This is a genomic window from Streptomyces sp. NPDC047000 (assembly GCF_040644295.1).
In the GTDB taxonomy this organism is placed as follows: Bacteria; Actinomycetota; Actinomycetes; order Streptomycetales; family Streptomycetaceae; genus Streptomyces.
In genome coordinates this window covers 1-55,257 of the sequence record NZ_JBEYWE010000008.1, presented here as the reverse complement: position 1 = coordinate 55,257, position 55,257 = coordinate 1, and the positions used below count along the sequence as shown (strand labels likewise).

The window sequence follows — 55,257 nt, the reverse complement described above, 5'->3', positions numbered from 1 at the left end:
GCGGCGGCCACCGGCTCGGGTTCCGCCTCCTCGGCCGCCGTCTGCTGGTGCTGCGCCTTCCTCGCCTTGCGCCGGACGACCACGAACGAGCCGAGCCCGATCAGCACCGCCGCCACCAGACCCAGCCACGAGAAGCGCTTGAGCCAGGACTCGGCGACGACACCGACGTAGTAGATGACGGCGGTCGTCCCGCCCGCCCAGATCACACCGCCGAGGACGTTGGCGGTCAGGAACTTCCAGTACGGCATGCGCAGCACCCCGGCGAGCGGGCCGGCGAAGATGCGCAGGAGGGCGATGAAGCGGCCGAAGAAGACGGCCCACATGCCCCACTTCTCGAAGGACCGCTCCGCGGTGGCGACATGGGCCTCACCGAAGTGGCGCGGGAACTTCGCGCCCAGCCAGGCGAGCAGCGGTCTGCCGCCCTTGCGCCCGATCGCGTAGCCGATGGAGTCGCCGACGACGGCGCCGACGACGGCGCAGGCGCCGAGCACGACGGGGTTGATGCCCGAGTGCTGCGAGGACATCAGGGCCGCCGAGACGAGGATGATCTCACCGGGCAGCGGGACACCGAGGCTCTCCACGCCGATGACCAGGGCCACGACGGCGTAGACGGCGGCCGGGGGCACCGTGTCGAGCCACTCCTGGACGTGCAACGCCGGTTCCTCCCGTTCGCGACCCGGCACTCCGGGTGTGCGCCGCACAGGGCACCGGACGGTGCGGCGAGGCGGCAGGGCGCACACAGGAAGCGTACCCGCTCGCCCTCCCGGCGCCCGAGCCCCGAGGCGGCCGGGGGCCGCCGGGGCCGGGCGGCGCGGGCTAACTCCCCGGATGCGCCCCGTCGGCCGGACCGGCCCCGCCGCCGGCGCTGTCCGGGCTGTTCGGGCTGTTCGGGCCGTCCGTGCTGTTCGGGCGGAGGGTCCAGACGACGGTCATCTCGCCGGTGACCGCGCCGTCCTCGCGCCGGATGGCGACCGTCACCGGGAACTCGGGGCGCCTGCCCGCGTCGAGTTCGGCGACGACCTCGGGGGCGGGCCGGCCCAGGGTGGCGGTCGCGGTGACCGGGCCGAGGGCGATCTTCCTGAACGCGATCTCGGCGGTCACCGGCAGGGGGACCGCCCGGGAGAGCTGGTCGCCGAACGCGGCGAGCACGACGGCGCCGCTCGCGGACTCGCCGAGCGTGAACATGGCCCCGGCGTGCGGCCCTCCGACGTGGTTGCGGTACTCGCTCTGGTCCGGCAGGGCCAGCACGGCCTTCTCCGGAGTGGTCTCCAGGTACGCGAGGTTCAAGGTGCGGACCATCGGCACCGTGGCGGCGAGCAGCTCGCCGATCGACATCTGATCTGCGCTCATGGACGGGATGTTACTAACGAGTAGGTGAGTCTGGCCAGAGTTTCCCGTTCCGCGACCGACTCGGTACGTCCCTGACAAGGGACGGTGACCCGGCCGTGTCATGACGGGCACTAGGGTTACTGCCCATGTGGCCAGGACAGCAGCCGCCCGGGGGCGAGCAGAACCCGCAACACGACCCGCAGCAGAACCCGCAGGGCAATCCGTACCAGCAGCCGGGGTATCAGCAGCCGAATCCCTATCAGCAGCCCGGCTATCAGCAGCCCGGCTATCAGCAGCCCGGCCCGTACGCGCAGCAGCCGCACCAGGGACAGTGGGGCGCTCCGGCACCGGCGGGGACGCCCGCGCCGGGCGGTCCGCCGGCGAGCGGTGGCGGGGGCGGCGGCGGCCGGACGAAGTGGATCGCGATCGGGGCGGCCACGGCCGTGGTCGTGGCGGCGGGCGTGACCGGCTTCCTGGTGCTGGGCGGCAAGGGGGACGAAGAGGCGGGCGGCGGTTCCGGCAAGCAGACGGACTCGTCGGCCGGCACGTCGCCGTCCGTTCAGCCCACCGTGTCGGCGTCCGGCTCGGACGACAATCCGCGCGGGAACGAGACCCTCAAGCCGACCGTCGCGGGCTGGAAGGTCGTCGTCAACCCCAAGTGGGGCATCGCCTTCGACGTACCGGCCGACTGGGAGGTCCAGTCCCCGACCATGTATCTCGGCTTCGAGGACGAGAAGTCGGACGACCTCAAGCCGCTGGTCACCATGTCGGGCACGGCGCAGTACCAGTCCAAGTGGTGCACCTCCGACGACGACAAGGACGGCCACTCCGAGGACACGGAACTGGCCGCGGTCGGCTCCAAGGGGGCCAACGGCGCCAAGACCACCGACGAGGTGGCCGTCAACACGGTGGCCTGGTGGGTCTACGGCGGTTACACCCAGCCGGACAAGAAGAGCATCACGGCCGACAAGAAGGCCCAGCCCTACACGACCGCCTCCGGCATCAAGGGCAGCATCGCGTGGGCCCAGTCGACGAACACACCCGCCAAGGGCAAGTGCGCCAGCGACGGCAAGGCCGTCACCTTCGGTTTCAAGAACTCCGCCGGCGACTTCGTGTCATGGAACTTCTTCGGCGCCAAGGGTGTGTCCAAGGAGGTCCCGAAGGCGACCGTCATGAAGATCCTCGACACCGTGCGTCTGCACGGCGAGCCCACCGGCAGCTGACAGAGGGGCGGCGCCCCGCGGAGGGTCAGCCGATGCCGAAGGCACCCTCCGGGGGCTCCGGCGACGGTACGGCGTCCGCGTCCCGCACCGGTCGTGCCCCGGCGACGAACTCCCGCAGCCGGTCGCCGTGTTCGACCCGGGCCGGGAAGGCGTCGGCCGCGGTGCGCCGGGCCAGGGCGGCGAGGTCCGGTGGCCGGTGGGCGGCGACGAGCACCGCGTTGCCGAACCGCCGGCCGCGCAGCACGCCCGGCTCGGCGACCAGCGCCAGCTCCTCGAACACGGCACCGAACGTGGCCAGTTGGGACCGCAGGAAGGTGAACGGCGCCGCGTCCGCGAGGTTGGCGAGGTAGACGCCGCCGGTCCGCAGGACGCGCTCGGCCTCGCGGGCGTAGGAGAGCGTCGTGAGGTGGGCGGGGACCCGGGAGCCGCCGAAGACATCGGCGACGATCACGTCGGCGGAGCGGTCCGGGGCCGCCGCCAGCCAGGCGCGGGCGTCGGCGGCGTGCAGCGTGATCCCGGCGCCGTCGGGCAGCGGCAGATGCGCGGCCACCAGTTCCAGCAGCCCCCGGTCGGCGTCGACGACGTCCTGCCGGGAGCCGGGCCGGGTCACGGCGACGTAGCGCGGCAGGGTGAGCGCGCCGCCGCCGAGATGCACCACGTCCAGTGCCCGCCCCGGCTCCCCCAGGCCGTCCAGCACATGCCCGAGCCGCCGCGCGTACTCGAACTCCAGATGCGCGGGCGCGTCCAGATCGACGTACGACTGCGGCGCCCCGTCGACCGTGAGCAGCCAGGCCCGCTCCCGGTCGATGTCGGGCATCAGCTTCACGACCCCGAACTCGGTCTCCCGGACCACGGGCACAGCTTCACTCACCCCGCCATTGTGCCGGTCCGGACCGGCTCGGCCCGCACCGCCGGCCACACCGGTACGGCGGAACCCCGGTCCGGACACCTCCCCGCGAGCCCTCGCGGCGAACGGCGAACGGCAGACGGCAGACGGACCAAAAGGTCGGCCGGCCGTCATCCGCCGGCCGTCATCCGCCGGCCGTCATCGGACAGCCGTCATCCGACGCGGACGACGGACCCCGCGCCGACCGTCCGTCCGCCCTCCCGGACGGCGAACCCGAGCCCGGGCTCGAGCGGCACCGCCCGCCCGAGTTCCACGGTCATGGTGACCGTCTCCCCGGGCCGGGCGACGGCCGCCTCACCGAGGTCGACGTCCCCGACGACGTCCGCCGTCCGGATGTAGAACTGCGGCCGGTACCCGCTGGACAGCGGTGTCGTACGGCCGCCCTCGCGCCCGGACAGCACGTACACCCGTGCCGTGAACCGCCGGCTCGGCACCACGCTCCCCGGCGCGGCGACGACATGCCCGCGGCGCACCGCGTCACGCGGGACTCCGCGCAGCAGCAGCGCGACGTTGTCGCCGGCCTGGGCCTCGTCCATCGGCTTGCCGAAGGTCTCGAGCCCGGTGACGACGGTGTCGACGTCCGCGCCGAGCACCTCGACCCGGTCACCGACCCGCACGGTGCCGCGCTCGACGGCGCCCGTGACGACCGTGCCGCGCCCGGTGATGGTGAGCACGTTCTCCACCGGGAGCAGGAACGGCGCGTCCACGTACCGCTCGGGCAGGGGCACATAGGTGTCCACGGCGTCGAGGAGCGCCTCGACGGACGCCGTCCACCGCGGGTCCCCTTGCAGGGCCCGGAGCCCGGACACCCTCACGACGGGCGCGGTGTCGCCGCCGTAACCGTGCGCGGTGAGCAGCTCGCGGACCTCCAGCTCGACCAGGTCGGTCAGCTCCTCGTCCCCCGCGTCGGCCTTGTTGAGGGCGACGACGATGTGGTCGACGCCCACCTGCCGGGCGAGCAGGACGTGCTCGGCGGTCTGCGGCATGATCCCGTCGAGCGCGGAGACGACGAGGATCGCCCCGTCGAGCTGCGCGGCGCCGGTGACCATGTTCTTGACGTAGTCGGCGTGGCCCGGCATGTCGACATGGGCGTAGTGCCGGGTGTCGGTCTCGTACTCGACGTGCGCGATGTTGATGGTGATGCCGCGCGCCGCCTCCTCCGGGGCCCGGTCGATGCGGTCGAACGGCACGTAGCGGGTGCCGCCTCCGGTGCCGCGCTCGGCGAGAACCTTGGTGATGGCGGCGGTGAGCGTGGTCTTGCCGTGGTCGACGTGCCCCATGGTGCCGATGTTCAGGTGCGGCTTGGTGCGCACGTAGGCGGTCTTGGGCATGGCTGTACCTCGAAGCCTCTTCGATGGTGCTCCTGACGGCCCCGGCCGTGCGGGAGAGCGCGGCCGGAACGGGGACCCCCGGAAGGTGCCGACCCTCCCCCTGCGGGGTCCGCCGGACGATCCGGGGAGGGTCAGCTTCGTGCGCCGTCGAGTGCGTCGAGGTCCGGGACAGCGGCAGCCTTCGGGGCATCCGCGACGAGGGCGGACGCTGTGAGGAGGAAGGCGGGCCGGAACATGCCCCGAGCATGACGGACGGACGGCGAACCGTCGAACGGTTTTCCCGCCCGGCACCGGGCTGAGACGTTCCATACGGCGATCACACCCGTCCGTGGGCTACTGTCGCGGAATGCTCGATGCACCCACCCGCTCTGGGGGCACCGGCACGGCCTCTCCCCGGGCCGTCGCCACGGAGCTCGTCACCGCTTCGCCCGTGCCCGTCCCGCCCGCCGCCCCGGCCGGTCTCACCGCCCGGTGCGCGAGAGCGCTGCTCTCGCCGTGGGCGCGCCTGTCGCTGCTCGTCGCGCTGCTCGGCGCGGCCGCCTCCCTGGTGCTGCTGTTCCAGCCGCAGCGCATGCTGGCCGACGGGTGGCCGCCGCAGCTCGGCGGTTTCGCCGCGGCGCTGATGTTCGCGGGGGCCTACGGGCTGTGCACCGTGGCGTTCGTACCGCGGCCACTGCTCAACCTCGCCGCCGGTGCCCTGTTCGGGTCGCAGCTCGGGCTCGGTACGGCACTGGCGGGCACGGTGCTCGGCGCGGGACTCTCCTTCGGGCTGGGGCGGATGCTCGGGCAGGACGCGCTGCGACCGCTGCTGCGCGGGCGGTGGCTGAAGGCGGCCGACGGACAGCTCAGCCGGCACGGGTTCCGGTCGATGATGGCCGCACGGCTCTTCCCCGGGGTGCCGTTCTGGGCCGCGAACTACTGCGCCGCCGTCTCCCGGATGGGCTGGGTGCCGTTCGTGCTGGCCACCGCACTCGGTTCGGTCCCGAACACCGCCGCCTACGCCGTCGCCGGCGCCCGTGCCTCCGCACCCACCTCACCCGCGTTCCTGATCGCCATGGCCTGTATCGCCCTGCCGGCCCTCGCGGGTGTCCTGGTGGCCTGGCGGAAGCGGCATCACCTGCGGGCGGCCGTCCGGTAGGGCGCCTGCGGGACGGCGCGTGCGGCCACCGGCGAGTAGGAGATCCGGACTCACCCGGCCCACTGCATTCGGAAATCAAACCCTGCCTACACTGGCCCCATGGCCGCTCGCAAAGACGCACGCCCCTGCTCGATCGCCGATGCCCTGGCGCTCGTCGGAGAGAAGTACTCCCTGCTCGTCCTGCGGGAGGTGTGCCTGGGCAACGGCCGTTTCGACCAGCTGGTGCGCAACATCGGCGCCCCGCGCGACATCCTGGCGACCCGGCTGCGGCGGCTGGTCGACGCCGGGATACTGACCAAGCAGGTCTACAGCGAGCGCCCGCAGCGCTTCGAGTACCGGCCCACCCGGGCCGGGCTCGAGCTGGAGCCGGTGCTGATGACGCTGATGGAGTGGGGCGACCGGCATCTGCGCGGGAACGGCGACCGCCCCATGGTGATCGTGCACACCTGCGGGAACGAACTGGTCCCCGTCGTCACGTGCACCGCCTGCGGTGCGGCGGTGCGGCACGACGACCTCACCGCCCACCCGCAGTCCCCTGGCTGGACCGTGGCGGGGCCCACCGCCGCCTGACCTGCGGGGGAGCCGTCGGGTGAGCCGGCCGACGAGCCTCCCGCATCACCACGGACGGTCCTCCAGGTATCCGGTGATCTCCTCCCGCCCCCATGCCCGGTCGGCCACCACGACCCGGTAGCGGCGGCGGAGAACGGCGCCGGGCGCCAGGGCCAGTTCGGTGTGGAAGGCCCAGGACGGGGCCACCCCGGCGAACGGGTCGCTGCGCACGAACCAGTGCGCCGGGTGGGTGCCGTCCGCACCGGAGTGGTCGTTCTCGGGGGCGTGCACGAAGACCAGGGTCGCGTGGCCGTCGGTGCCGTCGTGCTCGCCGGAGTAAGCAAGCCACGGGGCCTGGGTGCCCATCAGACCGGGTCCCTCGCCGTCGGGGCCGATGATCCGGCCGTCCCGGAAGGCGCGCGGGCCACGCCAGAACAGGCCGGTGTAACCGGCCAGTTCGCGGCCGGCGGTGGTGGGACTGCCGAACCGCAGCGGTACGTCACGGCGGTTGGTGACGGCGCTCGTCCAGGTCAGCTCCCAGGAACCGGCGTCCGGATCGACATCGTGCACCTCGAGGCGCCGTACCTCGTCCGCCCACAGCGCCCCGTCGTGCGGGTGCCAGGTCAGGCGCTCGGCGATGAGCGCCCGTTCCCCGTCGGAGCCGACCTCGTCGAAGGCGACGTGCGCCATCCAGCCGACCCGCTCGGGCAGCTCGAGGTATCCCTTGCCGTGCACATAGGTGTTACCGCCCCACAGGTTCGCCCCGGACAGATGCGAGGCGGTCAGGGACAGGCCCTTGTGCCAGCGGTGGTCGCTCGGCCGGTAACCGGTGACGACGTCACCGGAGAGGGTGCGCATCGGGTGCACGTACGGCTTCGGCGCCTCCCAGGCGGACTCGGGGGCGTAGACGTAGCTGAGCAGTTCGATGCCGGAGGCCCGGTCGATGAGCGTGATCCGGTCGCCGTGGGCGTGGACGATCCGCGGACCGGTCATGCGGGCACCTCGCCCACGGCGGTCCGCTCGACACCCGCGGCGGTCCGCTCCCCGCCCACGGTGCTCTGCCCGGTCCCGGCGGCGGCCTGCCCGTCCGCCGGGCCAGCCGCCCCGCCCGCCGGGCCGGTCCGCTCGGTGGCCACGGCGTCCGGCCCGGCGTCGACGGTTTTCCCCCCGGCGTCCGCGGTGGTCCCTTCCGCGGCGACGAGCCCCGTCGCCCCTGCCGGGGCCCCCCGGTCCCGCCCGCCCTCGGCCGGTGCCCAGCCGGGTGCCCCGCCGTGCAGCGCCGTGTAGTACGGGTCCCCGGGGCCGATCTCCCCGGCCCGCACCGTGGTGTCCGTGAACGCCGACTTGTAGAGCGCGCTGACCAGTTCCAGGCTGGTCCGCCCGTCGGCGCCGCTGGCACGGGGGCGGCGCCCCGCGCGCATGCTCGCCACCAGCTCGCGCAGCTGTGCCAGGTGGGAGCTGGGCACGTCCGGCCCGAAACGCAGCCAGTCGGCGGCCAGTTCGCCGGACACGTCGGGCGCCGGGGTGATGCGCCAGTCGGCGTTGGCGTGGCCGTAGAGGTGCGTGAGCTCCACGGTGGCATGCTCGCAGTCGATACGGATGCGGCTGACCTCGTCGGGGCTGAGGACGCTGTTGACCACCGTCGCGAGCGCGCCGCCCTCGAAGCGGACCAGGGCCGTGGAGACGTCCTCGGTCTCCAGGTCGTGGACCAGCCGCCCCGCCATGGCCCGCACCTCGCTCCACGGGCCCAGCAGGTCCAGCAGCAGGTCCATCTGGTGGATGCCGTGGCCCATGGCGGGCCCGCCGCCCTCGGTGCGCCAGCGGCCCCGCCAGGGCACGGCGTAGTAGGCGCTGTCCCGGTACCAGGTGGTCTGGCAGTGGGCGACCAGCGGTCGCCCCATGGCCCGCTCGGCGAGCAGCCGCCGGACGTGCCGCGCGCCCGAGCCGAAGCGGTGCTGGAAGACGATCGAGGCGTAGGGTCCGCCGTCCGGGCCCTCGGCCGCCTCCACGGCGGCGTAGTCGGCGAGCGAGGGCACCGGTGGTTTCTCGCACCACACCCACGCCCCGGCGCGCAGCGCGGCGACGGTCTGCGCCCGGTGCAGGGTGGGCGGGGTGCAGACGGTGACCAGGTCGGGCCGCTGCTCACGGAGCATCAGGTCCAGGTCGGTGTAGGCGTGCGGTACGCCACCCGCCGCGCAGAACGCCTCGACGGAGCCGGCGTCCACGTCGACGGCCGCGACCACCTCGGTCTCGCCCTCCTCGGCGAGCCGCGCGAACGCCGGCAGATGCGAGCCGCGTGCGATGGCTCCCGTGCCGACGACGGCGACCCGGACCCGGCGGCCGGCGAGCGGAGAGGACGGGGGCCGGGAGTTCTCCGGCGGGACGGCGGACGGCGGCATGAAGTGATCAACCCCCAAGAGAGCAAAGCAAGCAAGGACAGCAAGCGCTTTCTCCTGTGCCGCAACGTACGAGGCGGTACGGCGGACGGTCAACACCCAACCACCCCCGCATCGGACCGGCCAGAGCCGGACGGCCCGCACGGTCCGAACGTTCAAGAGAGGGTCAAAAAGCTCCCAAGAAACCCCCGCGATCCTCAGTGCACGGCAAAGCGCTAGGCTGACGCCTCGCACACATGATCGCCACGGACGCGGCACGCTGCGCCCGGTCCGTCATGCCCTCCCCTACCCTTCCCGTCTTCCTCCGCCCATCCCCCGATCTGCGCTTGGACGCCGCCACTCCATGTCTTGGTTCGAATCCCTCATCCTCGGGCTGGTCCAGGGGCTGACCGAGTTCCTGCCCGTCTCCTCCAGCGCCCATCTGCGGCTGACCGCGGCGTTCTCCGGCTGGCACGACCCGGGCGCCGCCTTCACGGCGATCACCCAGATCGGCACCGAGACAGCCGTGCTGATCTACTTCCGCAAGGACATCGTCCGGATCGTGTCCGCCTGGGCCCGCTCCCTGGCGGACAAGGGGATGAGGGGCGACCACGACGCCCGGATGGGCTGGCTCGTGATCGCGGGCTCCCTGCCCATCGGCCTGCTGGGCGTGACCCTCAAGGACCAGATCGAGGGACCGTTCCGCGATCTGCGGGTCACCGCGACCATGCTCATCGTGATCGGCGTGATCATCGGTGTCGCCGACCGGCTGGCGGCACGCGACGAGAAGGGCGGCCGGCACCGGACCCCGAAGCAGCGCAAGTCGCTCGAGGACCTGAGCGTCAGGGACGGCCTGATCTTCGGTCTGTGCCAGGCGTGCGCCCTCGTCCCCGGCGTCTCCCGCTCCGGCGCCACCATCAGCGGCGGCCTGTTCATGGGGTACCGGCGCGAGGCCGCGGCCCGCTACTCCTTCCTCCTGGCCATCCCGGCGGTGCTGGGGTCCGGGGTGTTCGAGGTCAAGGACGCGCTGGAGCGCGACCACGTGGACTGGGGGCCGACGCTGTTCGCGACGGTGATCGCGTTCGTGTCGGGGTACGCGGTCATCACCTGGTTCATGAAGTGGATCTCCAGCAAGAGCTTCATGCCGTTCGTCTGGTACCGCGTCGCGCTGGGCATCGTGATCATCGCGCTGGTCGCGGCGGGCGTGCTCAGCCCGCATGCCGCCGAGTCCGCGGGCTGACCGGGCACCGGCACCCGGAGCACCCAAGTCGGCTTCCGGACAGCACAGTTGCTCTCGCCCGGCGGAACCCGTGACCAACTCCATACGGGTTGCGTAGCTGCCCGGTAGCGCAGTGTCAGTGCCCTCGCCTACGCTTGTCGGCATGTCCCCCGATTCCATGGCCCCTGGTTCCGTGCGCTCCGCTGCCGAGCTGAACGAGCGGATCCGCGCCCTGTGGCTGCGCGCGGGCGGTTCCCTCACGACGCAGGAGCGTGCCGAGTACGAGCTGCTGGTCGTGAGGTGGGCCGCGGCCATCCGCGGCGAGATCATCGAGGCGGCCTGACGCCCCACGTGCTGCCGACCGCGGCGTTCCCCCGATTGCCGGCGCACGCCTCTTGGCTCCGCGCGCCCCGTACCCAACACTGACCCGATGACACAGCGTGCGGAGCTCGCCACGGTACTCGACCGGCTGGCCGTGGACGGCCTGATCACGGAGTACGCGGCGGCGGTGGACGACGGCGACTGGACGGCGTACCGCACGCTGTTCGCCCCGGACGGCCGGGCCGACTACCGTTCGGCGGGCGGCGTGCAGGGGCCCGCCGAACGGGTCGCCGACTGGCTCGCGGAGAGCCTGCGGATCTTCCCGGTGCGGCAGCATCTGATCGTCAACCGGCGGCTGCGGTTCGGTCCGCTGGCGCAGGACACCGGTGACACGGCACACGTCCGGGCCGACTACCTGAACCCCATGCGCTTCACCGCCGGCGGCCCGCGGGAGCCCGGCGCCTCCACCGCCCCCGACTTCGTCTGCGGCGGGCGCTACTCCTTCGGGCTGGTACGGACCGCGGAGGGCTGGCGGCTGACGGAGGTCGTCGTTCAGGAGAAGTGGCGGCGGCTGCCCGGTGGGCAGGACGACCGTCTCGGGTGATCGTCGGGGCCGGTGGCCCCCTGTCGGCGATCCGCTCCGGGCGCGCACACTGGAGCCACCCGCTGGGTAGGGAGCCGTTGTATGAAGACCTTGGACCGCTGGCTCACCTCCCCCTGGCGTCGCAGCGTGACGGCCGCGCTCGCCGGTGCCCTGCCCATGCTCGCCTTCCCCGCGCCGTCCCTGTGGTGGTTCGCCTACATCGCCCTGGTCCCGTGGCTGCTGCTGGCGCGCTCCGCGCCGACCGGGAGGCGGGCGGCCTGGGACGGCTGGTGCGGCGGGCTCGGTTTCATGGTCGCCGTGCACCACTGGCTGCTGCCGAGCCTGCACGTGTTCATCTTCCTGATCGCCGGACTCCTCGGCGCGCTGTGGGCGCCCTGGGGCTGGGCGGTGCGGCGGCTGCTGGCCGGGGTGCCGTCCCGGGGGCGGGCCGCGGCCGCGTTCCTGGTACTGCCGTCGGGCTGGCTCGCCGTCGAACTGGTGCGGTCCTGGCAGGGCCTCGGCGGCCCGTGGGGCATGCTCGGTGCCAGCCAGTGGCAGGTGGCACCGGCGCTGCGGCTCGCGTCGCTCGGCGGGGTGTGGCTGCTGAGTCTGCTGGTGGTGGCCGTCAATGTGGCCGTCGCCCTGCTGATATCGGTGCGCGCGGCACGGGTGCCCGCACTGGCCTCGCTGCTCGTCATCGGCGCCGTGGCCTCGGCTGCCTGGGTGTGGGCGCCGAGGCCCGCCGTGGACGGCACGGTACGGATCGCCGTCGTACAGCCCGGCGTGGTCAGCGGCGCCGACAGCGGCGACCGGCGCTTCGACCGCGAGGAGCGGCTCACCCGGCAGCTCGCCGGACAGCACGTGGACCTGATCGTCTGGGGCGAGAGCAGTGTCGGCTTCGACCTGGCACAGCGGCCGGACCTGGCCCGGCGGGTCGCCGCCCTGTCCCGGGCCACGCAGGCCGACATCCTGGTGAACGTGGACGCCCGCCGCTCGGACCGGCCCGGCATCTACAAGAGCGCCATACTGATCGGCCCGGGCGGCCCGACCGGCGACCAGTACGACAAGATGCGGCTCGTCCCCTTCGGCGAGTACGTCCCGGCGCGCTCCCTGCTCGGCTGGGCGACCTCGGTCGGCAAGGCGGCCGGCGAGGACCGGCAGCGCGGCGGCAGGCAGGTGGTGATGGACGTCGGGCACGGGCTGCGGGTCGGCCCGATGATCTGCTTCGAGACCGCGTTCCCCGACATGAGCAGCCATCTCGCGCAGGACGGCGCCGACGTGCTGCTCGGCCAGTCGTCCACCTCGACCTTCCAGCACAGCTGGGCCCCGGAGCAGCACGCCTCGCTGGGCGCGCTGCGGGCCGCGGAGACCGGCCGCCCCATGGTGCACGCCACGCTGACCGGCGTCTCCGCCGTCTACGGCCCCGGCGGTGAGCGGATCGGTCCCTGGCTCGGCACCGGCGCGAGCACGGCCCGGGTGTACGAGGTGCCCCTGGCGCACGGCGTCACCCCGTACGTCCGCTACGGCGACTGGCCGGTGTACGGAGCGCTGCTGGTGCTGGGTGTGCTGGGCGCGGTGGAGGGACTCCGCAAGCTCAGGCCGCGCCCGGGTGCTCCTGGACCGCGCGTACCACCCGCTCGCACAGTTCATGGGTCGCCAGCGCGTCCCGGGCGCTGAGCACCTTCCGCGCCCGTACGGCGTCGAGGAAGGCGAGCGCCGCCTGCTCGATGCCGCGCTGCCGGGCCACCGGCACCCAGTCGCCGCGCCGTCGCACGGTGGGCTGGCCCTTGTGGTCGATCACCTCGGCGAGGTTGACGACCTGGCGTTTGGTGTCCTGCCCGGAGACCTCGAGGATCTCCTCGGTCGAGCCGTTGAGCCGGTTCATCACACCGAGCGCGGTGAAGCCGTCGCCGGCGAGCTGGAGGACGACATGGTGCAGCAGTCCACCCTGCGCACGGGCGCGCACGGTGACGTCGTCGACCGGACCCGGCGCCAGGAACCGCAGGGTGTCCACCACGTGGATGAAGTCGTCGAGGATCATCCTGCGGGGCTCCTCGGGCAGCCCGATGCGGTTCTTCTGCATGAGGATCAGCTCGCGCGGATGGTCGGCGCACTGCGCGTACCCCGGGGCGTGGCGCCGGTTGAAGCCGACCGCCAGGGACACGTCGTGCCGCTCGGCGAGCGCGACGAGCCGTTCGGAGTCCTCGAGCCGGTAGGCGAGCGGTTTGTCGACGTAGGTGGGGACACCCGCCGACAGCAGCCTGGCGACGATCTCGGGGTGCGCGGGGGTGGGGGCGTGCACGAAGGCGGCGCCGAGGCCCTGGGCGATCAGGTCGTCGAGGGCGGTGTGGCGCTGCCGGGGCGGGAGATGCAGGCTGTCGGCGACGCGTTCCAGGGTGGCCGGGGTGCGGGTGTGCAGATGCAGTTCGATGCCGGGCTGGACCGCCAGGACCGGCAGATATGCCTTCTGCGCGATGTCGCCGAGTCCGATGCAGCCGACCTTCACGGGCGCTCCTCGCAAGTTGCCTGCCGTTGCCTTCCGGAAGCATACGGCGGCGGGGACCGGCCCCCGGCGGCTGCCGGGACGGCGGGCGGCCGTTCCGGCACGGCGGCCGGCTGCGGCGGGACCCCCGCGGCGGCGGGCGGTGCGGCCCGCGCCGGGTCCCCGCCCGCACGGCGGAGGAGGACGTCCGGCCTGCCGGGCGTCAACCCGGCGCCGTGTCACCCCCCGGACAGGGCCGGACCTCCCCGGTTCGGAGTACGCCGGGCCGGTCGGGCGTTCCGTTCCGGGGCGCCCGCCAGCAGACTGGTGCGGGTGCATCGAACGACGACCACCGCGGCGCTCCTGGTCACCATGGCCGTATCGGCCCTGTCCGGCTGTACGACGGTCCAGCGTCCGGCCGCGCCCGGACCGCCGACGGCCCCCTCCCGGCCCTCGGCGCAGCGGCCGGACGGCTCTGCCCGGCCACGGGTCGTGCAGGCCCCCGCCCGGGAGGCCCTGGAGACGACCGGGCCGTCCCGGAGACCCGGCCCCGGCGAGCGGGAACCGGCCGGGGGCCCCGCGCCCGTCCGCCGTCCGCCGGATCGCCCGGCGCGCCCGGCCCCGCGACCGCGTCCCGCGCCGCCCCGGGCGGGCGTCCCCGCCGTGCCCGACGCCTCCGGTCTGTCCCGAGCGGTGCGCAGGGGCACCGATGTGTGCGCGCTGGGCCGCACGTACGGTGGCTGGCGCCCGGACAGCCCCGAGGCGAGGGTCTGCGCGCAGGCGTACCGGCGGTGAGCGCACCGGGGTCACGGCCCCGGTGCGCGCCGGTGCTGCCGGGGACCGGTACCGGCCCGGTACCGCTACGGCCTCTCCCCCAGCGTCGTCTCCAGCCGTCTGATCTCCGCGCGGACGCCGTCACCGTAGCCGTAGCCGTCATGGGCGAGGGAGCCGGCGGCGCGGCGGGCACGGCTCAGATGGCTGCGCGCGGCCTCCGGGCGGCCCAGCTTGGCGTAGTCCGCCGCGAGGTTGAGGTGGAGGGAGGGGGTGAGGGCATGTGCGGCGATCCGGGCCGGGAGGTCGGCGGCGGAGGTCACGGTGAGTTCCTCCGCCGCCGACAGCGCCCTCAGGTCCCAGGCCAGTTCGTCGGCCGGGTCGTCGTGGGTGTCGGCCAGGTAGTGGGCCAGGGTGCAGCGGTGCAGGGCGTCCCCGTGCTCGCCGAGTTCGCCCCACAGGACCAGCAGCCGGTCCCGTGCCTCCTCCCGGTCCCCGGCGTGGTGCAGCATGACGACCTGCCCGATCCTGGTGAGCACGGCGTCCGGCGCCGGCTGCCCCTGCCACTCCGCCACCGCGTCCTCCGCACCCTGGTCCGGCTCCTCCCCCGACGCTAACCGCAGGCGGGCCCGATCCCGGTCAGGCGGCCCCGTGCGTCACGGGGCCGGGGAGACCGGGGTCAGCCCAGGTCGGGGATGGTCCAGTCGATCGGCTCGTGGCCCTGCTTCGCCACCGCCTCGTTGATCTGGGTGAAGGGGCGGGAGCCGAAGAACTTCTTGGCCGACAGCGGCGAGGGGTGTGCGCCCTTCACCACGACGTGCCGGGTCTCGTCGATCAGCGGGAGCTTCTTCTGGGCGTAGTTGCCCCACAGCACGAAGACCGCCGGGTCGGGCCGGCCGGCGACCGCGCGGATGACCGCGTCGGTGAACTTCTCCCAGCCGCGGCCCTTGTGCGAGTTGGCCTCGCCGGAGCGGACCGTGAGGACCGCGTTGAGCAGCAGGACGCCCTGCTCGGCCCACGGCATGAGATAGCCGTTGTCCGGGATCGGCGTGCCGAGTTCCTCCTTCATCTCCTTGTAGATGTTGCGCAGGGACGGCGGGACCTTGACGCCGGGACGGACGGAGAAGCACAGGCCGTGGCCCTGGCCCTCGCCGTGGTAGGGGTCCTGGCCGAGGACGAGGACCTTCACCTTGTCGTACGGGGTCGCGGCCAGCGCGGCGAAGACCTCCTCGCGCGGCGGGTAGACGGGGCCGTTCGCCCGCTCCTCCTCGACGAACTCGGTGAGCTCCTTGAAGTAGGGCTGCTGCAGTTCGTCGCCCAGCACCGGGCGCCAGGACTCGGGCAGCATGGCGATGTCGGTCACGTCAACGTCCTTAGATGTACGGTCACTTCGAGATCCGGCGCAGGTCCGGTCGGGGGTCCGTTCGGAGGTTCCCCCGGATTCAGAACCTACAGGCGCCCACTGACAACCGGCCCCCGGACGGGTGAAACTCCGCGCCGCACCGCGGTCGTCCCGCCCGCGCTTCTCGCCGGCCCTCCCGTACGACCACGGCGAGGGCGCCGCTCCCGGTGCGGGAACGGCGCCCTGGTGGAGCCGGTGGTCACGGGGCCGGGGCCTGCGCGGCCCCCGCCTGCCTCTGCCCCCTGACCGGGCGGGGCAAGGGCCGGGGCAGGGAAGGGGCCGGGGCCGGACGGTCAGCCGACGCCGGCGTTCAGCAGGATGCCGCCGTCGACCACGAGCGTCTGCCCGGTGATCCAGTCGGACTGCGCCGAGGTGAGGAACGCGGCGGCGCCGCCGATGTCGGAGGGCACGCCGAGCCGCCCCAGCGGGTAGGAGGCGACGACCTCCTCCTCCCGCCCCTCGTACAGCGCCTGGGCGAACTTCGTCTTGACGACGGCGGGGGCGATGGCGTTGACCCGCACCAGGGGTGCGAACTCGTGCGCCAGCTGCTGGGTCAGGTTGATCATCGCGGCCTTGCTGACACCGTAGGCGCCGATGAAGGGCGAGGGCGCGAGTCCGGCGAGGGAGGCGATGTTGACGATGGCGCCGCCGTTGTCCTTCTGCCACGCGTGCCAGGTCTTCTGGGCGAAGCCGAGCGCGGAGATGACGTTGGTCTCGAAGACCTTGCGCGCGACGTTCAGGTCCAGGTCGGCGATCGGCCCGAACACCGGGTTGGTACCGGCGTTGTTGACCAGGAAGTCGACACGGCCGAACGCCTCCATGGTGCGCCCGACGGCTTCGGCCTGGTGCTCGAGGTCGTGCGCCTTTCCGGCGACGCCGATGACCCGCTCGGGGCCGAGTCTCCCGACGGCCTCCTTGAGGGCCTCCTCGGTGCGCCCGGTGATGCACACCCGGTCGCCCCGGGCGACGAGTGCCTCGGCGACGCCGTAGCCGATACCCCGGCTGGCGCCGGTGACCAGGGCGACCTTGCCGGAGGGCTCGGGGAGCTGCGAAGTCATGTTCCGGTTCCCTTTGATCGGTGTGTCGGCGCTCTCAGCTGAGCGGTCCGCCGGCGACGTACAGGACCTGGCCGGAGACGAAACCGGCGGCCTCGCCGGTGAAGAAGGCGATCGCGTTGGCGATGTCGTCGGGCTCACCGACGCGTTGCACCGGGATCTGGCCGGCCGCCGCGGTCTTGAACTCCTCGAAGCCCATGCCGACGCGGGCGGCGGTGGCGGCGGTCATGTCGGTGGCGATGAAGCCGGGGGCGACGGCGTTGGCGGTGATGCCGAACTTGCCGAGCTCGATGGCGAGGGTCTTGGTGAAGCCCTGCAGACCGGCCTTGGCGGCCGAGTAGTTGGCCTGGCCGCGGTTGCCGAGCGCGGAGGACGAGGAGAGGTTGACGATCCGGCCGAAGCCCGCGTCGACCATGTGCTTCTGGACGGCCTTGGTCATCAGGAACGAGCCGCGCAGATGCACGTTCAGGACCGTGTCCCAGTCCGCGACGCTCATCTTGAACAGCAGGTTGTCGCGCAGCACGCCCGCGTTGTTGACGAGGATCGTCGGCGCCCCGAGCTCCTCGGCGACACGGGCGATCGCCGCCGCCACCTGGGCCTCGTCGGAGACGTCGGCGCCCACCGCGAGGGCCCGGCCGCCGGCCGCGGTGATCTTCTCCACGGTGTCCTTGCAGGCGGCCTCGTCGAGGTCGATCACCGCGACCGCCCTGCCCTCGGCGGCCAGCCGTACGGCGGTGGCGGCACCGATACCGCGCGCTGCGCCGGTGACTACGGCGACCCGCTGCTCAGTGGTGGTCATCGCTGGTTCTCCTCGCCCTCGAGAAAGCCTGATCGGCAGAGCTGTTCTGCGGCTCCCACGGTACGCCCTCGGTGAGCGACCGCTTAGTACCTTCGGCACCCGAGACGCTAGAAGTACCGGCACCCGGTGTCAACGGGGTGCCGGACGGGTGTGATCCATTACCTGACGAGGAGCGCGAGGAGCCGTTCCGTCTCGGCGGCCGGGTCGGTGGTGAGACCGGTGTGCACGGGGCCCGGCTGCACGACGGTGGAGCGGGGTGCGACCAGCCAGCGGAACCGCCGGCCGGCGTCGTCGTGCCGGGCCTGGCCTGCCGCGTCGCCGCCCGCGCAGATGTTCTCCACGGCGGTCAGGGCGGCCCGGATGCCCGCGGTGTCCGCGTCCGGGTCGAGGGCCAGCAGTCTGGTCGCGTCGAGATGGGTGCGGGCGCCGAGGTAGGAGCGGGCGCGGCAGTAGACCAGCACCCCGGCGTTGATGCGCTCCCCGCGCTCCACCCGCGGCACGACACGCAGCAGGGCGTACTCGAACACGTCCCGGTCGCCGCCCTGACCTGCCCGGGTGATGTGGCGCTCGGCCACATGTCCGGCGATGTGGAGGTGGCGCTCGCTCACTTCTTCCCCTCGGGGGTGGTTCGGGCGGCCGGCCGCCGGGCGGCGGGCTCCGTGCCGGTGATGCGTTCGTGAACGGTGGCCGCGCGGCTGAGAAGGGGGCGGGCGTACGCCTGGCGGAGCTCGTCCGGGGTACCGAAGCCGGGCTCGCCGCGCAGCCAGGCGTCGGGGATCTCGGCGGTGACCTCCGCGAGGAGATCCGCGGTGACGCGGGGCGCGAGGTCCGCGGCGGCCGAGGCGACGTCCGGGGCGAAGCGGGCGAGGGCGTGGTCCGAGGCGTCGTAGGGGCGGGCCGCGGAGGTTTCGGCGCCGGGCCAGTTGTGGTGCCAGATCATGGTGGCGCCGTGGTCGATGAGCCACAGGTCACCGCGCCGGACCAGCAGGTTGGGGTTGCGCCAGGACCGGTCGACGTTGTTGATCAGCGCGTCGAACCAGACGATCCGCCCGGCCTCCGCCCGGCTGACCGGGAAGGCCAGGGGGTCGAAGCCGAGGGCGCCGGAGAGGAAGTCCATTCCGAGGTTGGCACCTCCGCTGGAGCGCAGCAGCTCCTGCACCTCCGGGTCGGGCTCGCCGAGGCCGAGGACCGGATCGAGGTCCACGGTCACCAGCCGGGGCACGCGGAACCCGAGCCGCCGGGCCAGTTCGCCGCAGAGCACCTCGGCGACCAGCGTCTTGCGGCCCTGTCCTGCGCCGGTGAACTTCAGGACGTAGGTGCCGAGGTCGTCGGCCTCGACGAGCCCCGGCAGCGATCCGCCCTCGCGCAGGGGCGTGATGTAGCGGGTCGCGGTGACTTCCTTGAGCATCGGGCCAGGTTACTGGGACGGCCGCGGGCGACGGCACCGGCCGGGACGGGCGGACGACAGGCGGCAGGCGGCGGACGGCGGTGCGAGGAAGGGCGGTGCGGGGCGGGACGGGACGCGACAGGGAATCGACAGCGTGGCTTTACGCCTGCCTGATCAAAAGCACGTCAAGCTCTCGGCATGGTCCGGACCGCGACACGGCCGGTGAACATCTCCGGTCCGCCGGCCGTACCTCCTGACAGATCCACGAGCCATGCTCATTCGAAGGGAACGTCGGCATGACCAGCGAATCGCTCAGTCCCGCGGCAGCACCTGCCCGTCGCACCGTCGTGGCGGCGGTCGGTGCGGCGGGAATCGCCGTCGCGCTGACCGCGTGCTCCTCCGGCGACGACAGCTCGGGCTCCGGCAGCTCGGACGCCCAGGGCGGAGGCACCTCGGACGCCCAGGGCGGGGCCGGTACGAGCAGCGCCGCGGCCGGGGGCGGCAGCGCCCTGGCGAAGACCGCCGACATCCCCGAGGGCGGCGGCAAGATCTTCAAGGACCAGGGGGTGGTGGTCACCCAGCCGACGGCGGGCACCTACAAGGCCTTCTCGGCCACGTGCACCCACCAGGGCTGCGCGGTGAGCAGCATCGCCGACGGGGTGATCGTCTGCCCGTGCCACAACAGCCAGTTCTCGGTGACCGACGGCAGTGTGAAGAAGGGCCCGGCGACCCAGGGGCTGCCCGAGGAGAAGATCACGGTGAGCGGGGACTCGATCACCCTGGCGTGACCGGACACGTCGTCAGGAGGATCGCGCGGGCCTGCTCCTGAGGCAGGAGAGCACCTCGTCGGTGGTCGTCATGGTGGCGACCAGCGCGAGGGTGTGGCGGATCATCGCATGGGTGTACTCCGCGGGCACCCCCGCGACGGCGTCCCGGGGGACCACGGCGGTGTAGCCGAGGTTCACCGCGTCGAACACGGCGTTGGGAATCGCCACGTTGGCCGACACTCCGGTGACGATCAGGGTGCGGCAGCCGAGGTTGCGCAGCAGTGCGTCGACGCCGGTGCCGTGCAGCGGCGAAAGACCGTGCAGCCGCCGTACGACGATGTCCTCGCCGGTGACCTCGATCGGCGCCGCGACCTGCACCGCCGCGCTTCCGGAGAGCTGCCGTACGGGCAGCTGTCCGGCGGCGCGGAACAGCCGTGCGTTGCGGTTCGCGCCCCGGCCGTCCGAGCGGCGTTCGGCGATCGCGTGCATCACCTGGACGCCGCTCTCGTGCGCGGCGGCGACCAGTCTGGCCACGTTGCCGAGCGCCCCGGACGCGCGGGCCTCACGGGCGAGTTCGGGCAGTGCGCTGTCCCTGCCGACGACTCCTTCCTGGCACTCCACGGTGAGCAGGACGGTGCTCGCGGGGTCGAGCGGTTCGCCCGGCCGGTCGTACGGCGCCATGACGCCCCCTTCCGCCGACGGTGCGGGCCGGTGAGACTAACCACCGTTGCACGGGAACGGAAGACGCTCCATTCTTCTTTTCTGACGTGTTGTCAGAGGATCACGCGGGCGGCGGACAGAGCCGCACCGCCCGTCCCCCTCTGGCATGACGTGGGAGAAGAAGGGGGCCGTATGTCCGTCACTCAGCGCCGGGGCCGGAGGATCATGATGACGCCCGGCGAGCTGGACGAGTTCCTCACCACGCAGCGCACCTGCCGGGTCGCCACCGTGTCCGCGGGCGGCGCTCCGCACGTGAGCGCGCTGTGGTTCGCCTGGGACGGCACGTCGTTGTGGCTGTACTCGGTGGTGCGCAGCAAGCGGTGGGCGGATCTGCGCCGGGATCCGCGGGTCGCGGTCGTCGTGGACTCGGGCGAGGAGTACGACCGGTTGCGCGGCGTGGAACTGTCGGGCAGCGTCGAGTTCGTGGGCGAGAGCCCGCGCACCGGGGAGCTGTGCGCCGAACTCGATTCGCCGGAGACGCTGTTCGCCCGCAAGAACTTCGGTCTGGAGGAGATGCCGCACGACGGCAGGCACGCGTGGGTGCGGCTGAAGCCGGAGAGGACCGTCTCCTGGGACTTCCGCAAGCTGGGCGCCGCGTAGGGCGGTCCGCCCGCTCAGCCGACGCCGGCCGTCGCCTCGCGCAGGGCCTCGACGGCCGCCCGGATGGACGGGCGGCGGTCGGCGTCCGCGCGCCAGACGGCGTAGACCCGCCGGTGGGCCCGGTGCCGTACCGGGACGGCCCGCACCCCGGCGGGCATCGGCTCGCGGCCCAGCCGGGGTGCCACACAGACGCCCAGCCCGTGGGCGACGAAGGCGAGCTGGGTGTGGTGCTCCCCGGCGCAGTGGGAGATGCGGGGCTCGATGCCTTTGGCCCGCAGGGTGTAGAGCAGCCACTCGTGGCAGAACTCGCCCTCCGGCCAGGCGATCCACTCGTCGCCGGCGAAGTCCTCCAGATCGACCTCGGCCCGGTCGGCGAGCGGGTGTCCCTCGGGCATGGCGACGTCCACGGAGTCGTCGAGCAGCGCGGCGTGAGCGAGTCCGCCGGGCACGGGCAGCGGCTTGTTGTACCAGTCCATGACCACGGCCAGATCGGTGTCGCCCCGGACCACCGAGTCCACGCCGAGCGCCGGTTCCAGCTCCCGTGACCGCACGCGCAGGGCCGGATGCGCGGCCCGCAGCGCGCCGAGCGCCGCGGGCAGCAGCCCGCGGGCGGCGGTGGGGAACGCCGCCAGGCGCAGTTCGCCCGCGACCTGTCCGTGCTGTGCCTCCAGGTCGGCCTGGGCGAGTTCCACCTGGGACAGGATCCGCGCCGCGTGCTCGGCGAGCAGCCGGCCCGCGTCGGTGAGCCGCACCCCGCGGCCGTTCTTGGCGAGCAGTTGCTGCCCCGCCTCGCGTTCCAGTTTGGCCAGCTGCTGCGACACGGCCGAGGTCGTGACATGCAGCCCCTCGGCGGCCCCGCTGACCGAGCCGTGCCGGGCGAGGGCGTCGAGGACGCGCAGGCGTTCCAGATTCAACATATAAGCAATGCTACGAGATACCAGATGGAAATTCTCGATTGTGCTACAAGGTCGGGCATCGCATGCTTGCCTCCATGACCACCGTCGCCGACACCAGCTCCCCCGCACCCGCCGCACGCCGCGCCCGTTCCCGCCGCGGCGCCCCCGACCGCGCCCGCGGCCGCCTCGACTGGCGGCTCCGTTTCGGCGCACTGTCGCTGATCTGGGGTTTCAGTTTCCTTCTCATCAAGGTCGGCACGACGGGCTACGCGCCCTTCCAGATCACCCTCGGGCGGCTGGTGTTCGGTACGGCGGTGCTGGCGGCCGTGATGGCGGTGAAACGGGAGCGGCTGCCGCGCGGCGCCCGCACCTGGGCGCACCTGGCGGTCGCGGGGTTCCTGCTCAACGCGCTCCCCTTCTCGCTGTTCGCCTACGCGGAACTCACGATCCCGTCCACCCTGGCCGGGATCTGCAACGCCACCTCACCGCTGTGGGGCATGGCGCTGTCCCTGGTCGCCCTCTCCGAGGACCGGCCGAGCCGGGTCCGGGTGGCCGGTCTCGGCCTGGGCTTCCTCGGTGTCCTGACCGTCCTGGGCGCCTGGCAGGGCTTCAGCGGCCTGGACGCCAGGGGCACCGCGATGGCCCTGGCGGCCTCGTTCAGCTACCCGGTCGGCTGGATCTACGTCCGCCGCACCCTGGCCGGCTCGGCCGTCTCCCATGTCTCCCTCACGGGTGCCCAGCTGCTCCTGGCCACGCTCCAGCTCGCCGTCGTGACACCGCTGTTCACCACCGCCCCGGCCCGTTTCGCGCCGCTCCCCCTGCTGGCGATCGCCACCTTGGGCGCGCTCGGCACGGGTCTGGCCTTCCTCCTCCAGTACGGACTGGTCGCCGAGGTCGGCCCGACGACCGCGCAGATGGTCACCTACTTCGTCCCGGTCATCGCCACGGCGGCGGGTGTCACGCTCCTCGGCGAGTCCCTGAAGTGGTCGACGCCGGTCGGCGCGGTGGTCATCCTCGCGGGGGCGGCCCTGACCCAGGTACGCCCGAGGACGAAGAAGCCGTAGGGCCCGCCGGGCCTCACACATAGCTCCGTGCCGGGGCCGGGCCGAGGGCGGCGGCGACCGCGTCCGCCAGCGGTCCGGCCTCCGCCGCGCCGAGGGTGGAGACGGTGATCCGGACGCCGGGCGGCGCGCTCATCCGGAAACGGGCGCCCGGGGCGACGGCCCAGCCGGCGTGCAGCAGACGGGCGACGACGCCGGTCTCGTCGGGGACGGGCACCCATACGTTCATGCCGCTGACGCCGTGTGCCTCGACGCCGCGCTCCGCCAGCGCGCCGATGAGCAGGTCCCGGCGTGCCCGGTAGGCGGCGGCGACACCGGCGCCGTCCACCGCGCCGTCCTCCCACAGCCGTACGACGGCCCGCTGCAGCAGCAGGCTCACCCAGCCGGGCCCGAGCCGGTGCCGTCCACGCACCCGGTCGACGGTGACGGCGTCGCCGGTGAGCAGGGCCAGGCGGAGATCGGGGCCGTACGCCTTGGCCACCGAGCGGACGAACGCCCAGTGCCGGGTGACGCCCGCCAGCGGGCACAGCGGCAGATCCACGATCCCGTGACCGTGGTCGTCCTCGATCAGCACGGTCTGCGGGTGGTCCCGGAGCACGGCACGCAGGGCACGCGCGCGCGTGGCGCTCACCGAGGCGCCGACCGGGTTCTGCACCCGGTCCGTGACGATCAGGGCACGCGCCCCGCCGGTCAGGGCCCGGCGCACGTCGTCGGCGAGCGGCCCCTCGTCGTCGACGCCGACGGGGGCGGTGCGCAGTCCGAGCGCCGGTACGAGGTCGAGGGTGCGGCCCCAGCCGGGGTCCTCGACGGCGACCGTGTCGCCCGGTCTGAGGTGGGCGGCGAGGACGCGCTCGACGGCGTCCAGCGCACCGGAGACCACGGCGAGGGGCCCGTCCGGCACGCCGTCGGCGTCGAAACCGGCCCGCGCGAGGCGGGCCAGCCGGGGCTCGACGGGTTCGTCGCCATAGAGCACCTTGTGCAGGTCACCCTCTTCGGCCGCCGCGGCCAGCGCCGGGGCGAGGGGCGGCAGCAGGGCGGGGTCGGGGTTGCCGTCGGAGAGGTCCCGGACCCCGGGCGGTACGTCGAGGCGCGCCTGCTCGCGTCCCGTCGTCGCCGGTCTGGACCGTACCCGGCTGCCCCGCCGTCCGGCGGTCTCGATGACCCCGCGCTCCCGCAGGGTGCGGTAGGCGGCGGCGACCGTATTGGGGTTGACCCCCAGGCACACGGCCAACTCCCGCATCGGGGGGAGCAACTGCCCGGGCTGCAGCTCCCCGGCCCCCACCGCGCGCTCGACACTGGCCGCGATCTCTGCTGCGCGGCGGCCTGCGATCCGATACTCTCCTAGCACAAAGCCTATTATGCACTAGTACGATACTTCACACCACCGGAGACGCCATGCAGCCGACCCCGCAGCCGACGCAGCCGGCCGCCTACTCCCCGACCGACCGCACCGTCCCCACCCGCGCCGCGGAGAAGGCGTCGTACGACAGGGAAGTGGTGCACTCGATACTCGACGACGGCTACGTCTGCCACCTCGGCTTCGTCCGCGACGGCGCGCCGGTGGTGCTGCCGACGCTCTATGCCCGGGCCGGCGAGCGGCTCTACCTGCACGGCTCGACCGGTTCGCGTCCGCTGCGGATGACGGGCCGAACCGATCCGGGGCTCCCGGTGTGCGTGACGGTGACCCATGTGGACGGCCTGGTGCTGGCGCGCTCCGCCTTCCACCACTCGATCAACTACCGCTCGGTGGTGGTCCACGGCACCGCCCACCAGGTCACCGACCCGGAGGAGAAGCGGCTGGCCCTGGACGCCCTGGTCGACCAGGTCGTGCCGGGCCGCTCCGCCGACTCCCGCCGGGCCGACCGGAAGGAACTCGCGGCCACCGCGGTCATCGCCCTCGACCTCGCCGAGGTCTCCGCCAAGCTGCGCACCGGCGGCGTCAACGACGACCCCGAGGACCTCGCCCTCCCCCACTGGGCAGGCGTGATCCCGGTGACGAGGACCTACGGCGCCCCGGTCCCCTCGGAGAACCTGCGGCCGGGGACAAAGACACCGGGGTACCTGTCGGCACTGTGACCCGTGGCACCCGTACGCCGCCGGGTCTCCCCGGCGGCACCGGACCCCGCCGGCCCGCGGCTCCGCCGGGCGGGCACGATCAGCCGCGGCGGCCCCGCACCCGGGCGGCGGTCCCGGCTCCCCGCGCCTCCGGGACGGCGGGGAGCCGCGCGGCACCCGCGACGCACCGCAGGGACACGTCACACCACCCCCGGCCGGCTGAGTTCCCGCTCCGCGCCGTTGCCGGCCACGACACCCTCCGCCCTCCCCGGTGCGGCGGACTGGGCGACGAACGCGCCGAGAAGGACCACCGCGCCGCCCACCGTCTGCGGGGCGGACAGGTGTTCCCCGAGCAGCACCCACGCCAGCACGGTGGCGACCACCGCCTCCAGGCACGCCACCACCCCCGCCACCTGCGGCGAGAGCCGCCTTACGGACACCACCCCGGTGACGTACGCGAGCACGGTGGCGACCAGCACGATCCATCCCAGCAGCGCGGCGGCCGGCACCGACGCCCCGTTCATCCGCGCCGTGCCCCCGAGCACCGCCCAGTCCATCGTCCAGGGCCGGGCCACGAGGGTGAGCACGACGGCACCCGTCAGGAGGCCGTAGGCGATCACCCCGAGCGGGTCGGGAGCGTCGGCACCGGCCTCGCCGCCCTGGTCCGAGAGGACGAAGTAGCCGACCTGGCAGCAGGCCGCGCCGAGCGCGAACAGCAGCCCGAGCGTGTCGAAACGCAGCCCGGACCACACCTCGACGACACACGTCAGACCGCCCGCGGCCAGGACGACGCCGAGTACCGCCGCACGCGACACGGGCCGCCGCTGCACGAACCGCACCCACCCCAGCACCAGCGCCGGGGCCAGGTACTCCACCAGCAGTGCGACACCGACCGGGACCCGGGATATCGCGGCGAAGTAGCAGGCCTGGACGCCCGCCACCGCCAGCAGCCCGAACCCGGCGATCAGCGCGGGACGCCGCCGGGGCAGCGCACGGTGGCGCACGGCGACCGGCAGCATCACCAGCGCGGCACCGGCCACCCGCAGCCACACCACGTGCAGCGGATCGAGGCCCGCCTCGATCAGCGGCTTGGCCGCGACGCCCGACCCGCCGAAGGCGAGGGCCGACCCGAGCGCGAGGCCGAGTCCGAGACCCTTGCCTCGGTCCGCATGACTGCTTCCTGACGTATGCACCGGCTCATGATGACAGGCGACGACAGGAGCGTCACCCCCAGTGACACCTGTCTCAGTGGTCGGGCCCCTCCGTGCGGCTCCCGACGCCACCGAGCCGCCCGGCCACGCCCGGCTCGACGGCGCCGGGCTCCACGCCCTCGGCACCCGGGCGCTCGCCCCGTACCTCCGGACGCAGAAGCACCGCCAGTCCTCCGGCGTCGATCCCCGCGTGGGCCAGCACCTCCACGGCGCGTGCCAGCGGATCCGCGACGATCGCCGCGAGCAGATCGGTGCCGCGCACCAGATCTCCGCCCCGCCGCGCGGCGAGCACACAGGCGTGCTCCAGCGCGCCTCCGGCCAGCGGCGAAAGCCCCTCGGACTCCTTGCCCAGGCTCACCCCGCCCCGTCTCACGCCCGCGCCACCCCCCGGCGGCGGCACCGGCAGCGGACCGGAGTCCTCGGCGACCCCCTGCCACCGCAGGCCGTACCCGATGGAGCGCTGGACGAGATAGCCGAGCAGCCGGACGGTCCGCGGACCGTCACCGAAGACGGCGCGCACCGCGGGGTCGGACTCCAGCAGGGTGTGCAGCAGATGGGCCGTGTCGATGTGCCGGTCCCCGTCCCGCAGGGCTCTGCGGCGCGCGCCGGCCACCACCGCTGCCAGCTCCGCACTGAGCCTGGCATCGTCTTCCGGACGGCGTACGGACCGGTCGTCGGCCGACTGCCGCGGGATACGGGGTTGCACGTACCCCACCCCATCAGTCCCGGCGGTTCGCGTCATCCCCGGGGGGAAGCATCTTCGCGTCCCACGCAGAGTGGACACCGCCGGCCGGAATCTCCTCCTTGCGGAGGACATCAGACGCCGTCACCCCGAGACACACGCACCGTTCCGCGGAGCGTCCCGGCACTCCTTCCCGGCGCACCGTCCCGGCACTCCGCCGACGCCCCCGGCGCCGCAATCCGGCACCGCGTCCCGACTGCATACGGAACCTGACGGTTCATCAGTATTGAATATTGGAGGCTCCGAGGCTACGTTCCGCGACATATCAGCCCGACACGAAGAGGTGGTCGCATGGCCGAAGTCAGCGCGGAGTCACGCCTGCCTGCTCCGCCCGAGCAGGTCTGGGCGAAACTCACGGACTGGTCCGTGTACGGGGAGTGGAACGCCACGCACACCGGCTTCCCCAAAGGCGCACCGGAGCACCTGGAGGTCGGCGGGACGTTCCAGGAGAACATGAAGCTGATGGGGTTCCCGGCCGAGGTCGACTGGACCGTCGAGGAGCTGGAGCCCGCCCGCGTGCTGGCGATCCGCGGCAAGGGCCCGATGGCCGTGACCGTGGCCACCCGCTACACCCTCACACCCGACGGCGACGCCGGGACGACCGTCCGCATCGACGGCGAGTTCACCGGCGCGGCCGTGTCCCTGATGGCGGGCAAGCTCAAGGACTCGGCGACGGCCGCACTGAACGAGTCGCTCCGCAAGCTGGCCGGGCTGGTGGCCTGAGCGGCAGGGCCCCGGAGAGGCGCCGGCACGGACACGGACACACGAGGGCGCCCCGCGGAGACCTCCGCAGGGCGCCTCGCACGCCGTCGAGCGACCGGGACCGGCAGTCCCCCGGCCCTGTGTTCCCGCGTTCCGGGAACGTCAGTCCTCCGGCTCCTCGTCCGTCGCACCGTCGTCCGCGAGGATCAGGTACAGCTTCTTGCGGGCCTCGTTGATCACGGCGACCGCCTTCGCGCGCTGCTCCTTGCTGCCGGTCTTCCAGACCTGCCCGAACGCCTCCATCAGCCCGAAACCGGCCTGGCGGATGTCGTTCAGAGCCTCCCAGTCGACCCCGCGAGAGGCTTCCTCCCAGGGCGCGTCGGGACCGTCGCCGGCCACGGCACGGCCCGCTTCGGTGAGCGCGAAGAGCTTCTTGCCGCCCTCCGTCTCACTGACGATCAGCCCCTCGTCCTCCAGCAGCTGCAGGGTCGGGTAGACCGAGCCGGGGCTCGGCTTCCACGCACCGCCGCTGCGTTCGGCGATCTCCTGGATCATCTCGTAGCCGTGCATCGGCCGGTCCTTCAGAAGGGCCAGGATCGATGCCCGTACATCACCGCGCCGCGCCCTGCCCCTGGGGCCGCCGCGTCCCCGGGGCCCCCAGGGGCCCGGTCCGCCGAAGCCCGGTCCGCCGAAACCGGGACCGCCCGGCCCGAAGGGACCGAACGCCGCACGCCGCCCGTCGAAACCGCCACGGTCACCCCGGTCGCGCCGGTGGGGACCCTCGGGCCGGTGCCCGTACTCGTATCCATGGGTGTGCATGGTCACCACTCCGTTCCATCGCTACTCGGTCGCGCAGTCGTTGATCTGTCGCGATGCGTCAACGATATATCGGGAACCTGTCGATGACAACCCCCGCCGACAGGTGTCCTCCGGCCCGGCCGCACGGGAAACTGATGCCGGCGCGGCGCGATTGGCCTTGGCGGCCACCGCCGCGGCCCCGCTAACGTCCCGGTATGCGGATTCGAATCGTCGACGCCTTCACCGACCGCCCGTTCGCCGGAAACCCGGCGGGAGTGCTGCTCCTGGACGGCTTCCCGGCGGACTCCTGGCTCCAGGACGTCGCCCGGGAGGTCAACCACGCCGAGACCGCGTTCGCCCACCGGCTGCCCGAGGGCGGCGAGGCGGACTGGGCGCTGCGCTGGTTCACCCCGGTCGAGGAGGTCAGGATGTGCGGTCACGCCACGCTGGCCACGGCCCACGTCCTGCTGGCCACCGGCGCCCACCGCGGCCCGGTGCGGTTCGCCACCCTCAGCGGGGTACTCGGCGCCGTGCCGGGTGAGGACGGCTCGATCACCCTGGACTTCCCCACCGCCCGGCTGACCCCGGCGGAGGTCCCCGAGGGGGTCGCCGAGGCGCTCGGCGCCAAGCCGGTCGCGGCCTTCGACACCGGCCCCGACCTGGGCGACCTCCTGCTCGAACTCGCGGACGAGGCGGCCGTGCTCGCGCTCGCCCCGGACCACGGGGCACTCGGCTCCTACTCCTCGCGCGGCATCATCGCCACCGCCCTCGCCACGGACCCGGAGCACGGCCACGACTTCGTCTCGCGCTGCTTCTTCCCCAACATCGGCATCGACGAGGACCCGGTCACCGGAAGCGCGCACACCGCGCTCGCCCCGTACTGGTCCGGGCGGCTCGGCCGCCCCGACCTCACCGGCCGCCAGGCGTCCGCGCGCGGCGGACTGGTGCGCACGGGTCTGCGGGGTGAGCGCACCCTGCTGACCGGCCGTGCGGTCACCGTCATCGACGGCGAGCTGCTCACGCCGTAGGCAGCCAGCCCACCTTGCCCGCGAGCAGGGCGTATCCCACGAACGCCCCTATGTCGAGCAGGGAGTGCGCCACCACCAGCGGGCCGACCCGCCCCCAGCGCCGGTACAGGTAGACGAACACCACACCCATCACCATGTTGCCGAGGAAGCCGCCGACACCCTGATAAAGGTGGTACGAGCCGCGCAGCACCGCGCTGGCCACCAGCGCGGTGCCCGGCGTCCATCCCGCCTGGCCCAGCCTGCGCAGCAGATAGCCGACCACGATGACCTCTTCGAGGATCGCGTTCTGCATCGCCGACATGATCAGCACCGGGTACTTCCACCAGACGGAGGGCAGGGCCTCGGGAACCACCGTGAGGTTGAAACCGAGGCCGCGGGCGGCGAGGTAGAAGGCGATCCCGGTGCTGCCGATCACGGCCGCGATCGCGGCGCCGCGGCCGAGGTCGGGCCAGGGCCGGGTGCGGTCGAAGCCGAGGGTGCGCAGACTGCACCCCTCGCGCAGCAGGAAGTGCGCGACGAGCGCGACCGGGATCAGTGCCGTGGCGATCCCGAACAGCTGCCACGCCAGGTCCAGCCAGGGGCGGCCCGGCGCCGCCGAGGCGTTGAGCGTGGCCGCCTGGTCCTTCAGCCCGCCCGGTTTCGTGACCGACCCGACAAAACTGATCAGGGCCGACACTCCGCTGGCCCCCAGGGAGAGCCCCAGGACGAGAAGTGTCTCGTCACGGAAGATCCGCCGCGAGGGCCGCTCCTGCGGAAAGGAACCCGCCACCGGCCCCGGCTCCACCTGCACACCTGCCTCCAGTTGAGTGACCCCCACCGCACCCCGTCTTCGCCCCGCGGGGGTTGCGGAGACAGTAACGGAGATCATGCGCGAGGGCGGAGGCGGGCAGCGGAGACGGACGGCAGACGGCAGACGGTGGGATCAGCCGAGCGGCACCGGTTCCGGCAGGCCCACCGGCCAGGTGTGCACCGGTTCCCCGAGACGCATCAGTTCGCTGTAGCGGCGTGTGGTGGCGGCCAGGGCCGAGGGGCGGTCCAGCCCCTGCTCCAGGGCACGGTGGAAGGTCGCGGACTGCCAGGAGGCTCCGTTGAAGCGACGGCGGCAGCGCTCCTCGATCACCCCCAGATACAGGTCCCGGTCGGCCCGCTCGACACCCCAGGCGTCCAGACCGGCCTCGGCCAGCGGCAGCAGTTCGTCGCGTACCAGCGTCACGGCGTCCACCTCGGCCGTACCGCCGTAGCGGCCGCGCCGCGGCCACTGCAAGCGGGCGTCGATGCCGTACCGGCACGCCGCGTCGAAGTTGGCAGCGGCCGACTCGAAGGGCAGCCGCGTCCACACCGGTCGGGACTCCTCGGCGAGGGCCCGGACCAGGCCGTAGTAGAAGGCCGCGTTGGCGACCACGTCGGTGACGGTGGGTCCGGCCGGCAGGACCCGGTTCTCGACACGCAGATGCGGTACACCGTCGGCGATGCCGTACACGGGACGGTTCCAGCGGTAGATCGTGCCGTTGTGCAGGACGAGTTCGCCGAGCCTGGGGACGCCGCCCGCCTCCAGCACCTTCAGCGGGTCCTCGTCGTCGCAGATCGGCAGCAGGGCCGGGAAGTAGCGCAGATTCTCCTCGAACAGCTCGTGCGCGGAGGAGATCCACCGCTCGCCGAACCAGGTGCGCGGGCGCACGCCCTGGGCCTGGAGCTCGGGCGGGCGGGTGTCCGTGGACTGCTGGAACAGCGGCGGACGGGACTCGCGCCACAGCTCACGGCCGAACAGGAACGGCGAGTTGGCGCCGACGGCGATCTGCGCGGCGCTCGCCGCCTGCGCCGCGTTCCACACATCGGGGAAGCGCGCCGGGGTCACCTGGAGGTGGAGCTGCACGGAGGTGCAGGCGGCCTCGGGGGCGATGGACTTCGAGGTGCAGCTGAGCCGCTCCACCCCGTCGATGTCGAGCGTGAAGTCCTCTCCGCGCGCCGCCACGATCTGGTCGTTGAGAAGGGTGTAGCGGTCCACGGCGGAGAGGTTCGACGAGACGAGGTCGTCCCGGTCGAGCGTGGGCAGAATGCCGATCATCACGATTCCGGCGTCCACCTCCGCGGCTTTCCGGTGCGCATATGCCAGGGAAGTACGGAGTTCTTCGGCGAGCCGGTCGAATACCCTGCCACCCAATCGATGGGGGGCTATGTTTACTTCAAGATTGAACATGGCGAGTTCTGTTTGGAAATCGCGGCTGGCGATTCGCTCGAGAACTTGCGCATTCAGCATCTTCGGCATGCCGTCGGAGCCTGCGAGGTTGAGTTCGATCTCCAGGCCCATGAGGTTCTTGGGGCGGTCGAACCGCTGCTGCTCCAGCAGCCGCTCCAGTCCCGTCAGGCACCGCCGCAGCTTGGCGCGGTAGCGCTGGCGGTCGGACAGATCGAACTGCCCCGCAACGACCTTCTCCCCCATCGAAGCTTCCCTCCTCGGATGGGCGGGCCGACGCTACGGCCTCTCGTGTCCCGGGTCAGGTGTCATGATGCCCCGCTGGGCCGATGCATAACGTCCCCGCTCGGGCCCGCACACCGCTACTCTGGTCGGTGTGGCCCGCGGCACATTCACACGGCATGGGGCGCAGGCGGTTTCGGATACCTCTGGGAACTCGTGAAAAACACCGACGAGAACGGGCCGACCGCGGCGGCGACGTAAACCGAGGTCAGCACGGCGGGGCGGGTACGGAATCGGGATGAATACCCGCGATTGAGCGACCGAATGGATCCTTGTTCTTCACATGGAAAACAGCTAGCCGAAACACTGCCTGAGCGACGCTCATATAAACTTGCCGAACAAGGCAGAAGGTTGGCACCCAAGGTCCTGGACCTGCCGTCGAGCGACGCGCGGCAGGTCTGTCGCATACCCCTGTTCATGTCCTCCGCCCCACCGGCCCCGGCCACCCCTGCCGACCCCATGAGCTGACAGCGCCGTCCGCCCCCGCCCTCGCGCCACCGCGCCTGTCTCCTGAGAGGCGACCACCATGCCGCTGCATGTCCCTCCGGCTCCCGCGCCCGCCCTGCGCACCGTCCTCACGGCCCTCGGTTCCCCCACCGCCGTCCATGAGGCCCGTACCCCCGCCCTGCGCACCGCGCAGGACACCGCAAGCCCCGAACTCCCGCTGCCGGTCCATGTACTGGACCAGATCACCCCGGCGGGAGTGTCCGCCACCCGGCTGGCCGGGTGGCGTTTCCTGATCCGCTCCGGCGACCGCGCGGTGGCCGCGGCGGAGACCCGGCTGACCCCCGACGGATGGGCCTTCTCCCACTTCTTCGAGGGCCCCTACATCGCCTCCACCGAGCGCGCGCTGAGCCAGGCCGAAGCCCTGCCGCAGTCCTACCAGGCACGCCTGCTGTCGGTGCCCGGCCTCTACATGCTCACGCTGTGGCTGCACGGCGACTGCACCGCCGACGGCGCCGAGGGCCATCCCGCCGCCACCGACCTCCTCGTCCCGCTGGCCCCGGCCCCGCCCGGCATCGCGGCCCATCGTCCCCTCCGGGTCGCCGAGTTGCTTCCCGTCCTCACCCTGCGGGTGACCCCTGCACCACTGCTCGGTTCACCGGCCTGACGCACCTCCTTCCCCGTGCCCCGTCGCCTCCCGGCCACGGGGCACGGGGGCTTCCCCGGACGGGCTTCGCTCGTACGTGCACTTGACCGCTCTTCCGAGTCCCGACGACGGGTGTGCCCATGGGCCCTGGCTCCATCCGGCCACGGTGAACCACCCGAAGGGACAGCATGGTTGCGATGAACCGACCGCACGGGTGACGCGTCCTCAACCTGTGAGAAGCGGTGCCGCGAAATACCTGCGGAATACCGCCGGGAGGGCAACACTGGACTGCGACCGGTTTATCGCAACGGGGGGACTGAGATGACCACGACAGAGCGAGAGATCCCACCCATGTGCCAGCACCAGCCACCGTGTCCGACCGCCGCTTCCGCAGACCGGGAGAGCGCCCGCCTCATGGCGCATCACCCGGAGCAGGGCTGGAGCCTGCTCTGCAACGGCGTCGTGCTGTTCGAGGACACCGGTGAGCTCCTGCCCGACGGTCAGATCATCGCCCCGCATCGCCTGCTGGATGCGGGACAGGTGATGACGGCCGCCTGAGCACCACTCCGGGTGACGCACGCGATCGCCCGGTGACCCATCTGGGGCCGGACCGCGCCCGGTGCGCGAACCGGCCCCGACCCGTGTCCCGGGGCGGCTACTGCCGGTAGCCGGACGGGAACACGCTCACCCGGCGCGGGATCCCGGATCCTTTCCCTCGTATGCGAACCAGTCGAACTCCGCGTCGCCTTCGGTGACATACATGCCGATCACACGGCCGGTGAAGCCGCCGGCCACCTGGGTGGACAGATACCTTCCGTCGAGTTCGGCCAGCGGCTTGCTCCCGCCGGGGCCCTCGATCGAGAAGGCGAGGGTGTCGGGCCCGCCCGCCCTGATGCCGGGTGCCTGCTGCCCGGCGGCCGTGACGGTGGGCGGAACCACTCCGGTGGTGCGGATGTCGATGGCGAGGGTGACGGGGCCGGGCGGCAGGCGCTGCTCGGCGACGCGCTGCCGTACCGGCCCGATCCGGGCCACGACGCTCACCGTGCCCCCGCCGGCCTCCAGGTCGTAGTGATGGGCCTCGTCGACGCGGACGGACAGTCCCGCGCGGCCCGCGCCGGGTTCCAGCAGGGCCGTCACCCGGCAGTCGGCATGCTGCTGCCGGCGCCCCACGAAGGTGTGGCCGGGGCTGTCGAGGCTTTCCCCGGTCGCCCGCAGGGTCAGCCGGCCCGGCCGCTCCGTCAGCGACCAGGAGCCCTCCGGCCGGGAACGCGGCGAGATCCACTGCGGCGCGAGGACGGCCGCGTCGAAGTCGTCCCGCACCGGTTCGGGCCCGAAAGGATGCCAGGCGGCCGGAGCCGGATGCCGCAGTTCCACAGGGCCCGCCACCGGCCAGCCGTCCACCCACTCCACCGGGACCAGGAACGTCTCCCGGCCCAGGACGTGGTACTCGGGGAAGTAACCTCCCGGCCGGGTCGCCAGCAGTACCGTCCACCAGCTGCCGTCGGCCGCCTGGACGAGGTCGGCGTGACCGGTGCACTGGACGGGCCGGGCGGTGCCGCTGTGGCTGAGGACGGGGTTGGCCGGAGCCGGTTCGTAGGGCCCGCGCGGGGAACGGGCCCGGGCGACCGAGACACTGTGCCCGAGTGCCGTCCCGCCCTCGGCCACCACCAGGTACCACCACGCGCCGATCCGGTAGAGGTGCGGCGCCTCCGGGTCCCGCAGTCCACTGCCCGACCACACGGGTATCGGTCCTTCCAGCACCTTCCCGGTCCCGGGATCGATACGGGCGAGACCGACCCCGGCCATGGCACACCAGCAGCTGCCGTCCTCGTCCCATGCGAGGTCGGGATCGATACCGGGCAGGTCGAGCAGCACCGGGTCCGACCAGGGGCCTTCGGGACGCTCGGCCGTGACCAGGAGGGTGCCCCTGCCTCCCACGTCCGTCGTGATCACGTAGAAGCGGCCGTCGTGGTGACGGATCGTGGGTGCGTAGATCCCGCCGGAGGCCGGGATGCCGTCCGCGATCTCCAGCTGTCCGGGCCGGTCGAGCACATTGCCGATCTGCCGCCAGTGCACCAGGTCGCGGCTGTGGAAAAGGGGCACGCCGGGGAAGTACTCGAAGCTCGAACAGACCAGGTAGTAGTCCTCCCCGACCCGGCACACGCTGGGGTCGGGATGGAAGCCCGGGATCACCGGGTTGTCGTAGGTCCGCATGCGCAACCACCCCTCCGCGCCGAAAGTTTCGCCGCCTCTGCCGAATATGTCGGTCCTGGCGACCATTACGGATCAGACCCCCCGCACCCGTCAAGATCGCGCGCACCGGTCACCGGCACCGCCCTTCCTCTCCGCACGTCGGCCCCGCCCGTCCGTGGCCGCACTCAGGTCACCGGAGAACGCCTGAGGAACCGCCGCCGCGGGTGCCGCGTCACCACCCGGCCGAAGCTCAGACGGCCGGATATCCGTACCCGGAGGTCCGTCGGCACCCCGGGGCCGGCCAACGCCTTCGACCTGACCTCGGCGTAGCCCAGCTCCAGTCCGTCGGTGTCCACGACGACCCCCGGCCGGGTGAGCAGGGTCAGCGTGCCGCCGCGCATGTCCAGGTCCACGAGCAGGGTGTCGTGAGTGATCACCGCCCGGGTGAAGTCGAGCGTCACATCACCCCACTCCGAATCGACCTCCAGCCGCCGCGGCACCACCCAGCCCTCACCGCGCACGACCGAGGCACCCTGCTGGCGGATACGGACGACGCCCTCGGCCTCCACCACCCCCTCGGCCGCCGGCAGGTCGGCGGTGAGCAGGGCCAGCTCCCCGAGGGTGCGGGCGGTCAGGGCCGCCCCGACGCGCTCGTCCAGCTCCTCCGCGGTCAGCCGCCCGTCGCCCGCGGCGGCACCCAGCACCTCCACCACACGGTCCCGGTCCTCGTACGACGCCCTCAGTACCGCGCCCCCGGCCGCACCGGACAGGTCACCCGACATGTCGTCACCCCCGAATCGCTCCATGCACTAAAGCTATATCGCGATACCCTCTGGGACCAGTCACTCGTTCGGGTTGGCTGCTTCTGCGCTTATGGTGACCGGCATGCACTCCTACACGATCGGTCAGGCGGCACGGCTGCTCGGCGTGAGCCCCGACACCGCACGCCGCTGGGCGGACGCGGGCCGGGTCGAGACCCACCGTGACGAGGCCGGACGGCGGCTGATCGACGGACGGGACCTCGCCGCCTTCTCGGTGGAGCTGGCCAGGTCGGGGACCGGTGAGGAGGAGACCCCGCACACCTCGGTCCGCAACGCCTTCCCGGGGATCGTCACCGCGATCAAGCTGGGCGACGTCGCCGCACAGGTCGACATCCAGGCGGGCCCGCACCGTCTCGTGTCCCTGCTGACCCGGGAAGCCGTCGAGGAACTGGGCCTGGAGGTGGGCATGGAGGCCACGGCCAGGGTCAAGTCGACCAACGTCCACATCGACCGGGTCTGAGACCCGGCGGCGCGCCACCGGGACCGCCCGCGATCACCCGGGACCGCCGTGGAGCGGCACTTCCTCACGCTCCGGCGCCGTATCCACCGTCGACCCGTATCACGTTGACGCCGCTGACGTAGCGCGCTCCGCAGCGGTCCTGCGGCAGCACCAGCTGGGGTCCGGCCTCGTCGAGCGGGGTGTCGTCCATGCCGACCGCGAGCAGCACCGGGGCATGGGCGAAGTCGGGGTCGATCTCGGCCCAGGACAGCAGGGCGCGGTGGCCGTCGGTCCCCGTGACGGCGATCAGGAAGCGCGCCCGCTCCTTGCGCCGGGCGGGATCGAAGCCGGGCCCGGCGTCGCACAGCACGTCGTGCAGCAGGGGCCCGGCGAAGCCGTGGTGCTGCACCCCGCTGGTCAGGCAGTCGAACGTGACCTTCACGCGGTGCTGGGGCCAGGCGAGAAGGTCGGACACCGCCAGCCGGACCGGCCGGGCGATGTCCCCGGTAAGGGCGAACTCGACGAGCGCCACGTGCCACCACCTCCCGGCTCTCCCTACCCGGCCGCACCCCGCAGCCAAACGCATATGCGACCCTCTGAGCCCAAGATCCATGCTGTTGCGACGATCAACCGGGATATCGGCTCGCAATTGCGGGCAGTATTATCGCCGCACGGCCCCGTCTCGGCCGTGGATGGGCGTGACCGCCTTCACCTGGAGACACAGAGGAGTACATCCGTGATCACCCGTTCCGCGCGCCGCACCCGCCGCACCCTTCAGGCGACCGGCGCCGGCGCCGCAGCGCTCCTCGCCCTGGCCGCCTGCTCCTCCTCGGACTCGGCCTCCTCGGACTCGGCCGCCGGGTCCGGCTCCTCCTCGCCCGCCGCCCCGCAGCTGTCCGGGACGGTGACCGTCTTCGCCGCCGCCTCCCTCAAGGAGAGCTTCACCACGCTCGGCAAGGACTTCGAGAAGGCCCACCCCGGCACCAAGGTCACCTTCAGCTTCGGCGGCAGCGACACCCTCGCCGCGAGCATCACCGGCGGCGCCCCGGCCGATGTCTTCGCCGCCGCCAGCCCGAAGACCATGGCGATCGTGACGGACAAGAAGGACACGGCCGCGGCACCCGTCACCTTCGTCCGCAACCAGCTCGAGATCGCCACGCTGCCGGGCAACCCGGACAAGGTCGCCTCCCTGAAGGACCTCACCAGGTCGGGGCTCAAGGTCGTCCTGTGCGACAAGACGGTGCCGTGCGGCGCGGCCGCCCAGAAGGCTCTGCAGGCCAGCAGCCTCAAGCTGACCCCGGTGTCGTACGAGCAGGACGTCAAGAGCGCCCTGACCAAGGTCGAGCTGAAGGAGGCCGATGCGGCGGTCGTCTACAAGACCGATGTGAAGGCCGCGGGTGACAAGGTGGAGGGCGTGGAGTTCCCCGAGTCGGCCCAGGCCGTCAACGACTACCCCATCGCCCTGCTCAAGGACGCCCCCAATGCCGCCGCGGCCAAGGCGTTCATCGCGCTCGTCCGGTCCGCCGAGGGCCGGCGGGTGCTCACCGACGCCGGGTTCCTCAAGCCGTGACCCAGGCCGACACGGCCGGCGTCGCGGCCGACACCCTGGAGGGCGGGCCGCGGCGCCGACGTGTCCTGCCGGGTGGCCGCGGGGTGCCGGTGCCCCTGCTGCTTCCGGCGCTGGCGGGTCTCGCCTTCCTGCTGCTGCCCCTGATCGCGCTGCTCGTACGCGCCCCGTGGAGCACCCTTCCCGGCCAGCTGAGCAGCACCGAGGTGTGGCAGGCCCTGCGGCTGTCCCTGGTCAGCGCCACCGCGGCGACCGCGGTGAGCCTGGTACTGGGTGTACCGCTGGCCTGGCTGCTGGCCCGGGTCGACTTCCCGGGTCGCGGTCTCGTCCGGGCCCTGGTGACGCTGCCGCTCGTGCTCCCGCCGGTGGTGGGCGGTGTGGCGCTGCTGATGGCCCTCGGCCGCAACGGTGTCGTCGGCCGGTGGCTGGACACCTGGTTCGGGATCACGCTGCCGTTCACCACGGCGGGCGTGGTGGTCGCGGAGGCGTTCGTGGCGATGCCGTTCCTCGTCATCAGTGTCGAGGGCACCCTGCGTGCCGCCGACCCGCGCTACGAGGAGGCGGCCACGACGCTGGGCGCCTCCCGGTTCACCGCGTTCCGCCGCGTCACCCTGCCGCTGATCGCGCCCGGCGTCGCGGCGGGCGCGGTGCTCGCCTGGGCACGGGCACTGGGCGAGTTCGGCGCGACGATCACCTTCGCCGGGAACTTCCCGGGCCGCACGCAGACGATGCCGCTGGCGGTCTATCTGGCGCTGCAGAGCGATCCGGCCGCCGCCATCTCGCTCAGCCTGGTTCTGCTGGCCGTGTCGATCGCGGTGCTGGCGGGGCTGCGGGACCGCTGGATCACGGCGTCATGACAGAGAGCCGCACCCGCCGCGCCGCGACGGGCGACACCGCGCGCACGGCCGCAGAACCGGCGCACGACGGCACCCCACCCTCCACGGCACCCGGTGTCCGGACACGAGCGGTGCCGCGCCCGCCGCGCCGGACACCCCGACGATGCTGGACGATACCCCTATGACCGACACGGCCGACCTCCACGGCACCACGGCCGCCGGGACGGCCCCGGACACCGGTGCGGACGGTGCGGGGCGCGGCGCGGGCCTCGACGCCCGTCTCGTCGTCGACCGCGGTTCCTTCCGTCTCGACGTGGCGCTGACCGCCGCTCCCGGCGACGTCGTGGCCCTGCTCGGCCCGAACGGCGCGGGCAAGACCACCGCGCTGCGCGCCCTGGCCGGACTCGTCCCGCTCACCGGAGGCCACCTCCGCCTGGACGGCGCCCCGCTGGACCGCACCCCACCGGAGTCCCGCCCGGTCGGCGTGGTCTTCCAGGACTACCTGCTCTTCCCGCACCTCACCGCCCTCGACAACGTCGCGTTCGGCCCCCGCTGCCACGGCGCGACCAGGGCCGAGGCCCGCGCCCTGGCCGCCGAGTGGCTGGAGCACATGGGCCTCGGCGACCACGCGGCCGCCAAACCGCGCCGGCTGTCCGGCGGCCAGGCGCAGCGGGTCGCCCTGGCCCGGGCCCTGGCCGTGCGGCCCCGGCTGCTGCTCCTGGACGAGCCCCTCGCCGCCCTCGACGCCCGGACCCGCCTGGAGGTCCGCTCACGGCTGCGGCGGCACCTCGCCGAGTTCGAGGCCGTGGCCGTGCTGGTCACGCACGATCCGCTGGACGCCATGGTGCTGGCCGACCGGCTGGTCGTGGTCGAGGACGGCCGGGTGGTGCAGGAGGGCACCCCCACCCATATCGCGCGGCACCCCCGTACGGACTACATCGCCCAGCTGGTCGGCCTGAACCTGTACCGGGGCCGGGCCGAGGGCGGTCACACCGTCCGGCTCGACACGGGTCCGGCGATCACCACCACCGAGGAACTCTCCGGCGAGGTCTTCGTGGCGTTCCCGCCGGGCGCGGTCACCCTCTACCGGGAGCGGCCCTCCGGCTCCAGCGCCCGCAATCTGTGGCGCTGCGAGGTCACGGGTCTGGAGACCCACGGCGACCAGATCCGCGCGGACCTGTCCGGTGAACTCCCGCTCGCCGCGGACCTCACCACCGTCGCCGCGGCCGAGCTCGACCTCCAGCCGGGCGCCGCGCTCTGGGCGACGGTCAAGGCGACTCAGACCCACGCATACCCGGCGTGACGCCCTCTCCGGGCTACGGTGAGCACTCCTCCCCCACGGACCCACCACCCTGCGAGGCACCTGCCATGAGCCTGAGCATCCGCAACCAGCTCCCCGGCACCGTCACTTCGGTCACCCCCGGCGAGGCCATGGCCACGGTCGGCGTCCGTCTGGACGGCGGCCGGATCCTGACCGCGGCGATCACCCTGGAGGCGGCCGAGGAGCTCGGACTCGGTGCCGGCTCCGCCGTACGCGCCCTCGTGAAGTCCACGGAGGTGTCCCTCGCGACCGCGCCGGTCCAGGGCGTGTCGATCCGCAACCAGCTGCGCGGCACGGTCACCGCCGTCACCACGGGCGCCGCCATGGCCGCTGTCAAGGTGGACGTCGGCGGCGCCGAACTCACCGCCGCGATCACCAAGGACGCCGTCGGCGACCTCGGTCTCGCGGCGGGGGTGCCGGTAGTGGTCCTGATCAAGTCGACCGAGGTGGCTCTGGCGACGGTGTGACGCGGCACGGGCGGGACCGGGGCGCTGAGCTCCGCCGCCTCGACACCGACGCCGGAACCACGCGCCCGCACCCCGCTGCCGAGGCACCGCGGCTCAGCGCCCCGGCCCAGAACCGGGCCGGGGCGGCCTGCTGGGCTCTGGCCGGCTCAGTCCTCGTACGCGTCCGGCGGCGGACACGCGCAGACCAGGTTCCGGTCGCCGAACGCCTGGTCTATCCGGCGTACCGGCGGCCAGTACTTGTCGGCGGCCAAGACACCGGCCGGGAAGACGGCCTCCTCGCGGCTGTAGGCGTGCTCCCACTCGCCGCTCAGGGCGGCCGCGGTGTGCGGCGCGCCGCGCAGCGGGTTGTCGTCGGCGGGCCAGGCGCCGGAACCGGTCCTCTCGATCTCCGCGCGGATGGCGATCATCGCCTCGCAGAACCGGTCGAGCTCGCCCAGGTCCTCGGACTCGGTCGGCTCGATCATCAGGGTGCCGGCCACCGGGAACGACATCGTCGGCGCGTGGAAGCCGTAGTCGATCAGCCGCTTGGCCACGTCGTCCACGGTCACGCCGGTCGCCTTGGTCAGCGGCCGCAGATCGATGATGCACTCATGGGCGACCAGGCCGCCGGGGCCGGTGTAGAGCACGGGGTAGTGGGGTTCGAGGCGCCTGGCGATGTAGTTGGCGGACAGGACGGCCGTCTGTGTGGCGCGCCGGAGTCCCTCCCCGCCCATGAGGCGGATGTAGGCCCAGGAGATCGGCAGGATACCGGCCGAGCCCCAGGGGGCGGCCGAGACCGGTCCGACGCCCGTCTCCGGGCCCGCCGCGGGCTGCATCGGGTGGTTGGGCAGGTACGGCGCCAGGTGCGCGCGGACCCCGACCGGGCCGACGCCGGGACCGCCGCCGCCGTGCGGGATGCAGAACGTCTTGTGGAGGTTCAGGTGGGAGACGTCGCCGCCGAAGTGGCCGGGCCTGGCCAGGCCCACCAGGGCGTTGAGATTGGCACCGTCCACGTACACCTGGCCGCCCGCCTCGTGGACCCGGGCGCAGATGTCGGCGACGTGTTCCTCGAACACACCGTGCGTGGACGGGTACGTGATCATGAGCACGGCGAGTTCGTCACGGTGCTGCGTAATCTTGGCGCGCAGGTCCGCGACGTCGATCTCACCGTCCTCGGCCGTCCGCACCACGACGACCTTCATGCCCGCCATCACGGCGCTCGCGGCGTTGGTGCCGTGCGCGGAGGACGGGATGAGGCAGACGGTGCGGCGTTCCTCCCCGTTGGCGCGGTGATAGCCGCGCACCGCGAGCAGACCGGCGAGCTCGCCCTGCGAACCGGCGTTGGGCTGCAGGGACACCTTGTCGTAGCCCGTGACCTCGGCGAGGCGCTCCTCCAGCTCACGGATGAGGGTGAGATAGCCCTGCGCCTGTTCGGCGGGCGCGAACGGGTGCAGTCCGCCGAACTCGGGCCAGGTGACCGGCTCCATCTCGGTGGTCGCGTTGAGCTTCATGGTGCAGGAACCCAGCGGGATCATGCCGCGGTCGAGCGCGTAGTCACGGTCGGCGAGGCGGCGCAGATAGCGCAGCATCGCGGTCTCGGAGCGGTACCGGTGGAAGACGGGGTGGGTGAGGAAATCGCCGGTGCGCAGCAGTTCCCGCGGCAGTGTGTCCTCGGCCGTCGTGTCCAGGGCCTCGAGGTCGCCCGTGACGCCGAAGGCGCCCCATACGGCATCCAGCCGGGCACGGGTGGTGGTCTCGTCACAGGCGAAGGAGACGTGGTCCGCGTCGACGAGGTACAGGTTGACCCCGCGCTCCCGGGCGGCGGCGACGATCTCGGCGGCGCGGCCCTCGGCCCGGGCGGTGAGGGTGTCGAAGTAGGCGCCGTGGACGATCTCGACCCCGGCCGCCTCGAGACCGGCCGCCAGGAGCGTGGCGTAGCGGTGGGTGCGCCGGGCGATGCCCCTCAGGCCTTCGGGACCGTGGTAGACGGCATACATGCCGGCCATCACGGCGAGCAGCACCTGGGCGGTGCAGATGTTGCTGGTCGCCTTCTCTCGGCGGATGTGCTGCTCACGGGTCTGGAGGGCGAGCCGGTAGGCCTGGTGGCCGTCGGCGTCCACGGACACGCCGACCAGGCGGCCGGGGAGGCTGCGTGCGTAACTCTCGCGTACCGCCATGTAACCGGCGTGCGGGCCGCCGAATCCCATCGGCACGCCGAAGCGCTGCGTGGTGCCGACGGCGATGTCCGCACCGAGCTCACCGGGCGGCTTCAGCAGCGTGAGGGCCAGCAGATCAGCGGCGACGGTCACCACGGCGCCCAGCTCGTGCGCCTGTTCGATGACAGGCCGGATGTCGCGTACGGCGCCGGAGGCGCCGGGGTACTGGATCAGCACGCCGTTGATCTCGCGTCCGGCGAGGCCGGCCGGGATGCCGTCGGCGAGGCCGGCGACGACCACTTCGACGCCGGTCGGCTCGGCGCGGGTCCGGATGACGGCGATGGTCTGCGGGAGGGCGTCCGCGTCGACCAGGAAGAGCCCCTTCTTGTTCTTGCCCATACGGCGCGACAGAGCCATGGCCTCGGCGGCGGCGGTGCCCTCGTCGAGCAGGGAGGCGCCGGAGGTCGGCAGGCCGGTGAGGTCGGCGACCATGGTCTGGAAGTTCAGCAGCGCCTCCAGACGGCCCTGCGATATCTCCGGCTGGTAGGGCGTGTACGCCGTGTACCAGGCGGGGTTCTCCATGACGTTGCGCAGGATCACCGGCGGGGTGAAGGTGCCGTGGTAGCCGAGGCCGATCATGGAGTCGAGGACCTGGTTGCGGTCGGCCAGGGAGCGCAGTTCGGCGAGCACCTCGGCCTCGGTGCGGGCGGCCGGCAGGTCCAGCACGGCGGTGCTCTTGATCACGTCGGGTACGGCCGCGGCGGTGAGTTCGTCCAGAGAGCCGTAGCCGACCTGCGCGAGCATCTTGGCCTGCGCCCCGGAGTCGGGACCGATGTGGCGCTGTTCGAAGGGGATGCCCTGTTCGAGCTCGGAGAGCGGGATGCGGTGGGCGGTCATTGCGGAGGCCTCCTGGTCTGACGCGACCTTCGAGGGGGTACCACGGCGCGGATCCCCCGGACGGCCTCCCCCTCTGTCATCTCAACCTGAGAGCTTCACCGGGCCGCTCGAGCGCTCCCGGTTTTCACCGTCGGTGAGAGCGGGGGCCCGTCGGCACCCGCCCTGCTTTCCAGAGTGACCTCGTCCGCGCGGTACGTGGGCCTGAGAGATTCCGGGGAGGATTTGCTCCTTCGGCGCCCCCGACGCTTCCGGAGGACTCTCCCGCACGGGGTCAGCAGCCGCTGCCAGCGTACCAGCGGGCCTCACGGACGGTCTCTCGGCGGTCCTCCGACTGGCCGCCGCCCCCGATGTGCTCTTTTGTGGTGATGTAGTGACCGCGTACGAGGTGCGACCACGTGGAGGGACGGGACCGTGCGAACCGACATCGATCCGCGCAGCCTGATCGGCCGCAGAGCGTTCGACAGCAGCGGCACCAAGATCGGTACCGTCGACGAGGTGTACCTCGACGACGCGACCGGCGTACCGGAGTGGGCCGCCATACGCACCGGTCTGTTCTCCCGCGACGCGTTCGTCCCTCTGGAGCCCAGTGAGCTGGTGGAGGGCACCCTCCGTGTCCCGTTCGACCGCGGTCTCATCAAGGACGCACCCGACTTCGGCGTCGGCCGCCACCTCTCCCCCGAACAGGAGCTCCAGCTCTATCACCACTACGGCCTCGACGTGGCCCCGGCTCCGCCCCTGCCCGACCGCGACTTCGGCCGGCTCGCGGGCACGGAGGACGCGTAGCGCCCGTCCGGGCCAGCTGTAGGAGCGCGCGCCCGTGGCCGGGCGCGCCGTGCCGGAACCGTCCTTCCGGTCCGTGCCGGGGCGTTCTCCGGGGCGTCTCCCGGAGGTCCGGGTGAAGGACCGGAGGCAGCGGGGCCCGCCGTCATGGCACTGCCCGGGCCACGAGGTCCGGGCCCGGACTCCGGGTCACCAGCGGGAGGGGATCCGCCGGCTCCAGGTCCGGGTCGTCGACGCGGAAGGTCCGCACCCGGCCGGGCGGCGAGTCCGGGGTCTCGAACCGGACGGTGACCCGTCCGATGCCGCTGCCCTGCACCCACCCGTGCCCGTACCCGCTGTGCCGTACGTCGTGCCCCGCGGGCCAGTGCCGCTCCTTCGGCGCGGGCGGCGGCTGCGACGCGGACGCTTCGTCGGACGGCTCCTGTCCGGTGTCCGTCTCCTCTCCGGCAGCCTGGGCGAAGAGGTCCTCCTGGGTGTAGTCGGCGAGTCCGCTGACACCCACCCCGAGGAGCCGTACTCCGCCCGTCGTGTCCACGGCGTCCAGCAGCCGCGCGGCGGCCTCCCGCACCACCGCCGGGTCGTCGGTGGGTCCGCGGAGCGTCTCGGAGCGGGTCAGCGTGGAGAAGTCGTAGCGCCGCACCTTCAGCACGATCGTGCGCCCCGACAGACCCGAGGCGCGCAGCCGCCGCACGCAGCGGTCCGCCAGCCGCCGGACCTCCGTGCCGACCCGGACACGGTCGTGGATGTCGATGTCGTACGTGTCCTCCACGGACACCGACTTGGTCTCCCGCTCGGCCACCACGGGCCGGTCGTCCCGCGCCAGCGCCATGGCGTACAGCGCGTGCCCGTGCGCCTTGCCGAGCAGCCGTACGAGCTCGTCCTCACCCGCCTCGGCGATCTCGTCGACCGTGGTGATCCCGGCCCGCCGCAGGTGGTCGCCGGTCGCCGGGCCGACCCCCGGCAGGGTCCGCACCGGCAGGGGGCCGAGCAGGGTGCGTTCGGTGCCCGGTTCGATCAGTACGAGGCCGTCCGGCTTGGCCCGCTCCGAGGCGATCTTGGCGAGCATCTTGGAGGCTGCGAGGCCGACCGACCCCGTGAGCCCCGTGGCCGCACGGATGTCGGCACGCAGCTTCGTCCCGGTACGGCGGGCGGACTCGGCGTCCCACGCCACTCCCCCGGCCTCGAGATCCACGAACGCCTCGTCCAGACTCAGCGGCTCCACCAGCGGTGAGAGGGCGTGCAGCAGTTCCATCACCTGGCCGCTGACGGCACGGTAGAAGCCGAAGCGCGGCACGAGACAAGCGGCGTTCGGGGCGAGCCGGCGGGCCTGCGCCATGGGCATCGCCGAGTGCACCCCGAAGACGCGGGCCTCGTACGAGGCGGTGGCGACCACACCGCGGGGCCCCAGCCCGCCCACGATGACGGCTTTCCCCCGCAGGCTCGGCTTGGACGCCTGCTCCGCCGAGGCGAAGAAGGCGTCCATGTCGAGATGCAGGATGGTGGGCGCGGCTCTCACATCTCCGATGCTGCCCTACGCCACTGACAACGTCCGCGCCGAGCCCGCACCGGCGTCACATGCTCCGTGCGGCAGGCCGCACAGGCACCCCTGCCGCGTCGCCGGGCGGGAAGGAAGTGGTCCCGGTGTCCCCATGGGCGCGCCTCAGACCGCCCGGTTGCGCCGCCGTGCCAGTTCGTCCGCCGGATTGGGCCCGATGAGGGTCTCACCCGTGTCGACACGCTCACCGTGCAACTGCGAGAGCGCGTTCTCCACATCCCGCCACACCACTCCGACGGCGATGCCGAAGACTCCCTGGCCACCCTGGAGCAGGGCGTGCACCTCGTCCGGCGAGGTGCACTCGTACACCGTGGCGCCGTCGCTCATCAGCGTCATCCGCTCCAGGTCGCGGAAACCGCATTCCCTGAGGTGCCGTACGGCCGTACGGATGTTCTGCAACGAGACGCCCGTGTCCAGAAAGCGCTTGACAACCTTCAGGACGACGACGTCCCGGAAGCTGTAGAGCCGCTGGGTGCCCGAGCCGTGGGCGGGCCGCACGCTCGGTTCGACGAGCCCGGTGCGCGCCCAGTAGTCCAGTTGCCGGTAGGTGATCCCGGCGGCGGCGCACGCCGTCGGGCCGCGGTAACCGATCTGCTCGGACGCCATGCTCGTCGTCGCTCCTCCGCCGTTCGGCACGGCTGCCGGTCGCTGCCGGGCATGACCTGCCGCGCCGCCCGGCTGGGCGTGTCCCGTGCCCGGACGGAGCCGTGAGCTCGGGGAAGGGTACGGAACGCTCCCCCCGTAACCGGCTCCGGGGACGCCCCCGGCCGTACCGCCGCCGCTGCTTCTCACGCCGACCTCCGTCCTCGACCTGCCTTCTCGACGGTAGGCAGTCACCAGGGGTGCGTCAACGATCGCCACACTCGGCACGCCGAGTGATAATCACCCTACGAGTGGTTTCCCGCACCCCGCCGCGGGGAAAGGCTAGCCGAATGTGTGCGCGGGCGGCCGCATGACGCTCTCGGTACCGCCGGCACCCGCGGCGAACCCTGAGGTGACCCAGCGTCTGCCGGGGCGGCACGGAGCGCAAGTCGGCCGGGGCCGGCAGCGGCTCACTGGTTGCTGGTGCCGAAGTCCTCGGGCGAGATCTGGTCCAGGAACTCGCGGAACTTCTCGACCTCGTCCTCCTGCTCGTCGGGGATCGCGATACCTGCGTCGTCGAGCACCGTGTCACTGCCGTAGATCGGCGTCCCGGTGCGCAGGGCGAGCGCTATGGCGTCCGAGGGACGGGCACTCACCTCCACCCCGCTCGCGAAGACCAGCTCGGCGTAGAAGACGCCCTCGCGCAGGTCGGTGATACGGACCTCGGTGAGCTCCTGGCCGACCGCCTCCAGCACGTCCTTGAACAGGTCATGGGTCAGCGGACGCGCGGGAGCCATGCCCTGCTGGGCGAAGGCGATGGCGGTCGCCTCCCCCGGACCGATCCAGATGGGGAGGTAGCGATCGCCTCCCACTTCGCGCAGGAGCACGATCGGTTGGTTGGAGGGCATCTCGACCCGGACACCTACGACATCGAGCTCGTTCACACAGCAACCCTAGGCCGTGCCCGGGACGTTTGGGTAGTCGGGCCGGGAACAGGTGGCCGATCCGGTCCCCTCCCGGGTGCGCCGCCCGTCACGGCAGCCGTACGCCCAGCGCGGTCTGCACCAGGGCGGCGTGCAGCTTCACCGTGAGCGAGGCGAGTTCCTTGGCGCGGGCCTCCGCATGGACCCTGGTCTGCGGATTGCGGTGGCGCCTGAGCGGGGCCACCACCTGGTCGACAAGGCCCGCCTCACGGTCGGCGGCGGCCTTCATCACCCGCAGATGCCGCGGCTCGATCCCGAACCGGCCCAGTTCGGCGACCAGCGAGGCGACGGTGGCCGCCTCGGCGTCGTAGGCCCCGTCCTCGAGCGGGGCGATGAGCCCGTACGACTCCCATTCCTTCAGCACCTGCTCGTCGATCTCGGCGGCGGCGAGCAGCGCGTCCCGTCCGATCCGCGCCGCCGTGGGCTCCTCGACGAACGGCGCGCCGGACTCTCCGTCCCGCTGCCGTCCCACGACCGGCAGCTGCACGGCCTCGCCGCGCTCCATGGCGTCCAAGTGCTCACGGATCACCCGCAGCGGCAGATAGTGGTCCCGCTGCATCCGCAGCACATGCCCGAGCCGTTCGACGTCCTGCGTGCTGAACTTGCGGTAGCCGGACGGTGTGCGACCCGGTTCGATGAGTCCTTCGGACTCCAGGAACCGGATCTTGGAAATGGTGACTTCGGGAAACTCGGCGCGCAGCGTGGCCAGCACCGCGCCGATGCTCATCAGCCCGCTGTCCGTGGCGGCGGTGCCGTGTCCGGCACCGCCGCTCGGTGTTCGCAGCATGGACCTTCCCTGGGGTTCTCCGGATGGCGTCCGGAGGAGGTCAGACGCCTTGCCGGCTCGCGTAGAAAACCAGCCGGTACTTGCCGATCTGAACTTCGTCGCCGTTGGCCAGGGGGACCTCGTCGATCCGCTCGCGGTTGACATAGGTGCCGTTGAGACTGCCCACGTCGGCCACCGAGAACGCGCCGTCCTGAGCGCGCCGGAACTCCACGTGCCGGCGGGAGACGGTCACGTCGTCCAGGAAGATGTCGCTCTGCGGGTGCCGGCCTGCCGTGGTCAGCTCACTGTCCAGGAGGAAGCGGCTGCCCGAGTTGGGGCCGCGGCGCACCACCAGCAGGGCCGAGCCGAACGGCAGTGCGTCGACGGCCGCCTGGGCCTCCGGCGACAGCGTCGGCATCTGGATCTGGCCGGTGGTCTCGGAGTCGTACGCCTCGATGCCGGAGATGGAGATCGTCGAGGTCGTCTCGGACGCACGCTCCGGCACCGCGCCGGGGCGCAGCGGGGCGCCGCAGTTGGAGCAGAAGCGGGCATGATCCGCATTGCGGTTGCCGCACCTCGTGCACACCAACGACATGGACGGATCCTCCTGCCCCGACGGGGCACTGGACGCATACGGGCCGGACGCGAACCCTCCACCCGTACTTGAGGTCGACGGTTGCCCGAAACCTATGCCGCCGGCCTGGGCAGGGTCAACAGACGACGCGCCCTGACCTCGGGAGATGTCTCCGCCCGCACCAGCCACCTGGTCGCGGAACAGCGGACGCTGACCTTCCGCCTCAGGCTGGGCACGATGACGGGCCGTAGCGTTGTCGCCGCCTTCTCGCGCGCTCTTGCCGAACAACTTCGCAAACAACTTCACGGGCGATTCCCCTTGACCGAAACAGACCCGCCCGTGGGGCAGGACGAACCCTGATTGCATACACCGGTCGACCCGGACACTCTTACAACGTCCATGTCCACCCGACAGTTTCCACCACGCGGCCCCTCTTCGGTGCGCCGACCCCGGGCAACCTCATGCCCCGCCGCGACGCGCCCCATGCACCCCCGGTTCACCGGGAGGACGACCGAGCGTAGTCAGGCTGCTTCGCAGCCCGCAAGGCATCCACGACGATCTTGCCCGACCTTTCGACGGTCACGGTGGCCTGCTCCTTCTCAAGAGTCTGCACCACGCCTCCGGGGATGTTGAGCGCCGGTTCCAGGTCCTGCGGCTTGCCGATGACCTTGAAACGATAGGGCGCGTCGATCTTGTTCCCGTCGACGTCGACACTCTTGCCGGAATCCGTCAGATAGGTGTTCGCGACGACGCGGACACCGTTCACCTGGATCGCCTCCGCGCCGGCCGCGCGCAACTCCTGGATCGCGTCGAGCAGCATGTCCGCCTCGACCGTCCCCTTCGTGTCATCGATGGTCATCGTGATACCTGGCCCCTGCGCGGCCACAGTGCCTGCGAGGATGCCGAGCTGCCTCTCCTTCTCGACCGTCTGCTTACGGGCCTCCTCGGCCTGGTCCGAACTGTTCGCCAGTTCGTCCCGCTGCTTCTCGAGACCCTGCTTCTCGTCCTCAAGACGCTGTGTGCGGTCGTCGAGTTCATCGAGGATGCGCACAAGATCCTCCTGGCGCGCGCCACGGAGGGCGCTGTCGCTGTCGCTGTTCGAGGCGACCTGAACGGCCAGGCCGAAGCCGAGGCCGAACAGCAGGAGCGCGACGATGAGTTGGGCCCGGGTGATCCGGGGCGGCCACAGCCCCTGCCCCAGCCGCTGACGTCCGGTCAGGGCGGGCGAGGGGGCGGGCACGGCGGCGGGCGCGGTCCGTTCTCCGGCCGCTGGCCGGTGGTCCGGCTGCGGACCGGGAGCCGCTGCGGGTACTTCTTCGGGCAGTTCCTTGCGCAACCTGTTCTCCGGCTGCTCCTGGCGGTCGGTCATGTTCTCACGCCCGGAACACGTGCCGTCGGATCGCCGCGGCATTGGAGAAGATACGGATGCCCAGCACGACGACGACTCCGGTGGACAGCTGCGCGCCGACCCCCAGCTTGTCACCCAGGAAGACGATCAGCGCCGCCACCACCACGTTCGAGAGGAACGACACCACGAAGACCTTGTCGTCGAAGATGCCGTCGAGCATGGCCCGCAGCCCGCCGAAGACGGCGTCCAGCGCCGCCACGACGGCGATCGGCAGATAAGGCTCCACCACCACCGGAACCTCAGGCCGGACCAAGAGGCCGGCCACGACTCCCACGACGAGGCCCAGTACGGCGATCACGATGTGCCCTTCTCAGTGCTCGGCTGTGCGGTGCGTACGATCACACTCGGTGCGGCGGGCAGCCGGAGGTCGCTCTCCGTGGAGATGGTGGCCCGGATGCCGTAGCTGTCTTCCAGCGTGTGCAGATACACCCCGTCGGGGCTGTTCCGGAAGCCGGTACTCAGCTTGTCCCCGTCCCCCACGGCCAGAACGGTGTAGGGCGGCACCAACGGCTTGTTGTCGACCAGCACCGCTTCGCCGGCGGCCCTGATCGCGGACAGCGCGGTCAGCCGCTGCCCGTTGATGGAGACGGCCTCGGCCCCCGACTGCCAGAGGCCGTTGACGACACGCTGCATGTCACGGTCGCGCACCCGGCCCGTGTCGGAGAAACCGGAGGTCTCGCGCGGGTCGCCGCTGCCGCCCGAGGAAGCCTCCTTGGCGTCGTTGACGACCAGCTTCACACCGGGCCCGTGCACGGCTGTGGCGCCCGACAGGACGCCCACGAGATCGGCACGGTCACTGCCACCGCTCTGCCGCAGCGCGGCCCGCTGACGGGCGCTCACGTCGTCACGCAGGCCGTCCACGCCGGATTCCAGCTTGTCGGCGGTCCTGGTCTCCCGGTCGATGCGGTCGATGAGCTCCTGGCGCTCCTTGGCGACGACCGGCGCCGCCACGCGCGCCTGTGCCGCTCCGACGGTCACGACGAGTGCCGCGAGGACCAGACCGCCGGCGAGACCGAGCTTGGCCCGGAGGGTCTTCGGCATGCCGCTCGTGCCCGCCGTCCGCCTGCGGGCGGCAGCCTCGGCGTACCCGTCGTCGAGACTGTGGTCCATGACGTTGGTGAGCAACGACATGGAGGCGTCCGGACGCGACGGCCGCCGCGGGACTGTGCTCCGAACGGGGGGTTGCTGCGGCATGCCGCACATCGTCGCACGTCGCGGGCAATACCTCCGAATGGCCATGCCCATGTGCCGGACAGGCCCCCTTGGGGAGGCTTGTCCGGCACGTACGGCTGGTCCCGTTTCAGCGCCCGGCGCTGTCCACGATCGCCGCCCACTCGTCGAGCAGGGCCTGCGCGGAGGCGTCGTCCGGTCCCTCCGCCCACAGGTGCGTGACCGCCTCGGCCGGGTCAGGCAGCACCATGATCCAGCGCCCGTCGGTCTCCACCACCCGCACCCCGTCCGTGGTGTCCACGAAGCGGTCCCCGGCCTCCTCGACGACGCGGCGCATCACCAGGCCCTTGACCGCCCACGGAGTCGCGAGATCGCGTTTCAGGACGTGCGCGCGCGGGATACGCGCGTCGATCTGGCTCAGGGTCAGCTGTGTGCGTGCCACCAGGCCGATGAGGCGTACGAACGCCGCCGTGCCGTCGTACACGCTGCTGAACTCGGGGACGATGAACCCGCCCTTGCCGTCGCCGCCGAAGATGGTGCCCTCCTCGCCGCCCACCCGGGTGAGGTCGTCCGGCGATGTGGTCGTCCATTCGACCTGGGTCCCGTGGTAGGCGGCCACCTGCTCGGCGATACGCGTCGTGGTGACCGGCAGTGCCACACGCCCGCTGCGCCGCTCCGCCGCGATGAGGTCGAGCAGGACCAGCAGCGCCCGGTCGTCCTCGATGATGCGGCCCTTCTCGTCCACCAGGGACAGCCGTTCGCCCACGGGGTCGAACCGCACGCCGAACGCCGCGCCCGAGGACGCCACGATCTCACCGAGGCGCACCAGCCCCGAGCGCCGCATGTCGACCGTCTCCGTCGGCCGGGACTCGTCCAGGCCGGGGTTGATGGTCAGCGAATCCACGCCGAGCTTGCCGAGCAGGCTGGGCAGCAGCAGGCCGGCAGAGCCGTTGGAGGCGTCCACGACCACCTTGAGACCTGATTCGGCGATCCCGGTCGTGTCCACGTTGCGCAGGAGCGAGCCGGTGTACGAATCGAAGACGCTGGCCGGGAAATAGAGGTCGCCTATCTCACCGGGGAACGCGCGCCGGTACTCCTGGCGTGCGAACACGCGGTCCAGCTTGCGCTGGCTGCCCTGCGAGAGGTCGGCACCCTGCCCGTCGAAGAACATGATGTCGACGGAGTCCGGTACGCCGGGCGTGGTCCGGATCATGATGCCGCCGGCACTGCCCCGCGCGGTCTGCTGCCGCGCCACGGGCAGCGGTACGTTCTCCAGGTCCCGTACGTCGATGGCGCTGGCCTGGAGCGCGGAGATGACGGCCCGCTTGAGCGCACGGGCACCACGGGAGTGGTCACGGGCCGTGGTGACCGTCGCACCCTTCTTCAGGGTGGTCGCATAGGCACCGGCAAGCCGTACCGCGAGTTCCGGGGTGATCTCCACGTTGAGGATTCCGGACACGCCCCGGGCGCCGAACAGATGCGCCTGGCCCCGCGACTCCCAGATGACCGAGGTGTTGACGAACGCGCCGGCCTCGATCGTCTTGAAGGGGTACACACGGACATTGCCCTGGACGATCGATTCTTCACCGACGAGGCACTCATCGCCGATGACCGCGCCGTCCTCGATCCGTGCCGCCCGCATGATGTCGGTGTTCTTGCCGACGACACAGCCGCGGAGGTTGCTGTGCTGCCCGACGTACACGTTGTCGTGCACGACGGCTCTGTGCAGGAACGCGCCGCTCTTCACGACGACGTTGGAGCCGACCACGGTGTGCTCACGGATTTCCGCGCCGGCTTCCACCTTGGCGTAGTCGCCGATGTAGAGCGGTCCGCGCAGAACGGCGTCGGGATGCACTTCGGCACCCTCTGCCACCCAGACGCCGGGAGAGATCTCGAACCCGTCGAGTTCGACGTCGACCTTTCCCTCCAGGACGTCCGCCTGGGCTTTGACGTAGCTCTCGTGGGTGCCGACGTCCTCCCAGTAGCCCTCGGCGATGTAGCCGTAGATCGGCTTGCCTTCCTTCATCAGCTGCGGGAAGACGTCACCGGACCAGTCGACGGGGACATCGGCCTCGACGTAGTCGAACACCTCGGGCTCCATGACATAGATGCCCGTGTTCACGGTGTCGGAGAAGACCTGGCCCCAGGTGGGCTTCTCCAGGAACCGCTCGACGCGGCCCTCCTCGTCGACGATGGTGATACCGAATTCGAGCGGGTTGGGTACGCGGGTCAGGCAGACCGTGACCAACGCGCCCTTCTCCTTGTGGAAATTGACCAGCTCGGTGAGGTCGAAGTCCGTCAGGGCGTCACCGGAAATGACGAGGAAGGCGTCGTCCTTCAGCGCCTCTTCGGCGTTCTTGACGCTCCCGGCGGTACCGAGTGGCTTCTCCTCATTGGCATAGCTGAGCTCCATGCCGAGCTCTTCGCCGTCACCGAAGTAGTTCTTCACCAATGAGGCGAGAAACTGCACGGTGACGACTGTCTCGTTGAGCCCATGCCTTTTGAGCAGCCGCAGCACGTGCTCCATGATCGGCCGATTGGCGACCGGCAGGAGTGGCTTGGGCATGCTCGAGGTCATGGGACGAAGGCGGGTGCCTTCGCCACCAGCCATCACGACGGCCTTCATGTCGGAAGCGTCCTCCTCTAAGAGACGACGGTCTAGCCGACTTCACCCGTCCAGATTGTCCCGCACTTTTCCGCGGCGGGCCATCGAGCCACTAGGTCCGGACAATCAGCGAGCTCAATCGGCCATGGCGTCCGCACGTACCAGGCGGCGGACCTGCACTACATAGAGGACTCCTGCCCACCAATACAGGGTTGTACCCCATCCCGCGAACGCCCATCCGAAAATCGCAGCGAGTGACGCGATCCATCCGCTTCCGTCACTGAGCAGAAGCAGCGGGAAGGCGTACATCAGGTTGAACGTAGCCGCCTTCCCGAGGAAGTTCACCTGCGGCGGCGGATAGCCGTGGCGTCTGAGGACACCCACCATCACCAGCAGGATCAGTTCACGCGTCAGCAGTGCAGCGGTCAGCCAGAGCGGCAGAATGTCACGCCAGGTCAGGCCGAGCAGCGTGGAGAGGACATAGAGACGGTCCGCCGCGGGATCCAGGATCCTGCCGAGGCTGCTGATCTGGTTCCAGCGTCGCGCGAGCTTGCCGTCCAGGTAGTCGCTGACTCCGCTCAGGGCCAGCACCAGCAGCGCCCAGCCGTCGCTCTCGGGGCCCCCGAACTCCGGCCTCAGGATCAGCCACAGGAACAGGGGTACGCCGGCCAGACGCGCCATGCTGAGGATGTTGGGGATGGTGAGGACCCGGTTCGTCTGGACACGGGTCTCCTGGACCTCCACCCGGGGGCCTCCTGGAGGAAAAATGAGCCAACGATGCCCCCCGACCTTACCTCAACACAAAAAAGCTCTGGTTCCCGGGCGGTGTGCCCGGGAACCAGAGCTGTAAAAGGAGTTCGGCGGTGTCCTACTCTCCCACAGGGTCCCCCCTGCAGTACCATCGGCGCTGTGAGGCTTAGCTTCCGGGTTCGGAATGTAACCGGGCGTTTCCCTCACGCTATGACCACCGAAACACTGTGAAACCGTGCAGCCGCACCACACCCCGACCAAGAGGGGGTGTGGGGCCGTTCGTGGTTTCAGAACCGACACAGTGGACGCGAGCAACTGAGGACAAGCCCTCGGCCTATTAGTACCGGTCACCTCCACCAGTTGCCTGGCTTCCAGATCCGGCCTATCAACC

Annotated in this window: 55 protein-coding genes, 1 rRNA gene, 2 pseudogenes and 1 riboswitch (1 of these 59 only partly in view); of the genes and pseudogenes, 22 read left to right on the top strand and 36 right to left on the bottom strand. The window is 72.0% G+C overall.

All coding sequences use genetic code 11. The annotated features are described in order from the left end of the window. Both ABZ862_RS15320 and ABZ862_RS15315 read right to left on the bottom strand, forming a co-directional pair. Nucleotides 1-653, bottom strand: the 5' portion of a protein-coding gene (locus ABZ862_RS15320; protein WP_360957528.1) for a DedA family protein. 7 nt of this gene lie to the left of the window's left edge; 653 of the gene's 660 nt are visible here — the first part of the coding sequence; the start codon lies at nt 651-653; the stop codon falls past the left edge of the window. Nucleotides 654-903: 250 nt separating this feature from the next. Next, a pseudogene (locus ABZ862_RS15315) lies at nt 904-1,335 on the bottom strand (DUF4442 domain-containing protein); the annotation flags it as partial. Between the two features lie 140 nt (nt 1,336-1,475). Between ABZ862_RS15315 and ABZ862_RS15310 the strand changes: the two are divergent. Beyond that, on the top strand, nt 1,476-2,552 hold the full coding sequence (locus ABZ862_RS15310) for a hypothetical protein (RefSeq protein ID WP_360957526.1): 1,077 nt from the start codon (nt 1,476-1,478) through the stop codon (nt 2,550-2,552). A 25-nt stretch (nt 2,553-2,577) separates the two neighbouring features. On the opposite strand, the gene ABZ862_RS15305 is transcribed toward ABZ862_RS15310, so the two are convergent. Both ABZ862_RS15305 and tuf read right to left on the bottom strand, forming a co-directional pair. Beyond that, a complete protein-coding gene (locus ABZ862_RS15305) occupies nt 2,578-3,423 on the bottom strand; it encodes a fused MFS/spermidine synthase (protein ID WP_360957523.1) in 846 nt (281 codons plus the stop codon). A 188-nt stretch (nt 3,424-3,611) separates the two neighbouring features. Continuing rightward, a complete protein-coding gene (gene tuf / locus ABZ862_RS15300; RefSeq protein ID WP_360957520.1) occupies nt 3,612-4,790 on the bottom strand; it encodes an elongation factor Tu in 1,179 nt (392 codons plus the stop codon). A gap of 346 nt (nt 4,791-5,136) precedes the next feature. On the opposite strand from tuf, the gene ABZ862_RS15295 reads away from it, so the two are divergent. Both ABZ862_RS15295 and ABZ862_RS15290 read left to right on the top strand, forming a co-directional pair. Then, complete coding sequence (locus tag ABZ862_RS15295) at nt 5,137-5,928, top strand: VTT domain-containing protein (protein ID WP_360957518.1); 792 nt, start codon at nt 5,137-5,139, stop codon at nt 5,926-5,928. A 99-nt stretch (nt 5,929-6,027) separates the two neighbouring features. Further along, nucleotides 6,028-6,498, top strand: coding sequence for a helix-turn-helix domain-containing protein (locus ABZ862_RS15290; protein WP_360957515.1), 471 nt, complete (start codon nt 6,028-6,030; stop codon nt 6,496-6,498). A gap of 45 nt (nt 6,499-6,543) precedes the next feature. Here ABZ862_RS15290 and ABZ862_RS15285 read toward each other — a convergent pair whose 3' ends face one another. Together ABZ862_RS15285 and ABZ862_RS15280 are read right to left on the bottom strand one after the other, a co-directional pair. Beyond that, the gene (locus ABZ862_RS15285; protein WP_360957512.1) at nt 6,544-7,470 is read right to left on the bottom strand and encodes a PmoA family protein; all 927 of its coding nucleotides are present in this window, start codon (nt 7,468-7,470) and stop codon (nt 6,544-6,546) included. Between the two features lie 254 nt (nt 7,471-7,724). Continuing rightward, a pseudogene (locus ABZ862_RS15280) lies at nt 7,725-8,876 on the bottom strand (Gfo/Idh/MocA family oxidoreductase); the annotation flags it as partial. Nucleotides 8,877-9,216: 340 nt separating this feature from the next. Between ABZ862_RS15280 and ABZ862_RS15275 the strand changes: the two are divergent. The 4 genes from ABZ862_RS15275 (at nt 9,217) to lnt (ending at nt 12,652) form a co-directional block, all read left to right on the top strand. After that, complete coding sequence (locus ABZ862_RS15275; RefSeq protein ID WP_360957509.1) at nt 9,217-10,092, top strand: undecaprenyl-diphosphate phosphatase; 876 nt, start codon at nt 9,217-9,219, stop codon at nt 10,090-10,092. A gap of 142 nt (nt 10,093-10,234) precedes the next feature. Continuing rightward, a complete protein-coding gene (locus tag ABZ862_RS15270) occupies nt 10,235-10,414 on the top strand; it encodes a hypothetical protein (RefSeq protein ID WP_360957507.1) in 180 nt (59 codons plus the stop codon). An 87-nt stretch (nt 10,415-10,501) separates the two neighbouring features. After that, nucleotides 10,502-10,996, top strand: coding sequence for a nuclear transport factor 2 family protein (locus ABZ862_RS15265; RefSeq protein ID WP_360957504.1), 495 nt, complete (start codon nt 10,502-10,504; stop codon nt 10,994-10,996). Nucleotides 10,997-11,077: 81 nt separating this feature from the next. Next, nucleotides 11,078-12,652, top strand: coding sequence for an apolipoprotein N-acyltransferase (gene lnt, locus ABZ862_RS15260; protein ID WP_360957501.1), 1,575 nt, complete (start codon nt 11,078-11,080; stop codon nt 12,650-12,652). Here the strand turns inward: lnt and ABZ862_RS15255 are convergent. Then, a complete protein-coding gene (locus ABZ862_RS15255) occupies nt 12,570-13,481 on the bottom strand; it encodes a Gfo/Idh/MocA family oxidoreductase (protein WP_360957498.1) in 912 nt (303 codons plus the stop codon). The two genes, lnt and ABZ862_RS15255, sit on opposite strands and share 83 nt — an antisense overlap. Before the next feature lie 309 nt (nt 13,482-13,790). Between ABZ862_RS15255 and ABZ862_RS15250 the strand changes: the two genes are divergently transcribed. After that, a complete protein-coding gene (locus ABZ862_RS15250) occupies nt 13,791-14,252 on the top strand; it encodes a hypothetical protein (protein ID WP_360957495.1) in 462 nt (153 codons plus the stop codon). Between the two features lie 65 nt (nt 14,253-14,317). On the opposite strand, the gene ABZ862_RS15245 is transcribed toward ABZ862_RS15250, so the two are convergent. From ABZ862_RS15245 to ABZ862_RS15220, 6 genes are all read right to left on the bottom strand, one after another. Continuing rightward, nucleotides 14,318-14,803: a hypothetical protein gene (locus ABZ862_RS15245; protein ID WP_360957492.1), complete on the bottom strand. Its 486-nt coding sequence runs from the start codon at nt 14,801-14,803 to the stop codon at nt 14,318-14,320. A gap of 104 nt (nt 14,804-14,907) precedes the next feature. After that, the gene (locus ABZ862_RS15240; protein WP_360957488.1) at nt 14,908-15,591 is read right to left on the bottom strand and encodes a uracil-DNA glycosylase; all 684 of its coding nucleotides are present in this window, start codon (nt 15,589-15,591) and stop codon (nt 14,908-14,910) included. Nucleotides 15,592-15,923: 332 nt separating this feature from the next. Continuing rightward, nucleotides 15,924-16,688, bottom strand: coding sequence for an SDR family oxidoreductase (locus ABZ862_RS15235; RefSeq protein ID WP_360957485.1), 765 nt, complete (start codon nt 16,686-16,688; stop codon nt 15,924-15,926). A gap of 34 nt (nt 16,689-16,722) precedes the next feature. Further along, the gene (gene fabG, locus ABZ862_RS15230) at nt 16,723-17,484 is read right to left on the bottom strand and encodes a 3-oxoacyl-ACP reductase FabG (RefSeq protein ID WP_360957482.1); all 762 of its coding nucleotides are present in this window, start codon (nt 17,482-17,484) and stop codon (nt 16,723-16,725) included. Nucleotides 17,485-17,642: 158 nt separating this feature from the next. Beyond that, complete coding sequence (locus ABZ862_RS15225) at nt 17,643-18,092, bottom strand: DUF3037 domain-containing protein (RefSeq protein WP_360957479.1); 450 nt, start codon at nt 18,090-18,092, stop codon at nt 17,643-17,645. Beyond that, nucleotides 18,089-18,892, bottom strand: coding sequence for a HipA family kinase (locus ABZ862_RS15220; RefSeq protein ID WP_360957476.1), 804 nt, complete (start codon nt 18,890-18,892; stop codon nt 18,089-18,091). Before ABZ862_RS15220 ends, ABZ862_RS15225 begins: the two co-directional genes overlap by 4 nt. A 275-nt stretch (nt 18,893-19,167) precedes the next feature. Here ABZ862_RS15220 and ABZ862_RS15215 point away from each other — a divergent pair, with 275 nt between their 5' ends. Next, nucleotides 19,168-19,659 carry a Rieske (2Fe-2S) protein gene (locus ABZ862_RS15215; protein WP_360957473.1) on the top strand — a complete coding sequence of 164 codons (492 nt, stop codon included), beginning with the start codon at nt 19,168-19,170 and terminating at the stop codon, nt 19,657-19,659. Between the two features lie 12 nt (nt 19,660-19,671). Here the strand turns inward: ABZ862_RS15215 and ABZ862_RS15210 are convergent, their stop codons facing one another. Beyond that, nucleotides 19,672-20,319 (bottom strand): cysteine hydrolase, encoded by a 648-nt coding sequence (locus tag ABZ862_RS15210; RefSeq protein ID WP_360957470.1) that lies wholly within the window; start codon nt 20,317-20,319, stop codon nt 19,672-19,674. 171 nt (nt 20,320-20,490) lie between these two features. Here ABZ862_RS15210 and ABZ862_RS15205 point away from each other — a divergent pair, with 171 nt between their 5' ends. Next, nucleotides 20,491-20,958 carry a pyridoxamine 5'-phosphate oxidase family protein gene (locus ABZ862_RS15205; protein ID WP_360957467.1) on the top strand — a complete coding sequence of 156 codons (468 nt, stop codon included), beginning with the start codon at nt 20,491-20,493 and terminating at the stop codon, nt 20,956-20,958. Nucleotides 20,959-20,972: 14 nt separating this feature from the next. Here the strand turns inward: ABZ862_RS15205 and ABZ862_RS15200 are convergent, their stop codons facing one another. Further along, complete coding sequence (locus tag ABZ862_RS15200; protein ID WP_360957465.1) at nt 20,973-21,875, bottom strand: LysR family transcriptional regulator; 903 nt, start codon at nt 21,873-21,875, stop codon at nt 20,973-20,975. A gap of 38 nt (nt 21,876-21,913) precedes the next feature. On the opposite strand from ABZ862_RS15200, the gene ABZ862_RS15195 reads away from it, so the two are divergent. After that, nucleotides 21,914-22,918 carry a DMT family transporter gene (locus ABZ862_RS15195; RefSeq protein ID WP_360957462.1) on the top strand — a complete coding sequence of 335 codons (1,005 nt, stop codon included), beginning with the start codon at nt 21,914-21,916 and terminating at the stop codon, nt 22,916-22,918. A 13-nt stretch (nt 22,919-22,931) separates the two neighbouring features. On the opposite strand, the gene ABZ862_RS15190 is transcribed toward ABZ862_RS15195, so the two are convergent. Beyond that, the gene (locus tag ABZ862_RS15190; protein ID WP_360957459.1) at nt 22,932-24,263 is read right to left on the bottom strand and encodes an aminotransferase class I/II-fold pyridoxal phosphate-dependent enzyme; all 1,332 of its coding nucleotides are present in this window, start codon (nt 24,261-24,263) and stop codon (nt 22,932-22,934) included. A 47-nt stretch (nt 24,264-24,310) separates the two neighbouring features. Here ABZ862_RS15190 and ABZ862_RS15185 point away from each other — a divergent pair, with 47 nt between their 5' ends. Continuing rightward, on the top strand, nt 24,311-24,991 hold the full coding sequence (locus ABZ862_RS15185) for a pyridoxamine 5'-phosphate oxidase family protein (RefSeq protein ID WP_360957456.1): 681 nt from the start codon (nt 24,311-24,313) through the stop codon (nt 24,989-24,991). 179 nt (nt 24,992-25,170) lie between these two features. Here ABZ862_RS15185 and ABZ862_RS15180 read toward each other — a convergent pair whose 3' ends face one another. After that, on the bottom strand, nt 25,171-26,163 hold the full coding sequence (locus ABZ862_RS15180) for an EamA family transporter (RefSeq protein ID WP_360957453.1): 993 nt from the start codon (nt 26,161-26,163) through the stop codon (nt 25,171-25,173). A 52-nt stretch (nt 26,164-26,215) separates the two neighbouring features. Beyond that, nucleotides 26,216-26,887 (bottom strand): peptidase, encoded by a 672-nt coding sequence (locus tag ABZ862_RS15175; protein WP_360957450.1) that lies wholly within the window; start codon nt 26,885-26,887, stop codon nt 26,216-26,218. 327 nt (nt 26,888-27,214) lie between these two features. Here ABZ862_RS15175 and ABZ862_RS15170 point away from each other — a divergent pair, with 327 nt between their 5' ends. After that, nucleotides 27,215-27,646, top strand: coding sequence for an SRPBCC family protein (locus tag ABZ862_RS15170; protein ID WP_360957448.1), 432 nt, complete (start codon nt 27,215-27,217; stop codon nt 27,644-27,646). Nucleotides 27,647-27,787: 141 nt separating this feature from the next. Here ABZ862_RS15170 and ABZ862_RS15165 read toward each other — a convergent pair whose 3' ends face one another. Then, entirely contained in the window at nt 27,788-28,444 is a 657-nt protein-coding gene (locus tag ABZ862_RS15165) for a PadR family transcriptional regulator (protein ID WP_360957445.1), read from the bottom strand. 194 nt (nt 28,445-28,638) lie between these two features. Between ABZ862_RS15165 and ABZ862_RS15160 the strand changes: the two genes are divergently transcribed. Beyond that, the gene (locus ABZ862_RS15160; RefSeq protein ID WP_360957442.1) at nt 28,639-29,451 is read left to right on the top strand and encodes a PhzF family phenazine biosynthesis protein; all 813 of its coding nucleotides are present in this window, start codon (nt 28,639-28,641) and stop codon (nt 29,449-29,451) included. Here the strand turns inward: ABZ862_RS15160 and ABZ862_RS15155 are convergent. Together ABZ862_RS15155 and ABZ862_RS15150 are read right to left on the bottom strand one after the other, a co-directional pair. Continuing rightward, nucleotides 29,441-30,241 carry a type II CAAX endopeptidase family protein gene (locus ABZ862_RS15155; protein WP_360957439.1) on the bottom strand — a complete coding sequence of 267 codons (801 nt, stop codon included), beginning with the start codon at nt 30,239-30,241 and terminating at the stop codon, nt 29,441-29,443. The genes ABZ862_RS15160 and ABZ862_RS15155 overlap by 11 nt on opposite strands. A gap of 132 nt (nt 30,242-30,373) precedes the next feature. After that, nucleotides 30,374-31,891, bottom strand: coding sequence for a glutamate--cysteine ligase (locus ABZ862_RS15150; protein ID WP_360957436.1), 1,518 nt, complete (start codon nt 31,889-31,891; stop codon nt 30,374-30,376). A gap of 562 nt (nt 31,892-32,453) precedes the next feature. Between ABZ862_RS15150 and ABZ862_RS15145 the strand changes: the two genes are divergently transcribed. Both ABZ862_RS15145 and ABZ862_RS15140 read left to right on the top strand, forming a co-directional pair. Next, nucleotides 32,454-33,038, top strand: coding sequence for a hypothetical protein (locus tag ABZ862_RS15145; protein WP_360957433.1), 585 nt, complete (start codon nt 32,454-32,456; stop codon nt 33,036-33,038). A gap of 330 nt (nt 33,039-33,368) precedes the next feature. After that, nucleotides 33,369-33,575: a DUF5999 family protein gene (locus ABZ862_RS15140; RefSeq protein ID WP_360958157.1), complete on the top strand. Its 207-nt coding sequence runs from the start codon at nt 33,369-33,371 to the stop codon at nt 33,573-33,575. Between the two features lie 126 nt (nt 33,576-33,701). Here the strand turns inward: ABZ862_RS15140 and ABZ862_RS15135 are convergent, their stop codons facing one another. Both ABZ862_RS15135 and ABZ862_RS15130 read right to left on the bottom strand, forming a co-directional pair. Beyond that, on the bottom strand, nt 33,702-35,231 hold the full coding sequence (locus tag ABZ862_RS15135) for a glycoside hydrolase family 43 protein (protein WP_360957430.1): 1,530 nt from the start codon (nt 35,229-35,231) through the stop codon (nt 33,702-33,704). Between the two features lie 164 nt (nt 35,232-35,395). Next, nucleotides 35,396-36,016, bottom strand: a complete 621-nt coding sequence (locus tag ABZ862_RS15130) for a DUF1707 domain-containing protein (RefSeq protein ID WP_360957427.1) — start codon at nt 36,014-36,016, stop codon at nt 35,396-35,398. Between the two features lie 79 nt (nt 36,017-36,095). Here ABZ862_RS15130 and ABZ862_RS15125 point away from each other — a divergent pair, with 79 nt between their 5' ends. Beyond that, the gene (locus ABZ862_RS15125) at nt 36,096-36,491 is read left to right on the top strand and encodes a helix-turn-helix transcriptional regulator (RefSeq protein ID WP_360957424.1); all 396 of its coding nucleotides are present in this window, start codon (nt 36,096-36,098) and stop codon (nt 36,489-36,491) included. A 64-nt stretch (nt 36,492-36,555) separates the two neighbouring features. Here ABZ862_RS15125 and ABZ862_RS15120 read toward each other — a convergent pair whose 3' ends face one another. After that, nucleotides 36,556-37,002 carry a molybdopterin-dependent oxidoreductase gene (locus ABZ862_RS15120; protein WP_360957421.1) on the bottom strand — a complete coding sequence of 149 codons (447 nt, stop codon included), beginning with the start codon at nt 37,000-37,002 and terminating at the stop codon, nt 36,556-36,558. A 207-nt stretch (nt 37,003-37,209) separates the two neighbouring features. Between ABZ862_RS15120 and modA the strand changes: the two genes are divergently transcribed. The 4 genes from modA (at nt 37,210) to ABZ862_RS15100 (ending at nt 40,661) form a co-directional block, all read left to right on the top strand. Then, nucleotides 37,210-38,040, top strand: a complete 831-nt coding sequence (gene modA / locus ABZ862_RS15115) for a molybdate ABC transporter substrate-binding protein (protein WP_360958154.1) — start codon at nt 37,210-37,212, stop codon at nt 38,038-38,040. Next, a complete protein-coding gene (modB, locus tag ABZ862_RS15110) occupies nt 38,037-38,894 on the top strand; it encodes a molybdate ABC transporter permease subunit (protein ID WP_360957418.1) in 858 nt (285 codons plus the stop codon). Before modA ends, modB begins: the two co-directional genes overlap by 4 nt. Nucleotides 38,895-39,054: 160 nt before the next feature. Further along, entirely contained in the window at nt 39,055-40,176 is a 1,122-nt protein-coding gene (locus ABZ862_RS15105) for an ABC transporter ATP-binding protein (protein ID WP_360957415.1), read from the top strand. A gap of 65 nt (nt 40,177-40,241) precedes the next feature. Then, on the top strand, nt 40,242-40,661 hold the full coding sequence (locus ABZ862_RS15100) for a TOBE domain-containing protein (RefSeq protein ID WP_360957412.1): 420 nt from the start codon (nt 40,242-40,244) through the stop codon (nt 40,659-40,661). A gap of 146 nt (nt 40,662-40,807) precedes the next feature. Here the strand turns inward: ABZ862_RS15100 and gcvP are convergent, their stop codons facing one another. Next, nucleotides 40,808-43,693 carry an aminomethyl-transferring glycine dehydrogenase gene (gene gcvP / locus ABZ862_RS15095; protein WP_360957409.1) on the bottom strand — a complete coding sequence of 962 codons (2,886 nt, stop codon included), beginning with the start codon at nt 43,691-43,693 and terminating at the stop codon, nt 40,808-40,810. Nucleotides 43,694-43,872: 179 nt separating this feature from the next. After that, nucleotides 43,873-43,967, bottom strand: a riboswitch (glycine riboswitch). Between the two features lie 137 nt (nt 43,968-44,104). Here gcvP and ABZ862_RS15090 point away from each other — a divergent pair. Further along, the gene (locus tag ABZ862_RS15090; RefSeq protein WP_360957406.1) at nt 44,105-44,476 is read left to right on the top strand and encodes a PRC-barrel domain-containing protein; all 372 of its coding nucleotides are present in this window, start codon (nt 44,105-44,107) and stop codon (nt 44,474-44,476) included. Nucleotides 44,477-44,618: 142 nt separating this feature from the next. Here ABZ862_RS15090 and ABZ862_RS15085 read toward each other — a convergent pair whose 3' ends face one another. From ABZ862_RS15085 to rrf, 11 genes are all read right to left on the bottom strand, one after another. Further along, nucleotides 44,619-45,989: a DNA polymerase IV gene (locus ABZ862_RS15085; protein WP_360957403.1), complete on the bottom strand. Its 1,371-nt coding sequence runs from the start codon at nt 45,987-45,989 to the stop codon at nt 44,619-44,621. Between the two features lie 144 nt (nt 45,990-46,133). After that, nucleotides 46,134-46,634: a MerR family transcriptional regulator gene (locus tag ABZ862_RS15080; RefSeq protein ID WP_360957400.1), complete on the bottom strand. Its 501-nt coding sequence runs from the start codon at nt 46,632-46,634 to the stop codon at nt 46,134-46,136. A gap of 446 nt (nt 46,635-47,080) precedes the next feature. After that, complete coding sequence (locus ABZ862_RS15075) at nt 47,081-47,554, bottom strand: bifunctional nuclease family protein (RefSeq protein WP_004934251.1); 474 nt, start codon at nt 47,552-47,554, stop codon at nt 47,081-47,083. A gap of 88 nt (nt 47,555-47,642) precedes the next feature. Continuing rightward, nucleotides 47,643-48,380 carry a MerR family transcriptional regulator gene (locus ABZ862_RS15070; RefSeq protein WP_360957396.1) on the bottom strand — a complete coding sequence of 246 codons (738 nt, stop codon included), beginning with the start codon at nt 48,378-48,380 and terminating at the stop codon, nt 47,643-47,645. Nucleotides 48,381-48,420: 40 nt separating this feature from the next. Continuing rightward, nucleotides 48,421-49,299 carry an FHA domain-containing protein gene (locus ABZ862_RS15065; protein WP_360957393.1) on the bottom strand — a complete coding sequence of 293 codons (879 nt, stop codon included), beginning with the start codon at nt 49,297-49,299 and terminating at the stop codon, nt 48,421-48,423. A gap of 130 nt (nt 49,300-49,429) precedes the next feature. Next, nucleotides 49,430-50,302: a DUF881 domain-containing protein gene (locus tag ABZ862_RS15060; protein ID WP_360957390.1), complete on the bottom strand. Its 873-nt coding sequence runs from the start codon at nt 50,300-50,302 to the stop codon at nt 49,430-49,432. Between the two features lie 4 nt (nt 50,303-50,306). Continuing rightward, complete coding sequence (locus ABZ862_RS15055) at nt 50,307-50,639, bottom strand: small basic family protein (protein WP_266824523.1); 333 nt, start codon at nt 50,637-50,639, stop codon at nt 50,307-50,309. Continuing rightward, on the bottom strand, nt 50,636-51,472 hold the full coding sequence (locus ABZ862_RS15050; protein ID WP_360957387.1) for a DUF881 domain-containing protein: 837 nt from the start codon (nt 51,470-51,472) through the stop codon (nt 50,636-50,638). The genes ABZ862_RS15055 and ABZ862_RS15050 overlap by 4 nt, the downstream gene beginning before the upstream one ends. A 169-nt stretch (nt 51,473-51,641) precedes the next feature. Further along, entirely contained in the window at nt 51,642-54,137 is a 2,496-nt protein-coding gene (locus ABZ862_RS15045) for a mannose-1-phosphate guanyltransferase (protein WP_360957384.1), read from the bottom strand. 114 nt (nt 54,138-54,251) lie between these two features. Beyond that, nucleotides 54,252-54,860: a CDP-alcohol phosphatidyltransferase family protein gene (locus ABZ862_RS15040; protein WP_360957381.1), complete on the bottom strand. Its 609-nt coding sequence runs from the start codon at nt 54,858-54,860 to the stop codon at nt 54,252-54,254. A 111-nt stretch (nt 54,861-54,971) separates the two neighbouring features. Beyond that, nucleotides 54,972-55,088, bottom strand: a 5S ribosomal RNA gene (gene rrf, locus ABZ862_RS15035). Nucleotides 55,089-55,257 lie beyond the last annotated feature (169 nt).

Excerpts from the sequence above, each read along its gene's own strand:
- ABZ862_RS15235 (WP_360957485.1), bottom strand. The coding sequence starts at position 16,688 with ATGACTTCGCAGCTCCCCGAGCCCTCCGGCAAGGTCGCCCTGGTCACC.
- ABZ862_RS15080 (WP_360957400.1), bottom strand. The coding sequence starts at position 46,634 with ATGGCGTCCGAGCAGATCGGTTACCGCGGCCCGACGGCGTGCGCCGCC.
- fabG (WP_360957482.1), bottom strand. The coding sequence starts at position 17,484 with ATGACCACCACTGAGCAGCGGGTCGCCGTAGTCACCGGCGCAGCGCGC.
- ABZ862_RS15145 (WP_360957433.1), top strand. The coding sequence starts at position 32,454 with ATGCCGCTGCATGTCCCTCCGGCTCCCGCGCCCGCCCTGCGCACCGTC.
- ABZ862_RS15165 (WP_360957445.1), bottom strand. The coding sequence starts at position 28,444 with ATGCACACCCATGGATACGAGTACGGGCACCGGCCCGAGGGTCCCCAC.
- ABZ862_RS15170 (WP_360957448.1), top strand. The coding sequence starts at position 27,215 with ATGGCCGAAGTCAGCGCGGAGTCACGCCTGCCTGCTCCGCCCGAGCAG.
- ABZ862_RS15105 (WP_360957415.1), top strand. The coding sequence starts at position 39,055 with ATGACCGACACGGCCGACCTCCACGGCACCACGGCCGCCGGGACGGCC.
- ABZ862_RS15130 (WP_360957427.1), bottom strand. The coding sequence starts at position 36,016 with ATGGAGCGATTCGGGGGTGACGACATGTCGGGTGACCTGTCCGGTGCG.
- ABZ862_RS15185 (WP_360957456.1), top strand. The coding sequence starts at position 24,311 with ATGCAGCCGACCCCGCAGCCGACGCAGCCGGCCGCCTACTCCCCGACC.
- ABZ862_RS15100 (WP_360957412.1), top strand. The coding sequence starts at position 40,242 with ATGAGCCTGAGCATCCGCAACCAGCTCCCCGGCACCGTCACTTCGGTC.
- gcvP (WP_360957409.1), bottom strand. The coding sequence starts at position 43,693 with ATGACCGCCCACCGCATCCCGCTCTCCGAGCTCGAACAGGGCATCCCC.
- ABZ862_RS15210 (WP_360957470.1), bottom strand. The coding sequence starts at position 20,319 with ATGGCGCCGTACGACCGGCCGGGCGAACCGCTCGACCCCGCGAGCACC.
- ABZ862_RS15140 (WP_360958157.1), top strand. The coding sequence starts at position 33,369 with ATGTGCCAGCACCAGCCACCGTGTCCGACCGCCGCTTCCGCAGACCGG.
- ABZ862_RS15065 (WP_360957393.1), bottom strand. The coding sequence starts at position 49,299 with ATGCAATCAGGGTTCGTCCTGCCCCACGGGCGGGTCTGTTTCGGTCAA.
- ABZ862_RS15215 (WP_360957473.1), top strand. The coding sequence starts at position 19,168 with ATGACCAGCGAATCGCTCAGTCCCGCGGCAGCACCTGCCCGTCGCACC.
- lnt (WP_360957501.1), top strand. The coding sequence starts at position 11,078 with ATGAAGACCTTGGACCGCTGGCTCACCTCCCCCTGGCGTCGCAGCGTG.
- ABZ862_RS15200 (WP_360957465.1), bottom strand. The coding sequence starts at position 21,875 with ATGTTGAATCTGGAACGCCTGCGCGTCCTCGACGCCCTCGCCCGGCAC.
- ABZ862_RS15160 (WP_360957442.1), top strand. The coding sequence starts at position 28,639 with ATGCGGATTCGAATCGTCGACGCCTTCACCGACCGCCCGTTCGCCGGA.
- ABZ862_RS15295 (WP_360957518.1), top strand. The coding sequence starts at position 5,137 with ATGCTCGATGCACCCACCCGCTCTGGGGGCACCGGCACGGCCTCTCCC.
- ABZ862_RS15070 (WP_360957396.1), bottom strand. The coding sequence starts at position 48,380 with ATGCTGCGAACACCGAGCGGCGGTGCCGGACACGGCACCGCCGCCACG.
- ABZ862_RS15310 (WP_360957526.1), top strand. The coding sequence starts at position 1,476 with ATGTGGCCAGGACAGCAGCCGCCCGGGGGCGAGCAGAACCCGCAACAC.
- ABZ862_RS15270 (WP_360957507.1), top strand. The coding sequence starts at position 10,235 with ATGTCCCCCGATTCCATGGCCCCTGGTTCCGTGCGCTCCGCTGCCGAG.
- ABZ862_RS15265 (WP_360957504.1), top strand. The coding sequence starts at position 10,502 with ATGACACAGCGTGCGGAGCTCGCCACGGTACTCGACCGGCTGGCCGTG.
- ABZ862_RS15275 (WP_360957509.1), top strand. The coding sequence starts at position 9,217 with ATGTCTTGGTTCGAATCCCTCATCCTCGGGCTGGTCCAGGGGCTGACC.
- ABZ862_RS15285 (WP_360957512.1), bottom strand. The coding sequence starts at position 7,470 with ATGACCGGTCCGCGGATCGTCCACGCCCACGGCGACCGGATCACGCTC.
- ABZ862_RS15060 (WP_360957390.1), bottom strand. The coding sequence starts at position 50,302 with ATGACCGACCGCCAGGAGCAGCCGGAGAACAGGTTGCGCAAGGAACTG.
- ABZ862_RS15045 (WP_360957384.1), bottom strand. The coding sequence starts at position 54,137 with ATGAAGGCCGTCGTGATGGCTGGTGGCGAAGGCACCCGCCTTCGTCCC.
- ABZ862_RS15220 (WP_360957476.1), bottom strand. The coding sequence starts at position 18,892 with ATGCTCAAGGAAGTCACCGCGACCCGCTACATCACGCCCCTGCGCGAG.
- ABZ862_RS15205 (WP_360957467.1), top strand. The coding sequence starts at position 20,491 with ATGTCCGTCACTCAGCGCCGGGGCCGGAGGATCATGATGACGCCCGGC.
- ABZ862_RS15150 (WP_360957436.1), bottom strand. The coding sequence starts at position 31,891 with ATGGGGGAGAAGGTCGTTGCGGGGCAGTTCGATCTGTCCGACCGCCAG.
- ABZ862_RS15135 (WP_360957430.1), bottom strand. The coding sequence starts at position 35,231 with ATGCGGACCTACGACAACCCGGTGATCCCGGGCTTCCATCCCGACCCC.
- tuf (WP_360957520.1), bottom strand. The coding sequence starts at position 4,790 with ATGCCCAAGACCGCCTACGTGCGCACCAAGCCGCACCTGAACATCGGC.
- ABZ862_RS15050 (WP_360957387.1), bottom strand. The coding sequence starts at position 51,472 with ATGTCGTTGCTCACCAACGTCATGGACCACAGTCTCGACGACGGGTAC.
- ABZ862_RS15290 (WP_360957515.1), top strand. The coding sequence starts at position 6,028 with ATGGCCGCTCGCAAAGACGCACGCCCCTGCTCGATCGCCGATGCCCTG.
- ABZ862_RS15125 (WP_360957424.1), top strand. The coding sequence starts at position 36,096 with ATGCACTCCTACACGATCGGTCAGGCGGCACGGCTGCTCGGCGTGAGC.